40 protein-coding genes and 1 tRNA gene are annotated in these 43,750 nt (G+C 70.0%); 25 read left to right on the top strand and 16 right to left on the bottom strand.

The window, feature by feature from the left end; all coding sequences use genetic code 11:
* On the bottom strand, nucleotides 1–888 hold an 888-nt coding region (locus GT007_RS17440), incomplete at its 3' end, for a tetratricopeptide repeat protein (RefSeq protein WP_201451966.1).
* A 205-nt stretch (nucleotides 889–1,093) separates the two neighbouring features.
* Here GT007_RS17440 and GT007_RS17435 point away from each other — a divergent pair.
* The 6 genes from GT007_RS17435 (at nucleotide 1,094) to GT007_RS17410 (ending at nucleotide 10,908) form a co-directional block, all read left to right on the top strand.
* Nucleotides 1,094–3,136 carry a hydantoinase/oxoprolinase family protein gene (locus GT007_RS17435; RefSeq protein ID WP_160122937.1) on the top strand — a complete coding sequence of 681 codons (2,043 nt, stop codon included), beginning with the start codon at nucleotides 1,094–1,096 and terminating at the stop codon, nucleotides 3,134–3,136.
* Nucleotides 3,136–5,124 (top strand): hydantoinase B/oxoprolinase family protein, encoded by a 1,989-nt coding sequence (locus GT007_RS17430; RefSeq protein WP_160122936.1) that lies wholly within the window; start codon nucleotides 3,136–3,138, stop codon nucleotides 5,122–5,124. The genes GT007_RS17435 and GT007_RS17430 overlap by 1 nt, the downstream gene beginning before the upstream one ends.
* An 11-nt stretch (nucleotides 5,125–5,135) precedes the next feature.
* Complete coding sequence (locus GT007_RS17425; RefSeq protein WP_160122935.1) at nucleotides 5,136–6,713, top strand: ABC transporter substrate-binding protein; 1,578 nt, start codon at nucleotides 5,136–5,138, stop codon at nucleotides 6,711–6,713.
* Nucleotides 6,714–6,716: 3 nt separating this feature from the next.
* A complete protein-coding gene (locus GT007_RS17420) occupies nucleotides 6,717–6,857 on the top strand; it encodes an NAD-binding protein (protein ID WP_160122934.1) in 141 nt (46 codons plus the stop codon).
* Between the two features lie 89 nt (nucleotides 6,858–6,946).
* Nucleotides 6,947–8,962: a hydantoinase/oxoprolinase family protein gene (locus tag GT007_RS17415; RefSeq protein WP_160122933.1), complete on the top strand. Its 2,016-nt coding sequence runs from the start codon at nucleotides 6,947–6,949 to the stop codon at nucleotides 8,960–8,962.
* Nucleotides 8,962–10,908: a hydantoinase B/oxoprolinase family protein gene (locus GT007_RS17410; RefSeq protein WP_160122932.1), complete on the top strand. Its 1,947-nt coding sequence runs from the start codon at nucleotides 8,962–8,964 to the stop codon at nucleotides 10,906–10,908. The genes GT007_RS17415 and GT007_RS17410 overlap by 1 nt, the downstream gene beginning before the upstream one ends.
* A 283-nt stretch (nucleotides 10,909–11,191) precedes the next feature.
* Here GT007_RS17410 and GT007_RS17405 read toward each other — a convergent pair whose 3' ends face one another.
* Both GT007_RS17405 and GT007_RS17400 read right to left on the bottom strand, forming a co-directional pair.
* Nucleotides 11,192–12,172: a tripartite tricarboxylate transporter substrate binding protein BugD gene (locus GT007_RS17405; RefSeq protein ID WP_160122931.1), complete on the bottom strand. Its 981-nt coding sequence runs from the start codon at nucleotides 12,170–12,172 to the stop codon at nucleotides 11,192–11,194.
* Between the two features lie 140 nt (nucleotides 12,173–12,312).
* Nucleotides 12,313–13,713: an NAD(P)H-dependent flavin oxidoreductase gene (locus GT007_RS17400; RefSeq protein WP_160122930.1), complete on the bottom strand. Its 1,401-nt coding sequence runs from the start codon at nucleotides 13,711–13,713 to the stop codon at nucleotides 12,313–12,315.
* Between the two features lie 290 nt (nucleotides 13,714–14,003).
* On the opposite strand from GT007_RS17400, the gene GT007_RS17395 reads away from it, so the two are divergent.
* Nucleotides 14,004–14,969, top strand: coding sequence for a Bug family tripartite tricarboxylate transporter substrate binding protein (locus tag GT007_RS17395; RefSeq protein ID WP_160122929.1), 966 nt, complete (start codon nucleotides 14,004–14,006; stop codon nucleotides 14,967–14,969).
* A 59-nt stretch (nucleotides 14,970–15,028) separates the two neighbouring features.
* On the opposite strand, the gene pnp is transcribed toward GT007_RS17395, so the two are convergent.
* Entirely contained in the window at nucleotides 15,029–17,260 is a 2,232-nt protein-coding gene (gene pnp, locus GT007_RS17390; RefSeq protein WP_160122928.1) for a polyribonucleotide nucleotidyltransferase, read from the bottom strand.
* A 381-nt stretch (nucleotides 17,261–17,641) separates the two neighbouring features.
* On the opposite strand from pnp, the gene GT007_RS17385 reads away from it, so the two are divergent.
* Nucleotides 17,642–19,297: a Na/Pi cotransporter family protein gene (locus tag GT007_RS17385; protein WP_160122927.1), complete on the top strand. Its 1,656-nt coding sequence runs from the start codon at nucleotides 17,642–17,644 to the stop codon at nucleotides 19,295–19,297.
* 17 nt (nucleotides 19,298–19,314) lie between these two features.
* Here the strand turns inward: GT007_RS17385 and GT007_RS17380 are convergent, their stop codons facing one another.
* The 4 genes from GT007_RS17380 to GT007_RS17365 all read right to left on the bottom strand — a co-directional run bounded on the left by GT007_RS17380 (nucleotide 19,315) and on the right by GT007_RS17365 (nucleotide 23,110).
* On the bottom strand, nucleotides 19,315–20,160 hold the full coding sequence (locus tag GT007_RS17380; RefSeq protein WP_236571731.1) for an ABC transporter permease: 846 nt from the start codon (nucleotides 20,158–20,160) through the stop codon (nucleotides 19,315–19,317).
* Entirely contained in the window at nucleotides 20,160–20,963 is an 804-nt protein-coding gene (locus tag GT007_RS17375; RefSeq protein WP_160122926.1) for an ABC transporter ATP-binding protein, read from the bottom strand. Before GT007_RS17375 ends, GT007_RS17380 begins: the two co-directional genes overlap by 1 nt.
* On the bottom strand, nucleotides 20,960–21,949 hold the full coding sequence (locus tag GT007_RS17370; RefSeq protein ID WP_160122925.1) for an ABC transporter substrate-binding protein: 990 nt from the start codon (nucleotides 21,947–21,949) through the stop codon (nucleotides 20,960–20,962). Before GT007_RS17370 ends, GT007_RS17375 begins: the two co-directional genes overlap by 4 nt.
* Nucleotides 21,950–22,201: 252 nt before the next feature.
* Complete coding sequence (locus GT007_RS17365; RefSeq protein ID WP_160122924.1) at nucleotides 22,202–23,110, bottom strand: DMT family transporter; 909 nt, start codon at nucleotides 23,108–23,110, stop codon at nucleotides 22,202–22,204.
* 112 nt (nucleotides 23,111–23,222) lie between these two features.
* On the opposite strand from GT007_RS17365, the gene GT007_RS17360 reads away from it, so the two are divergent.
* Together GT007_RS17360 and GT007_RS17355 are read left to right on the top strand one after the other, a co-directional pair.
* Nucleotides 23,223–23,639, top strand: a complete 417-nt coding sequence (locus tag GT007_RS17360) for a rhodanese-like domain-containing protein (RefSeq protein ID WP_160122923.1) — start codon at nucleotides 23,223–23,225, stop codon at nucleotides 23,637–23,639.
* 2 nt (nucleotides 23,640–23,641) lie between these two features.
* Nucleotides 23,642–24,664, top strand: a complete 1,023-nt coding sequence (locus GT007_RS17355; RefSeq protein ID WP_160122922.1) for a polyprenyl synthetase family protein — start codon at nucleotides 23,642–23,644, stop codon at nucleotides 24,662–24,664.
* Nucleotides 24,665–24,923: 259 nt separating this feature from the next.
* On the opposite strand, the gene GT007_RS17350 is transcribed toward GT007_RS17355, so the two are convergent.
* Nucleotides 24,924–25,541, bottom strand: coding sequence for a YqgE/AlgH family protein (locus GT007_RS17350; protein ID WP_160122921.1), 618 nt, complete (start codon nucleotides 25,539–25,541; stop codon nucleotides 24,924–24,926).
* 149 nt (nucleotides 25,542–25,690) lie between these two features.
* Here GT007_RS17350 and GT007_RS17345 point away from each other — a divergent pair, with 149 nt between their 5' ends.
* From GT007_RS17345 to thiE, 6 genes are read left to right on the top strand one after another with little or no spacing between them, the layout of a single operon-like run.
* Entirely contained in the window at nucleotides 25,691–26,173 is a 483-nt protein-coding gene (locus tag GT007_RS17345) for a peroxiredoxin (protein WP_160122920.1), read from the top strand.
* A gap of 53 nt (nucleotides 26,174–26,226) precedes the next feature.
* The gene (locus GT007_RS17340) at nucleotides 26,227–27,339 is read left to right on the top strand and encodes a glycosyltransferase family 4 protein (RefSeq protein WP_160122919.1); all 1,113 of its coding nucleotides are present in this window, start codon (nucleotides 26,227–26,229) and stop codon (nucleotides 27,337–27,339) included.
* 30 nt (nucleotides 27,340–27,369) lie between these two features.
* Nucleotides 27,370–27,945: a GbsR/MarR family transcriptional regulator gene (locus GT007_RS17335; RefSeq protein ID WP_160122918.1), complete on the top strand. Its 576-nt coding sequence runs from the start codon at nucleotides 27,370–27,372 to the stop codon at nucleotides 27,943–27,945.
* A gap of 4 nt (nucleotides 27,946–27,949) precedes the next feature.
* A complete protein-coding gene (locus GT007_RS17330) occupies nucleotides 27,950–29,308 on the top strand; it encodes a cytochrome ubiquinol oxidase subunit I (protein WP_160122917.1) in 1,359 nt (452 codons plus the stop codon).
* Nucleotides 29,305–30,318, top strand: a complete 1,014-nt coding sequence (locus GT007_RS17325) for a cytochrome d ubiquinol oxidase subunit II (RefSeq protein ID WP_160122916.1) — start codon at nucleotides 29,305–29,307, stop codon at nucleotides 30,316–30,318. The genes GT007_RS17330 and GT007_RS17325 overlap by 4 nt, the downstream gene beginning before the upstream one ends.
* Nucleotides 30,319–30,349: 31 nt before the next feature.
* A complete protein-coding gene (gene thiE / locus GT007_RS17320) occupies nucleotides 30,350–30,970 on the top strand; it encodes a thiamine phosphate synthase (RefSeq protein WP_160122915.1) in 621 nt (206 codons plus the stop codon).
* A 248-nt stretch (nucleotides 30,971–31,218) separates the two neighbouring features.
* Here the strand turns inward: thiE and GT007_RS17315 are convergent, their stop codons facing one another.
* Entirely contained in the window at nucleotides 31,219–31,698 is a 480-nt protein-coding gene (locus GT007_RS17315) for a flavin reductase (RefSeq protein ID WP_160122914.1), read from the bottom strand.
* 173 nt (nucleotides 31,699–31,871) lie between these two features.
* Here GT007_RS17315 and GT007_RS17310 point away from each other — a divergent pair, with 173 nt between their 5' ends.
* The 3 genes from GT007_RS17310 (at nucleotide 31,872) to GT007_RS17300 (ending at nucleotide 35,637) form a co-directional block, all read left to right on the top strand.
* Entirely contained in the window at nucleotides 31,872–32,579 is a 708-nt protein-coding gene (locus tag GT007_RS17310) for a dienelactone hydrolase family protein (RefSeq protein WP_160122913.1), read from the top strand.
* 138 nt (nucleotides 32,580–32,717) lie between these two features.
* On the top strand, nucleotides 32,718–34,304 hold the full coding sequence (locus GT007_RS17305) for an ABC transporter substrate-binding protein (RefSeq protein ID WP_160122912.1): 1,587 nt from the start codon (nucleotides 32,718–32,720) through the stop codon (nucleotides 34,302–34,304).
* A 4-nt stretch (nucleotides 34,305–34,308) separates the two neighbouring features.
* Nucleotides 34,309–35,637 carry an LLM class flavin-dependent oxidoreductase gene (locus GT007_RS17300; protein ID WP_160122911.1) on the top strand — a complete coding sequence of 443 codons (1,329 nt, stop codon included), beginning with the start codon at nucleotides 34,309–34,311 and terminating at the stop codon, nucleotides 35,635–35,637.
* 3 nt (nucleotides 35,638–35,640) lie between these two features.
* Here the strand turns inward: GT007_RS17300 and GT007_RS17295 are convergent, their stop codons facing one another.
* Nucleotides 35,641–36,315 carry a GntR family transcriptional regulator gene (locus tag GT007_RS17295; protein ID WP_160122910.1) on the bottom strand — a complete coding sequence of 225 codons (675 nt, stop codon included), beginning with the start codon at nucleotides 36,313–36,315 and terminating at the stop codon, nucleotides 35,641–35,643.
* A gap of 58 nt (nucleotides 36,316–36,373) precedes the next feature.
* A complete protein-coding gene (locus GT007_RS17290) occupies nucleotides 36,374–37,264 on the bottom strand; it encodes an ABC transporter substrate-binding protein (RefSeq protein ID WP_160122909.1) in 891 nt (296 codons plus the stop codon).
* Between the two features lie 69 nt (nucleotides 37,265–37,333).
* On the opposite strand from GT007_RS17290, the gene GT007_RS17285 reads away from it, so the two are divergent.
* The 6 genes from GT007_RS17285 (at nucleotide 37,334) to GT007_RS17260 (ending at nucleotide 42,619) form a co-directional block, all read left to right on the top strand.
* A complete protein-coding gene (locus GT007_RS17285; protein ID WP_160122908.1) occupies nucleotides 37,334–38,284 on the top strand; it encodes a Bug family tripartite tricarboxylate transporter substrate binding protein in 951 nt (316 codons plus the stop codon).
* Nucleotides 38,285–38,629: 345 nt separating this feature from the next.
* The gene (locus GT007_RS17280; RefSeq protein WP_160122907.1) at nucleotides 38,630–39,370 is read left to right on the top strand and encodes an SDR family NAD(P)-dependent oxidoreductase; all 741 of its coding nucleotides are present in this window, start codon (nucleotides 38,630–38,632) and stop codon (nucleotides 39,368–39,370) included.
* A gap of 11 nt (nucleotides 39,371–39,381) precedes the next feature.
* A complete protein-coding gene (locus GT007_RS17275; protein WP_160122906.1) occupies nucleotides 39,382–40,584 on the top strand; it encodes an acyl-CoA dehydrogenase family protein in 1,203 nt (400 codons plus the stop codon).
* On the top strand, nucleotides 40,577–41,554 hold the full coding sequence (locus GT007_RS17270) for a phosphotransferase family protein (RefSeq protein ID WP_160122905.1): 978 nt from the start codon (nucleotides 40,577–40,579) through the stop codon (nucleotides 41,552–41,554). Before GT007_RS17275 ends, GT007_RS17270 begins: the two co-directional genes overlap by 8 nt.
* Complete coding sequence (locus tag GT007_RS17265) at nucleotides 41,538–41,846, top strand: hypothetical protein (RefSeq protein ID WP_160122904.1); 309 nt, start codon at nucleotides 41,538–41,540, stop codon at nucleotides 41,844–41,846. The genes GT007_RS17270 and GT007_RS17265 overlap by 17 nt, the downstream gene beginning before the upstream one ends.
* Entirely contained in the window at nucleotides 41,843–42,619 is a 777-nt protein-coding gene (locus tag GT007_RS17260; protein ID WP_160122903.1) for an enoyl-CoA hydratase-related protein, read from the top strand. Before GT007_RS17265 ends, GT007_RS17260 begins: the two co-directional genes overlap by 4 nt.
* Before the next feature lie 43 nt (nucleotides 42,620–42,662).
* Here the strand turns inward: GT007_RS17260 and nusG are convergent, their stop codons facing one another.
* The 4 genes from nusG to GT007_RS17240 form a co-directional block, all read right to left on the bottom strand.
* The gene (gene nusG, locus GT007_RS17255; protein ID WP_160122902.1) at nucleotides 42,663–43,202 is read right to left on the bottom strand and encodes a transcription termination/antitermination protein NusG; all 540 of its coding nucleotides are present in this window, start codon (nucleotides 43,200–43,202) and stop codon (nucleotides 42,663–42,665) included.
* Nucleotides 43,203–43,216: 14 nt separating this feature from the next.
* Nucleotides 43,217–43,408 (bottom strand): preprotein translocase subunit SecE, encoded by a 192-nt coding sequence (secE, locus tag GT007_RS17250; RefSeq protein ID WP_160122901.1) that lies wholly within the window; start codon nucleotides 43,406–43,408, stop codon nucleotides 43,217–43,219.
* 67 nt (nucleotides 43,409–43,475) lie between these two features.
* Nucleotides 43,476–43,552: transfer RNA gene (locus GT007_RS17245), tRNA-Trp, on the bottom strand.
* Between the two features lie 55 nt (nucleotides 43,553–43,607).
* Nucleotides 43,608–43,750: EF-Tu C-terminal domain-related protein (locus tag GT007_RS17240; protein WP_457852343.1), on the bottom strand; the 143-nt coding region annotated here is incomplete at its 5' end.

The raw sequence follows: 43,750 nt of genomic DNA, 5'->3' as shown, positions 1-43,750 counted from the left end.
CAGCGCGTTCCGCAGGGCGGCCAGGGCCGCGTCGCCCCGCCCCTGGCGGCGGAGCAGGGCGTGGTCGGCCTCCGCCAGCAGCGGCCCGGACACGGGGCGCAGATGGGCCAGCAGCGCCCGCGCGGCGCGCAGCCGCCCCAGCCGCACCAGGGCCAGCGCCAGCCGGGGGCCATCCTGGGATGCACGGCCGCGCAGCAGGGCCAGCGCCTCCCGCCGGGTCTCGGCGCGCTGACGCTGCGCCTGGCCGCGGATGGCGAGCCAATACGGGTCGCTCACCGCCCCCAGCCGCCGGAAACAGGCGAGAGCGAGGTCGAGATGCCCCAACAGCAGATGGGCATGGCCCAGCTCGAACCAGTTCTGCGGCTGCTTCGGGTGCAGCCGCACCAGTTGCCGCAGATGGCCGATCCGCGCGGCATGGCAGCCCTGGCGGCCCAGCAGCATGGCGGCGCGGAACAGCGCGTCCGTGTCCTCCGGCGCCTCGGCCAGAAGGGCGGCGTAGCATTCCAGCGCCAGGTCGGGGCGCCATTGCGCCTGCCGCACCTCGGCCAGCAGCAGACGGGCGGGGCGGTGATGGGGATCGAGCGCCAGGACCGCCTCGCACAGCGTGCCGGCGGTGGGGGTGTCGTCCGCGTGCCAGGCCTGCTCAGCGATGCCGTACAGGGCCTCCAGCGCCACCGGCGGGCGGGGGCCTTCCACGGGCAGGTTGTAGGCGCGGGCGATCTCGGCGAAGCGGGCCGAGAATTCGCCGCTGCCCACGAATTCCTGCATCGCGGTGGTGACCGGATAGCCCGCCGCCAACCGCGCGGCGTGAAAGGCCAGCCCCTCGGCATCCGGGCCGCGCAGCAGCAGCGCCTCATACAGGGCGCGCGCCACGGCCTCGGCCGGCACGGTGGCGGGGGATGGGTCGGGTGGCAGGGCGCGGTCCTTCGGGCGGTTCGCCCGGCAGTCTAGCGCAACCCTATCGGATGCGAAGGCAAGCATCCGGCGAAAGCCAGAACATAACCCCAGGTTTGGTTCCGCCGCGAAAAAGGCATTGGCCGCCCCCGCGCGCCGCGTGGCAAGCCAGGGGCAGCACTGCGGGAATGAGACGGACATGGCGTTGCGGGTGGGCGTGGATGTGGGCGGTTCCTTCACCGATTTCGCGGTGCTGGACGATGCGGATGGCAGCCTGACGACCCTGAAGGTGTTCTCCCGGCCCGACGCGCCAGGGCAGGAGATCGTGGAGGGCATGCGCCAGCTGGCCAGCCGCCACGGCATCCAGGCCGCCGATGTGGGCTATTTCACCCATGGCACCACGGTGGGCATCAACACCGTCATCCAGCGCAATGGGCTGAAGCTGGCGCTGTTCACCACCCGCCATTTCGAGGATGTGCTGGAACTCGCGCGCCTGAAGATGGCGGCCTACCACAACCTGTTTTCCCGCCGGCCGGACCCGCTGATCCCGCGCGAACGCGTGTTCGGCATCGAGGAGCGCGTGGACGCCGAGGGCGCGGTGCTGACCCCGCTGGACGAAGCCAGCGTGGCCGAGGCGGTGCGCGGCGCGATCGCTTCCGGCGCGGAAGGGGTCCTGGTCGCCTTCCTGCACGCCTGGCGCAACCCCGCGCATGAGGAAGCGGCCGAGGCCCTCATCCGCCGCCTGGCCCCCGGGCTGCCGGTGTTCCGCTCCGGCGCCATCTGGCCGATCATCCGCGAATACGAGCGCACGATGACGGCCGCCATCAGCGGCCATGTGCAGCCGCGCGTGGCGCTCTACCTGGATGCCTTCGAGGACCGGCTGCGCGAATTGGGCGTCGGCTGCGGCCTGCGCATCACCAAATCCAACGGCGGGGTGATGGGGGCTGCCCAGGCGCGGGCCGAATGCGTGCAGATGCTGCTGTCGGGCACCGCCTCCGGCGTCATCGGCGCGGCCTTCGTGGCCGAGGCCGCGGGCTTGCCCCGCATCATGAGCCTGGATATCGGCGGCACCAGCGCCGATGTGGCGGTCATCGTCGATGGCCAGCCGGAATACGGCTCGGGCGAGGTGATCGGCGATTTCCAGATCCATATCCCCTCCGTCTCCGTCACCTCGATCGGCCAGGGGGGCGGGTCGATTGCCTCCGTGGATGAATTCGGCGTGCTGAAGGTGGGGCCCGAGAGTGCGGGCTCCCTGCCCGGCCCCGCCTGCTACGGGCGCGGGGGTGAGCGGCCGACCATCACCGATGCCGTGGCCGTCTCGGGCCTGATCGGCCATGCGGGGCTGGGCTATGGCGCGGTCACGCTGGACCTGGCGCGGGCGCGGGCGGCGGTGGGCGGCATCGCCAGCCAGCTCAGCATTCCCGTGGAACAGGCGGCGGGGGAGATCATCGAACTCGCGGTCTCGGGCATGTACACGGACACCTCCGCCCTGGTGTCCCGCTTCGGCATCGATGTGCGGGATTTCTCGCTGCTGGCCTTCGGCGGCGCGGGGCCCATGCTGGCCTGCTTCCTGGCGCGGGAGCTGAACATGGCCTCCGTCGTCGTGCCCCCGGCGCCGGGCGTGCTGAGCGCCATGGGCGGGCTGATCGCCGATCTGCGCAATGATTTCATCCGCATCGTCTATGCCACCCTGGCCCCCTCCGTCGCCCCGCGCCTCGCCGAGGCGCTGGAGGGCATGCGCGCCCAGGCCTTGCGCTGGCTGCATGAGGAACAGGGCTTTGCCGGCGAGGCTGTGCTGAGCCTGGCGGCCGAGATGCGCTATCGCGGCCAGTCGCATGAGATCCCGGTGCCGCTGGAACTGGCCGCCATCGCCGACATCCCGGCCATCATCCGGGCCTTCCACGACCGCCACCGCGCCATGTTCGGCCATGCGGACGAAAAGGCGCCGGTGCAGCTGATCACGCTGCGCCTGGTCGTCTCCGGCGCCACGCCCAAGCCGCAACTGCGCCCCTGCCCGCCCGCCGAGGGCCCGGCCGAACCGGACCGCATGGTGCCCGTCTACCTCGACGGCGCGCACACCGAGGCCGCGCTGTACCGGCGGGAGGCGCTGCGGGCGGGCCACGGCTTCCTCGGCCCCGCCATCATCGCCCAGCCCGATTGCACCACCTGCGTGCCGGCAGGTTTCACTGTCCGGGTGGACCATTTCGGCAACCTCATCATCTCCGTGCCGGAGAAGCACTGATGTCCCTCGACCGCCGCAATTTGCAGATCCTGGCCAACCATTGCGCGGCCGCCGCCGACGCCATGGCCTTCACCCTGATGCGCACCGCGCACTCCACCTTCGTGAAGGAAACCGAGGATTTCTCCTGCACGCTGGTGACGCCGGAGGGTAAGGCCTTCGCCTCGCCGCGCCATTTCGGCGCGCCCTGGTACAGCGGCATCGACTACGGCCCCGTGCTGCGGATGATCGACGACTATGAGGAAGGCGACATCTGCGCGACCAACGACCCGTATAGCGGCTATGTCTGCACCCATTCGCCCGACATCCACATCTGGAAGCCGGTGTTCCATGAGGGGCGCATCGCCTGCTTCGTGGTGGGCCACATCCACAACACCGATGTGGGCGGCGCCGTGCCCGCCAGCCTGTCCCGGACCCTGACCGAGATCGAGCAGGAAGGCATCCGCATCCCGCCGCTGAAGCTGGTGCGCCGCGGCGTGCCGAACCGCGAGGTGATGGACATCCTGCGCATCAACGTGCGCATGCCCGACCAGAACCACGGCGACCTGATGGCGCAGATCGCCTCGGTGAACATCGGTGAGCGGCGGGTGCACGAGATCATCGCCCGCTTCGGCTACCCCGCCTTCGCCTCCGGCATCGAGCAGATCCTGGACTATGCCGAGGAACAGGCCCGCCGCATCATCCGCGACATCCCCGATGGCGAATACTTCTTCGCCGACTACGCCGATGAGGACAGCGAGGGCGGCAACCCCTGCCGCATGGCGCTGACGGTGCGGGTGCGCGGCGACGAGGTGGAGCTGGACTATACCGGCAGCGATCCGCAGCTCGCTTCCTCGCTGAACATGCCCACGGGCGGCGAGGCGCGGCACCCCATCGTGCTGGTGGGCCTCACCTATGTTCTCTACACGCTGAACCCGCTGCTGCTGCTGAATGCCGGCACGCTGCGCCCGGCGCGCGCGGTGCTGCCGCGCGGCACCATCGTGAATGCCGAACCGGGGGCCGCCGTCGGCATGCGCAGCCTGACCTGCATGATGACGCAGATCGTCACCTTCGGCGCCTTCCTGCAGGCGGTGCCCGACAAGCTCGCCACCACCTCCCCGGGCGGCAACGCCATCCTCAATGTCCGCACCTCCGGCCGCGACGGGCGCACCGTCATGGCCTCGCTGGGGCCCGTGGGCGGCGGCGGCGGCGGCACGCCCCGGCATGACGGGCCGAACGGCGCGGGCGGTGCCCAGGCCTTCCTGAAGAACACCCCGGTCGAGATCAACGAGGCCGAGGTGCCCATCCGCATCCTGCGCTATGGGCTGGAGCGCGACAGCGCGGGCCCCGGCCAGTATCGCGGCGGGCTGGCGGCGGTGATGGAATTCCAGGTCTTCGCCCCCGGCACGGTGGTGACGGCGCGCAACCGCAACCGCTCGGTGTTTTCCTCCTGGGGGGCCTGCGGCGGGCGGGCGGGCCATACCTCCCGCTTCGAGAAGAACCCGGGCACGCCCGGCGTCCTCAGCCTGGGCAACACCGACATCGTGAAATGCGACCCGGGCGATGTGGTGCGCGTGATCGGCCCGGGTGCCGGCGGCTATGGCGACCCCTTCACCCGCGCACCCGGCGCGGTGCTGACCGATGTGAAGCGCGGCTTCGTCTCGGTGGAGGCCGCGGCGCGCGACTATGGCGTGGCGATCGTGGACGGCGCGGTGGAAGGCCCCGCCACCGCGGCCCTGCGCGCCGGGCACACCGCGCGCCAGGGCTTCGACTACGGCGCCCGGCGCGATGCCTTCGAGGCCGTCTGGTCCCGCGCGCGCTACGACGAACTGACCACCGTGCTGGCCCGCGTGCCGGTGCAGTGGCGCCACTACCTGAAGGGCGAATTCTTCAAGGCCGTCGCCGCCGGCACCCATGCGGCACTGGGCGAGCGCGCGCAGATGCGCCGCCTGGCAGAGGACATGCTGAAGAAACACGGGCTCGACATGCCCCTCGCATCCGCCGCCGAGTGAAGGAGACACCGATGACCCGCCTGCCCCGCCGCGCCCTGTTCGCGGCCCCGCTGCTGCCCACCTTGGCCACCGCGCAGACAGCGCCCTTGCTGCGCATCGCCACCGGCGGGGCCGTCACCTCGCTGGACCCGCATTTCCACAATTCGGCGCCCAACAACGCGGTGGCGCTGCATGTGTTCGACCGGCTGGTGGACCGCGACGAGCGCGCCCGCCTGCAACCGGGCCTGGCCGAAAGCTGGCGCGCGCTGGACGAGACGAGCTGGGAATTCCGCCTGCGCCCCGGCGTCACCTGGCATGACGGCAAGCCCTTCACGGCGGATGACGTCGTCTTCTCCTTCCAGCGCGCGCCGGCCGTGCCCAATTCCCCGGGCGGTTTCGGCGGCTTCCTGCGCAGCATCGCGCGCATCGAGGCCCCGGAGCCCCTGCTGCTGCGCATCACCACCCGCACCCCCAACCCGGTGCTGCCGAATGAGCTGGCGATGGTCTTCATCATCGCCCGCCACGCGGCCGAGGGGCTGGGCACCGAGGATTTCAACAGCACCCGCGCCGCCATCGGCACCGGCCCCTACGCCATCGCGGCCTATCGCCCCGGTGAGCGGGTGGAGCTGCGCCGCCACGCCGCGCATTGGACCCGCCCGGTGTGGGAGCGCGTGGACTACCGCTTCATCACACAGGATGCCGCCCGCGTCGCCGCCCTGCTGGCGGGCGATGTGGACATGATCGACCAGGTGCCTTCCTCCGATGCCGCGCGGCTGGCGGCCAATCCGCGCCTGACCGTGTCGGAGATCGAGAGCCTGCGGGTGATGTACCTGAACTTCGACCGTTCCCGCGCCGAGGCGCCGCCGGGCTTCGCCGATGCCGATGGCGGCGCGCTGGCGGCCAACCCGCTGAACAATGCGCGGGTGCGCCGCGCCCTCAGCCTCGCCCTGAACCGGGAGGGGCTGGTGCGCCAGGTAATGGATGGTGCCGCGCGGCCGACCGGCCAGTGGCTGCCGCCCGGCGCCTTCGGCCATGACCCTTCCATCGCGCCCCCCGCGCAGGATCTGGACGCAGCGCGTCGCCTGCTGGCCGAGGCCGGCTTCCCGCGCGGCTTCCGCATGGTGCTGTCCAGCCCCACCGACCGCTACCCGAACGATGCCCGCACCGCCCAGGCGGTGGCGCAGATGTGGACGCGCGTGGGCGTGCGGACGGAGGTGCAAGCCCTGCCCTGGTCCGCCTTCGCCAGCCGCTCCGCCCGGCAGGAATTCGGCGCCCGGCTGGTCGGCTGGGGCAGCCCCTCGGGCGAGGCCAGCTATCTGCTGATCAACCTGCTGATGACCTACAGCCGGGAGCGCGGCACGGGCGCCAACAATGTCGTCCGCTACTCCAACCCCGCGCTGGACGCGCTGACGGACCGCGCGACGGCCACCATCGACGATGCCGCGCGGGAGGATCTGCTGCGCCAGGCCACCCGCATGGCGATGGAGGATGTGGCCTTCCTGCCCATGTTCCAGCTGGTGAACCAATGGGCGCTGCGGCGCGGCCTGGCCCACAGGCCCCGCATGGACGAATATACCCTGGCCATGGGCGTGAGCCCGGCGGCGGGCTGAACCATGCGCGTCATCGTCGTGGGCGGGGGCGTGCTGGGGGCGAGTGCGGCCTTCCACCTCGCGGGGCTGGGCGCCGAGACCCGGCTGGTCGCCCGCGCGGCGCTGGGCCTGCCGGCCGATCTGGCCCCCTACGCGCTGCGATAACCAATGGCTATCGCCGCCCGGCGGAAAGGAACTCGCCGCCGGGGGGCACCGCCGCCATGCTGCCGCCCGGACATCGAGGTGATTCTGGCATGGCATGGCGTATCGGGGTGGATATCGGCGGCACCTTCGCGGATTTCACGGCCCTCAACACCGACACGGGCGATCTGCGCACGCTGAAGGTCCTGACCACCCCCAACGCCCCGGGCGACGATGTGGCCGAGGGCCTGAAGCGCCTGGCCGCCGAGGGGCTGGAACCCAGGGCCGTGGAGCGTTTCGTGCACGGCACCACGGTGGGGGTGAACACCATCATCCAGCGCCGGGGCGCGCCGCTCGCCCTGTTCACCACCGATGGCTTCACGGACATGCTGGAGCTGGCACGCCTGCGCATGCCCGATCCCTACAGCCTGTTCTGCGAGCGCCCGGAACCGCTGGTGCCGCGCGAGCATGTCTTCGGCATCGCCGAGCGCATGGATGCCGAGGGCAACACCCTGCTGGCCCCGGGCCGCGAGAGTGTGGCGGCCGCCCTGGCCGCCGCCCGGGCGGCGGGGGCGCAGGGCATCGTCGTCTCCTTCCTGCATGCCTGGCGCAACGACGCGCATGAGCGCGCGGTGGCCGCGATGATCGCGGAGATGGCGCCCGGCCTGTTCGTCTTCCACGGCGCCGAGGTCTGGCCCGCCATCCGCGAATACGAGCGTACCACCACCGCTGTGCTGAACGCCTATGTCCACCCGCGCATCGATGCCTATCTGGAACGGGTGGAGGGCCAGCTGCGCGCGGCCTCCATCGCGGCGCCGCTGCTGCTGACCACCTCGGCGGGCGGGACCATGACGGCGCGGCGCGGGCGGCGGGATTGCGTGGGCATGCTGCTGTCGGGCACGGCCTCGGGCGTCGTCGGCGCCGGGGTGGTGGCCAAGGCCGCCGGCCTGGGCGCGGTGCTGACGCTGGATGTGGGCGGCACCAGCGCCGATGTGGCGCTGCTGATCGACGGGCAGCCGGCCTTCGGCACTGGCCATGCGATCGGCGATTTCCCGCTGGCGATTCCCACCGTGGCGGTGGTCTCCAGCGGCCAGGGCGGGGGTTCCATCGCGCGGATCGACGCGCAGGGCGTGTTGCAGGTGGGCCCCGAAAGTGCCGGCTCCACCCCGGGCCCGGCCTGCTTCGGGCGGGGCGGCACCCGCTGCACCGTGACCGACGCGGCGTTGCTCTGCGGCATTCTGGGCCAGGGTGAGCTGGGCTTCGGCGCCATCGCGCCGGACCGGGCCCTCTCGGAAAAGGCCATCGCCCCCATCGCCGCCGCGCTGAACACCGATGCCGCCCATGCCGCCGAAGGCGTGCTGCAAGTGGCCATCAGCGGCATGCTGGTGGAGATCGACAAGCTGCTGGCCCGCGCTGGCATGCATGCCAGCGAGCTCACGCTGATGCCCTTCGGCGGGGCCGGGCCCATGCTGGGCGCCCTGCTGGCCGAGACCGCCGGCATCCGCCGCGTGCTGGTGCCGCCGGTGCCGGGCACGCTGTGCGCGCTGGGGGCGCTGGCCGCCGATCTGCGCCGCGACACCATGCGCACCGCGCTGCTGCCGCTGGAACCCGCCGCCTGGCCCGTCATCGCGGCCGGCCTGGCCGAACTGGCCGCCGAGGCCGAAGGCGCGCTGGCCGAAATGGGCGGCGCGGGCACGGCCGACACCACCCTGGCCGCCGATCTGCGCTATCGCGGGCAATCCTTCGAGCTGACTGTGCCCGTGGGCGAAAGCCTGGCGGCCCTCGCCACCGCCTTCCACGCGGCGCATGACGAGGCCTTCGGCCACAGCGACCCGGACGCGCCGGTGGAGGTGGTCAGCCTGCGCGCCGTCTCCCGCCGCGCGGCGCCGCCGCTGCCCTTCCCCGTCTCGCCCGTCACGCCGCATGCGGAAGCCCCGGAAAAGCTGGTGCCCCTGACGCTCGGCGGCGCCACGCGGGATGCCGGGCTGTTCCGCCGCGCGGCGCTGCCCCCCGGCGGGCGCTTCCAGGGCCCGGCCATCGTCACCCAATCCGACTGCACCGTGCTGGTGCCCCCCGGCTGGAGCGCCGAAACCGACGCCCTTGGCAACCTCGTGATGGAGCACGCCTGATGCGCACCGATCCCGTCACCCTGCAGGTGCTGCGCAACCACTGCCGCGCCGCCGCCGAGAGCATGGCCACCACGCTCTACCGCACCGCGCATTCGACCTTCGTGAAGGAGACCGAGGACTTCACGATCCAGCTGCTCGACAAGCACGGCAAGACCTGCGCCGTGCCGCTGGACCTGGGCGCCACCTGGTACCCGGGCGTGGATTACGAGGCGGCGATCGGCCTCGTCCCCGGCGGCTACCAGCCGGGCGACATCGCCATGACGAGCGACCCGTATTCCGGCTACCTCTCGACCCATTCGCCCGACACCAACATGTGGAAGCCGGTGTTCCATGAGGGCGAGATCATCGCCTTCGCGGGCGGGCATATCCACAATGTGGATGTGGGCGGCGCCGTGCCCGCCAGCCTGTCCCGCACCCTGACCGAGGTGCACCAGGAAGGCCTGCGCATCCCGCCCAGCAAGCTGTACCGCCAGGGCGTGCTGGATGAGACGCTGCTGCGCACCATCACCACCAATGTGCGCGTGCCCGAACAGAACTGGGGCGACCTGAAGGCGCTGGTCGCCGCCGTGAACACCGGCGAGCGGCGGATCCTGGAACTCGCCCGCCGCTTCGGGGTGGAAACGTTGCAGGACGGCCTGGCCGACCTGCTGGACTATGGCGAGGCCCAGGCCCGCGCCGTGCTGGCCGGCCTGCCCGACGGCACCTACCGCTTCGCCGACTATTGCGACGAGGATGGGGTGGGCGGCGACCCGCTGCGGCTGAAGCTCGCCCTGCGCATCCAGGGCGACAGCGCGGAGTTGGACTTCACCGGCACCGATCCGCAGACCCTGTGCTCGATGAACGTGCCCACGGGCGGGCACCCGCGCCACTCGCTGATCCTGGTGGGGGTGTATTACGTGCTGTCAGCGCTGAGCCCCAAGATCACGCTGAATTTCGGCACCACCCGGCCCTTCACCTGCATCCTGCCCGAGGGCAGCGTGGTGAACCCGGCCCACCCCGCGGCCGTCGGCATGCGCAGCCTAACCTGCGCGCGGCTGCGCAGCCTGGTCTTCGGCGCCTTCGCGCAAGCCGCCCCCGAGCGCCTGCCGGCGGCCCCCGCCGGTTCTTCCTCCATCATCAACCTGGCGGCCGAGAACCGGCGCACCGGCCGGCGGGTGATTTCCGCCATCGCCCCCATCGTGGGCGGGGGCGGCGGCATGCCGCACCGGGACGGCACCGACGGTTCTGGCGCCGATGCGGCCTACCTCAAGAACAGCCCGATCGAGATCACCGAATCCGAGGCGCCCATCCGCATCCTGCGCTACGGCCTGATGCCCGATACGGGCGGCCCGGGCGCGCATCGCGGGGGGCTCGCCACCGTGCTGGAATTCACCACCGACGCGCCGGACGCGACGGTGACGGCACGCAACCGCGACCGCTCCATCTTCCAGCCCTGGGGCATCCTGGGCGGGCGGCCGGGGGCGGCCAGCAGCTTCACCCTCAACCCCGGCGCGCCCAACGAGCATGACCTGCGCAACACCGACCTGCTGAACCCCGCCCCGGGCGATGTGGTGCGCATCGTCTCGCCAGGCGGCGGCGGGCGCGGTGACCCGATGACCCGCAGGCCCGAGGCCGTGCTGCGCGACTGGCAGGCCGGGCGCGTTTCCACCGCCGCCGCCGCGCGGGATTACGGCGTGGTGATCCGGAACGGCGCGCTGGACCTGCCGGCCACCGAGGCGATGCGGGCCCAGCAGGCCCCGCGCGAGGGCTTCGACGGCGGCCCCAACCGCACGGCGCACGAGGCGCGCTGGAACGCCGATGCCTATGCCGCACTGGGCGAGGCGATGGCGGAAGTGCCGACCGCCTGGCGTGGGCGGCTGAAGCGGCACCTGTTCGCCCAGGTGCGCGCCAGCACGGACCCGGCGGCGGAGGTGATCCGCCGGGAGAAAGGGTTCGGGAAGGGGTGAGGGAGGGGGCGCGGCACTCAGGGGCTTCGCCCCCCGAGGCCCCCACCAGGGGCTCCGCCCCTGGACCCCGCCAGGACCGTGCTCGGTCCTGGACCTAGATCAGTTTGGCGCTGATCCAGGGAAGGTGTTTACCATTGATTTTTATAATGAAAATGGCGCCCCACCTGCCAAGGTAGGGCGCCAACTCATGGGTTCCAAGGGCCTTTCGGCCTTTGGCGGGGATGCAAGGGGCAGAGCCCCTTGCTGGGGGCCGGGGGGCGAAGCCCCCGGGAGCCCCCTGGCATCAATCCGCGAAAGCGCCCGCCGCCTGGATGATCGGCCGCCAGCGGGCGATGTCCGCCTGCCAGAACTGGCGGTGATAGGCGGGGGTCGCGCGGTCCTGCGGCACCGGGCTGGTGCCCAGCTCGTTGAAGCGCTGCACCAGCGTGGGCACGCGCAGCGCCACTTGCAGGCTCTGCGACAGGCGGTTCACGATCTCGGCCGGCGTGCCCTTGGGCGCGTACAGCCCATGCCAGATGCTGACTTCCATGTTCGGCAGCCCGGCCTCGGCGGCGGTGGGGATGTTGGGCAGCGACTCGACGCGCTGCGGCGTGGTCACCGCGAAGGCGCGCACGGTGCCGGCGCGGATCTGCTCGGTGGTGTTGGTGGTCTGGTCGCACATCAGGTCCACCGTGCCGCCCACCAGGTCGTTCATGGCCGGGCCCGTGCCGCGATAGGGCACGGTGGTGGTCTGGGTGCCGATGGCGGTCTGGAACAGCAGGCCGCACAGATGGCTGGCCGCCCCCACGCCCGCATTGGCCAGGTTGATGCCCATGCCCTCACGCCGCACCAGCGCCACCAGCTCCTGCAGGTTGTTGGCGGGAATGTTGCGACGGGCGATGATGGTCATCGGCACTTCGGTGATCATGCCGATCGTCTCGAAGCCATTCACCGGGTCATAGGCCAGGCGGCGGTACAGGGTCGGGATGGTCGCCATGCCGATGTGGTGGCACAGGATGTTGTAGCCATCCGGCCGGGCCTGGGCCGTGCGCTGCGCGCCCAGCGTGCCGCCGGCGCCGCCCACATTCTCCACCACCACGGAACCGCCCAGGTCCTTGCTCATCTCGGTCGCCAGCAGACGGGCCACCGTGTCCGTCGGGCCACCGGCCGCGAAGGGGACGATCATCGTGATGGGCCGGCTGGGATAGCCCTGCTGGGCCAAGGCGGGGGCCGCAAGGCCGAGGGCAGGGATCGCCAGCGCGGCGCGGCGGGTCAATTCAGGCATGACGTCCTCCAGGGCGTTTCCATTTGTTAATTTGTCCTGAACCGGCATCCGGTCAAGCACAGACCGATGTCCCCCAGGCATATGGCCATGCTTGGGGCACATCGGGCTTGCGCCAGATCAGGAAAGCAGCGGGCCGCGGATCAGCGGCCCGTCATGATCCTCTCGACCAGCTGCTTCACCGTGGGGACGAAGCCGTTGGAATAGAAGGGATCGGACTTGAAGCGCGGGGCGTTGTGGCCCGCGAACATCAGGTTGTGCTCGGTGGAGCCGCCATGGGCGATGTTCTGCAAGCTCTTCTGGATGCAGAAGCTGCGCGGATCGGCCTTCTTGCCGTTGGTCAGGTCCGGCGAGTGCTGCGACCAGTTGGAGAAGCGGCACTGGCTGAGGCAGCCCATGCAATCGGCCTGGTCCTTCAGCACCTCACGCGAGACCTCCGGCGTTTCGAACACCAGGGTGCTGTCGGGGGTGCGCAGGGCCTCGGTGAAGCCCGCGGCCTCCCAGGTCTCGGCGCGCTCGCGGTCATGCGGCGTGACGAAGACGGGGCGGCGGCGCTGGCCCACCAGGAATTCGGCGGTGTGGTCGCCCACGGCCTCGGGCGAGTAGGCGATCTGGCGCTCGCTGCGGCCTTCGAGCTGGCGCAGGAAATCATTGCGCACGGCAGAGCTGTAGAAGCCGGTGGGCGAGAAGTTCTGCAGCGAGACGTCGCCCGGCTCCAGCTGCATCAGCCGGGCCTTCCACTCGTCGCCGATCGGGCTTTCCTGGGTCAGCAGCGGGCGGGTGCCGAACTGGAAGGCGATGGGACCGAGCTCGGGGTTGTCGATCCAGTCCTCCCATTCCTCCAGCCACCACACGCCGCCGGCCATGATGATGGGCGTGTCGCCCAGGCCGAAGGCGCGCATCTGCTGGCGCAGCGCCAGCACGCGGCCGAAGGGGGGTTCGGGCTTGCGGGGGTCCTCGCTGTTGGACAGGCCGTTGTGGCCGCCGGCCAGCCAGGGGTCCTCATACACCACGCCGCCCAGCCATTCGCCCACCTTGGAATAGCTGCGCTTCCACAGCGCGCTGAAGGCACGGCCGGAGGAGACGATGGGGTAATAGTGCACGCTGAACTCGCGCGCGATCTCGGCCAGCTTGTAGGGCATGCCAGCGCCGCAGGTGATGCCGTTGATCAGGCCCTTGGCGCCTTCCAGCATGCCGCGCAGCACGCGCTCGGCCCCGCCCATCTCCCACAGCACATTGGCGTGGATGCGGGCCCGGGGGCCGGCCAGGTCACGGGCGCGCTCCGCCTGGGCGATGCTGCCGCGGATGGCGTATTCCACCAGCTCCTCATGCCGTTCGCGCCGGGTGCGGCCATGATAGATCTGGCGGATCACCTCGCCATTCTCATCGTAGCTGTCGGCATTCACGGCGCTCAGCGTGCCCACACCGCCCGCGGCGGACCACGAACCGGCGGTCACACCATTGGAAACGGCGACACCCTTGCCACCCTCCACCAGGGGCAGAACCTCGGCGCCGCCCATGCGGATTGCGTTGATGGCCTTCACGGCAAGACATCCTCAGACATAATCGGGGTCACATAATAGCAAAACGGCCCGGACCCAAGGGGCGATCACGCGTGTGGAGGCCCTGCAATGCGGCTTCCGGGCCGGGCCGGGCCCGTTGACGCGCCAGACCTTCCGCGCGGAGGCCAATATCCCACTAAAAGCCTCGGAAATAGCACGAACTGCACATTTCGCGTTCAGCCGCCAGGCTGGCGAAGCCGTTCCCACCTCACGGGCGGCTTGAGGCGGCGGGCCGGTCCACCGAGCATCGGGGCATCATTCCGGAGACGTCCATGCGATTCAGCCGCCGCAGCCTTGCCCTTGCCCTGCCCTTCCTGGGCGGTGCCGCCCGTGCCCAAGGCGGCTGGTCGCCCAGCCAGCCCATCCGCGTCATCATCCCCTTCACCGCCGGCGGCGCCATGGACCCCGTGGTGCGCCTGGCCCAGGCCGCGCTGCAAGCCGATCTGGGCCAGGCGGTGGTCATGGACTACCGCCCCGGCGGGGCCACCGTCGTCGGCACCCAGGAAACCGCCCGGGCCCCGGCCGATGGCCATACGCTGCTAATGGTGGCCAACAGCTTCGCCGCCAACATCACGTTGCGGCCTTCCATGCCCTACAATTCGCTGCGCGATTTCGCGCCCATCTGCATGGCGACGGTGGCGGCGCATGTGCTGGTCGTCCACCCATCGGTCGCGCGGGATTTCGCGGGGCTTGTCGCGGCCGGCAAGCGCGCGGGCGACGGGCTGTCCTTCGGCAGCTACGGCATCGGCACATCGAACCATCTGGGCGGCCAGCAATTCGTGGCGGCGGCGGGGTTGAATGCCATCCATGTGCCCTATAACGGCAACGCGCCCGCGAATAACGACCTGATGGGCAACCGCATCCAGTTCATGTTCGCCACCAAGCCGGATGTGCTGCAGATGATCCAGGGCGGGCAGATGCGGGCGCTTGGCATCTCCGCCACGGAGCGGGCGCCGGAACTGCCCGATGTCCCGACCATGGCCGAGCTGGGCTACCCGCTCGTATTGTCCGACAGTTGGTTCGGCTTGCTGGCGCGGGCCGATGTGCCCTCCCCGGCGCGGGCCCGGCTGGAGGCCGCCTGGGTGAAGGCGCTGACCCAGCCCGAGGTGCGAGCCCGGCTGGAGGCGGTGGGCTATACCGTGCTGGCCCATGGCGCGGAGCGCTTCGGCACGGAAATCACGCGCTACACGCAGACCTATGCCGATGTGATCCGGCAGGCGAATATCCGCGTGGAGTAGCCACAAAAAAGCGCCGCCCCCGGTGGGGAGCGGCGCCTTGTTCCACGCGGGAAGCGTGATCAGTCGTCGCGGCGCGGACGGCGCGGGCGGCGGTCGCCACGGTCGGCGCGGTCACGGTCGCCACCACGCTCGCGGCCTTCGCCACCTTCCTCGCCCTCGGCACGCGGGCGGCGCTCGCCCACCTGCTCGGTGATGTCCGCACCCGTGGCCTGGTCGACCACGCGCATGGACAGCTTCACCTTGCCGCGGTCGTCGAAGCCGATGACCTTGACCTTCACGGCATCGCCTTCCTTGACGACATCGGTGGTCTTGTTCACGCGCTCATTGGCCAGCTCGGAGATGTGGACCAGGCCGTCCTTGGCGCCGAGGAAGTTCACGAAGGCGCCGAAATCGGCGGTCTTCACGACCTTGCCCGTGTAGATCGCGCCGATCTCGGCCTCGGCCGTGATGCCGCGGATCTTGGCGATGGCCGCGTCCGTGTTCTCCTGGCTGGCGGACGCGATCTTGATCGTGCCGTCATCCTCGATGTCGATCTTGCAGCCGGTCTGCTCGACGATCTCGCGGATCACCTTGCCGCCGGTGCCGATCACGTCGCGGATCTTCTCCTTCGGCACGTTGATCACGGTGATGCGCGGCGCGGTGGCGGCCACCTGGCTGCGGGCACCGGAAATGCCCTTGGCCATCTCACCCAGGATATGGATGCGACCATCCTTGGCCTGGGCCAGCGCGACCTTCATGATTTCCAGCGTGATGGACGTGATCTTGATGTCCATCTGCAGGCTGGTCACGCCCGCATCGGTGCCGGCCACCTTGAAGTCCATGTCGCCGAGGTGATCCTCGTCGCCCAGGATGTCGGAGAGGACGGCGTAGCCACGGTCTTCCTTGATCAGGCCCATGGCGATGCCGGCCACGGGGCGGCGCAGGGGCACGCCCGCGTCCATCATGGACAGGGTCGCGCCGCACACCGTCGCCATCGAGGAGGAGCCGTTGCTCTCCGTGATCTCGGACACGATGCGGATCGTGTACGGGAACTTCTCCTTCTCCGGCAGCACGGGGTGCACGGCGCGCCAGGCCAGCTTGCCATGGCCGATCTCGCGGCGGCCGGGGCTGCCCATGCGGCCCGTCTCGTTCACCGAGTACGGGGGGAAGTTGTAGTGCAGCATGAAGTTCTCACGGTATTCGCCCGTGAGGCTGTCGATGATCTGCTCGTCCTGGCCGGTGCCCAGCGTGACCACGCACAGGGCCTGGGTCTCGCCACGGGTGAACAGGGCCGAACCATGGGCGCGGGGCAGAACGCCCACCTCGGCCAGGATCGGGCGCACGGTCTTGGTGTCGCGGCCGTCGATGCGGATGCCCGTGTCCAGGATCGCGTTGCGGACCACGTCCGCCTCGAGCTCCTTCAGCAGGCCCTTGGCGGCGGCGACATCGGCGCCCTCGGCCTCAAGCGCCGCGACCACGGCCTTCTTGGCCTCGCCCACCGCCTTCTGGCGGGAGAGCTTCTCGGTGACCTTGTAGGCCTCCGTCATGCCGGCGGTGCCGAGTGCCTTGATGCGGGCCTTCAGGGCCTCGATCGCGGGGTCCTCCAGCACCACGTCCCAAGGCTCCTTGGCGGCGTGCTCGGCGAGCTCGATGATGCCCTGGATGACCGGCTGGAAGGCCTTGTGGCCGAATTCCAGCGCGCCCAGCATCACGTCTTCCGGCAGCTCGTCGGCCTCGGACTCGACCATCAGCACGCCCTCGGCGGTGCCGGCGAGCACCAGGTCCAGGCGGGACTGCGCGACCTGGGCCGCGGTCGGGTTCAGCACGTACTGGCCGTCGATGAAGCCCACGCGGGCGGCGCCGACCGGGCCGAAGAAGGGAATGCCCGACAGCGTCAGCGCGGCGGAGCAGCCGACCAGCGCCACGATATCCGGGTTGTTTTCCGTGTCATGCGACAGCACGGTCGCGATGACCTGCACCTCGTTGCGGAAGCCCTCGGGGAAGAGGGGGCGCAGGGGGCGGTCGATGAGGCGGGAGACGAGGGTCTCGTTCTCGCTCGGGCGGCCTTCACGCTTGAAGAAGCCACCGGGGATCTTGCCGGCCGCGAAGGCCTTTTCCTGGTAGTTCACGGTCAGGGGGAAGAAATCCTGACCCGGCTTCACGCCGCGGGCGCCGACCACGGTGCAGAGCACGATGGTGTCGCCCAGGCGGGCCATGACCGCGCCATCGGCCTGGCGGGCGATCTTGCCTGTCTCCAGCGACAGGATCTGACCGCCCCAGGCGATGTCCTTGCGGAAATACTTGTCGAACATGCGTCGTCCTTCATGGGGTGCCCCATGGCACCCCCGGGGTTTGCGAAACGGCGGCCGAGACTGCGCAGATACCCGTCTGGCATGCGGCATTTCGGGCGATGCGGTGCGGATGGGCCCGTCGTCCCGGAATGGGGCGAGAGGGTTGAGGCCGCCCACATGGCCGGAAATGCCATGCCGGGCCGGATCATCTCCGGTACGGGCAGCTGCGCCGGCTGAGGGCGCGCCGCTGAAGGCAAGCCCTGTAACAGGCCAGCCAGCGCGGCCCCTATGCACGAGATGGCGGCGAAATACCAGCGCCGCGTGCGCGAGGGGCATTATGACAGTTTTATTGCATGCCTCGCCATGCAGTCCTACGGTCCTCCGGATGTATGAGAACCCGACATGAACGAAGCCCGCTTGCTGCTGGAACTGGCCGGCGAGGCCGCCCTGCTGCTCTGGGGCCTGCACATGGTCCAGAGCGGGGTGCAGCGCGCCTTCGGCGGGCGGTTGCAGGCGGGGCTCGGCCGCGCGCTGGGCCGGCCCTGGCGCGCGGTGCTGGCGGGGCTCGGCGTCACGGCCGTGTTGCAGAGCAGCACCGCCACCGCGCTCATGGTCTCTTCCTTCGCGGCGGCCGGGGCGGTGGGGCTGCTGCCGGCGCTGGCGGCCATGCTGGGGGCCAATATCGGCACGGCGCTGATCGTGCAGTTCCTGTCCTTCGACGCGGGCTGGCTGTATCCGCCGCTGATCCTGGGCGGGGTGGTGGCCTTCCGGGGTGCCACGCGCACGCGCGGGCGGGACCTGGGGCGGGTGGCGATCGGGCTGGGGCTGATGCTGCTGTCGTTGCACCAGCTCTCGGCCACGCTGCGGCCGGTCGAATCCTCGCCCGTGCTGGCGGGCATGCTGGCGCTGGTGGCCCATGACCCGCTGCCCAACCTGCTGCTGGCGGCCGTGGTGGCCTGGGCCGCGCATTCCTCGGTGGCGGGGGTGCTGTTCGTCGCCTCCCTGGCCGGGGGCGGGGCGATCGGGCCGCAGGCCGCCATCGCCATGGTGCTGGGCGCCAATCTGGGCACCGCGCTGAACCCGCTGCTGCAGGCGCGCGGCGGCCCGGGGAACGGCGGGGGCGGGCGGGACCGGCTGCGCCTGCCGCTGGGCAACCTGCTGAACCGGCTGGCGGGCTGCGCCCTGGTGCTGGCGGCGCTGCCCCAGGCCACGGGGCTGCTCACGGCCTTCGACCCCTCCCCTGCCCGGCTGGTCGCCAACGCGCATCTGCTGTTCAACCTGGCCACCGCGCTGCTGGCCTTTCCGCTGCTGCGGCCGTTGGCGGCCCTGCTGGCCCGGCTGCTGCCCGAACCGCCGCCGGAGGCCGACTCCGCCGCCCCCCGCTATCTGGACGCCTCGGCGCTCGGCACCCCCTCCGTCGCGCTGGCCAATGCGACGCGGGAGGTGCTGCGCATGGCCGACGCGCTGGAGGAGATGCTCGCCACCTCCGCCCGCGCCTTCACGGCCGAGGAGCGCGACACCACCCGCAGCCTGGCCCGCATGGACGATGTGGTGGACCGCCTGCACCACGCCATCCATGCCTACCTCGCCGCCATCCCCACCGAGGCCCTGGCCGACGAGGAGGCCCGCCGGCTGGAGGATATCCAGGCCTTCGCCATCGCGCTGGAACAGGCCGCCGACGTGCTGGCGCGCGACCTGGCCCAACATGCCGCCAAGCGCCTGCGCCGCGGCCTGGTGCTGGGCCCGCATGAACAGGGGGAGTTGGCCGAGATGCACGCCACCCTGGCCGAGCAGCTGCGCCTGGCGGTGGCCGTGTTCATGACCGAGGACGCCAGCGCCGCCCGGCTGCTGGTCACCGCCAAGGAAGCCCTGCGGGAGCCGGAGCGCGAGGCCGCTCGGCGCGTGGCGGCGGCCGAGGGCGGGGCGGCCCCCGGCTTCCTGCTGGATGCGGTGCGGGATCTGCGGCGGGTGGGCGCGCATCTGGTGGGGGTGGCGCACCCGCTGCTGGAACGGCGGGGCGAATTGCTGCCCAGCCGCCTGCGGCCCAGAGAAGGGTAACGAGAGAGGGGTAAGCCCTACCCCCCCACCGCCAGGTTCTGGTCCTGCCCGCGCGTGGCCCAGCCGGTGGTGCGGCGCTCGATGAACTCCGCGATCAGGTACAGCACGATGCCCATCGCCCCGGTCACGATCAGCCCCGCGAAGACCAGCGGCACGTCGAAGCGGGAGGAGGCGACCATCATCAGCCGCCCGATACCCGCGTTCGGTGCCACGCTTTCCGCGATGATCGCACCCACGAAGGCCACCGTGACCGCGATCTTCAGAGAGGCGAAGAAATAGGGCATCGCGCGCGGCAGGCCGACCTTCAGGATGATGTCCCAGGGCCGGGCCCCCAGGGCACGGAGCACGTCCTTCAGCTCGGGCTCCACCGTGGCGATGCCGGTGGCCACATTCACCACGATGGGGAAGAAGCTGATCAGGAAGGCCGTGATCACCGCCGGCCACATGCCGATGCCGAACCAGATGATCAGCACCGGCACCACCGCCACCTTGGGGATGGAGTTGAAGGCGATCAGCAGCGGATACAAGCCCTTATAGACCATGGTGGAGGAGCCGATCGCCACCCCCAGCAGCACGCCCGCCACGATGGCGAAGGCGAAGCCCATCATAGTGGTCTTCAGCGTATCCAGGCTGTCCCACATCAGCGGCGTCCACCAGCGGTAGCCGGCGGCGAACACGCGCGACGGCGCGGGCAGGATGAATTCGCTGACGTTGAAGGCGCGGCAGCCGATCTCCCAGAACACGAACATGCCGATGATGACGATCCAGGGCAGCGCCGTCTGCAAACGGCGCTGGCGGCGGGCCTGGGCGGCCATGGCTTCATAGCGCGCGAGCGCGCGGGGGGACATTCCATTGCCGCTCATCAGACCACCACCTCCTCACCGCTGCGGGCCATCGCGATATAGCGCCGCAGATCATGCACCAGGGCCTGGAATTCCGGGGCGTAGGTGCTGTCCAGCGTGCGGGGGCGCGGCAGGTCCACCTTGCGCTCCGCCACGATGCGGCCCGGCCGGGCGGACATCACCAGCACGCGGTCGGCCAGGTACACGGCCTCCCGCAGGTCATGCGTCACCAGCACGACGGTGGGTTTGCGCGTCATCCACACCTGCTGCAGCACGCCCCACAGATCCTCACGCGTGAACACGTCCAGCGCGCTGAAGGGTTCGTCCAGCATCAGCAGGGCCGGTTCGTGCACCAGGGCGCGGCACATGCTGGTGCGCTGCTGCATGCCGCCCGAAAGCTGGTAGGGGAATTTGCTGTCGAACCCCTCGAGCCCCACCAGGCGCAGCAATTCGCGCGCCCGGGCCTCATACATCGGGCGTTCGGCGCGCAGGCGCTTGCGGTGCTCGGGCACCACCTCCAGCGGCAGCATCACGTTGGACAGGATGCGCCGCCAGGGCAGCAAGGTGGGGTTCTGGAAGGCCATGCCCACCATGGAGAGCGGGCCATCCACCTCCTGCCCCGCCACGATCACATTGCCCTCGGTCGCGGGCCACAGCCCGCTGACCAGCCGCATCAGGGTGGATTTGCCGCAGCCGGAAGGACCGACCACCGCCACGAACTCCCCCTGCTCCACATTCAGCGAGCAGTTCTGCAAAGCCAGCGTGCCGCTGACCCCGCCATAGCGCATGGCGACATTGTCGATCTCGACGAAGGGACGGCTCATGCCAGTCCTCCAGGCAGGCGGAGCTGGTCCGCGGGGGGCAGGAAGTCGGGGGTGTAGGCCTGGTTCGCCATCACACGCCCCGGCAGGTTGAACAGGGATTTCACCAGGTCGAGGTTGCCCTGCAGGCGCTCGGCCGAGACCTGGGACAGGCCCGCCCGCCGCACATGGTCGGACAGCACCATCCGCTGCACCATCAGGTTGTGGCGCTGCATCTCCAGCGCCACGTCAGTCAGGGGCTCGGCGCGCTTCAGCGCCTCCAGCGCGCCGGCGGGGTCGGCCAGCTGGTCGCGGAAGCCGCGCATCAGGGCGGCGACCATCTTGCGCACGGTTTCGGGGTTGCGCTCCAGATAGCGGCGGGTGGTCAGGATGGCGCCGCCATACAGGTCGAGGCCATGGTCGCTGTACATGAACAGCTTCTGGCGCTCCTGCGGCACGCCGAGGCCCACGAGCGCGATGGAGGAGGTCTGCACGCTGCCCGTCAGCGCCTCCACATCGCCGCGCACCAGCATGGGTTCGCGCAGCGGCGGCTGGACGGAGATGAAGTTGACCTTGGCCATGTCGATGCCCGCCGCGCGCGCGAAGGCCGGGAACAGCTGGCGCGCCGCATCGAAATCCGGGGCCGCGAGGCGCTTGCCCTCCATGTCCTTCGGCGTCTGGATCGGGCCATCGGCGCGGGCGATGATGCACAGCGGGCTGCGGTCATGCAGCATGGCCACCGCGATCACGTCCCGGCTCGGGTCCTCCGCCAGGAAGCGTAGGGTGGGGGCGATGTCGGCATAGCCCATGTTGTGCGAGCCGCCACCGAGCGCCACCGGCACCCCGCCCGAGCCCTGGCCGCGGTCGATCTGCACCTCGAGCCCGGCCTCACGGAAATAGCCTTTCTCCCGCGCCACCAGGCCGAAGCTCTGCGGCGCCTGGAAGGCCCAATCCATGGTGAAGCGCACCCGGGTGGGCGCCTGGGCGGATGCCAGGGAGGGGGCGGCCAAAGGGGCTGCGAACAATAGGCGGCGGGAAAGCGGCATCGGGGGCATCGGCTGTCTCCGTGTCTATGCTCCCCGCAGTAGCAAGCGAACAGGGGCCGCCATACACAGGATTGCGGCGGCCAGGCACAGAAAGGGTTGGCGATGCTCGGGAATTGGGCATCGGGCGCGCCGCGCGGCAGGGCAACGCCCCGCTCAGGGCAGGCGCCCGCTCAGGGCAACGCCAGCTCAGGGCAACGCCAGCTCAGGGCCGGCCGTTCATGCCTTCGATGTCATCAACGCCACCCCGCCCATCACCGCCAGCATGCCCAGCAGGGCGGAGGGCGGCAGCGAATCGCCCAGGAACACCACACCGATCGCCGTGCCCACCGGCACCCGCAGATAGGCCTGGGAGGTGGTGGCGACCACGCCCAGCGTGCGGATCAGCCGGAACCAGATGACGGAGGCCAGCGCGGTGCAGAACACCGAGAACACCACCAGCGCCACCAGCGCCCCGGCGGGCGGCGGCCAATGGGGCGGCCCCTCCAGCGCCAGGCCCAGGGGCAGCAGCACGAACATGCCGCAGAACTGCGCGCCGAAGGCCGGCACCATCGGGTCCCGCGCCGCGAAACCGAGGCCGGTGTAGCCCGACAGCGCGAACAGCGCGCCCGAGACCACCAGCGCCAGCATATGCGGCACCGAGCCGCCCATCATGCCCTGCTGGCCCACGATCAACCCCACGCCCAGCACCCCCAGCACCACGCCCAGGGCCTTGCGCCAGCCCGGCGGGTTGCCCCTTTGCAGCGCGAGGCCGAAGAAAAACGCGAAGATGGGCGAGGTGCAGGACAGGATGGTGGCCAGCGAGGCCTGCACCTGCTGCGCGCCCCAGGCGATCAGCACGAAGGGCGTGACGGTGGCCAGGGCGGCCTGCAGCATAAAGGCGCGCCAGCTTGCCCAGTCCCTGGGCACTTCCAGCCCGCGCCAGCGCAGCAGCCCGTACAGCAATGCCGACGCCAGCACACAGCGCAGCCCCACCATGGTGATAGGCGCGAAGCCGGTGGTCGCCACCTTGATGAGCGCGTAGGAGGACCCCCACAGCAACGCCAGCAGCCCCAGCAAGGCCAGCTCGAATCCACGGCCGCGCCCCGTGCTGCCCATCTGGCCGCCCACCTCGGCTGATGCCGGCATCCCCCGTTCTCCCCCCATCTTTCATCAGCATAGCGTGCCCCCCGGTTGCGGCCACGCCCCTCACGGCCCATACCTAGGCCCAAATCTACCCCTCGATGCAGGAGCGCCGGTCATGTCCCCCGTGCCCGAAATCTCGCCCGCCGATGCCTGGGCGGCCATCCAGTCCGACCCGGACGCCGTGCTGGTGGACGTGCGCACCGACGCCGAATGGAACTTCGTGGGCGTGCCGGACCTGTCGCCCGCCGGCAAGCGCGTGGCGCTGATCCCCTGGCAGCTCTATCCCTCCATGGCGGTGAACACCCAGTTCGCCGAGATGCTGCACAAGGCCGGCGTGGAGCCCACCAACAAGGTGTATTTCCTCTGCCGCTCCGGCGCGCGCAGCCTGGCGGCGGCCCAGGCCAGCGCCCAGGCCGGCTACGCCCACGTGTTCAACGTGACCGACGGCTTCGAGGGCCCGGTGGACCATGAGGGCCATCGCGGCACCGTGGGCGGCTGGAAGGCCTCGGGCCTGCCCTGGATGCAACGCTGAGCATGGACGGCGCCCCCACGAAAGCGGAAGTGGCCGGCAAGGAAGACGCGCTCTCGGCCATACTGGCCCTGGTGCGCGACGATATGGAGGCGGTGAACCGCCTCATCGTCCGGCACATGGACAGCCCCGTGGCGCTGATCCCGCAACTGGCGGCCCATATCGTGGCCGCCGGCGGCAAGCGCCTGCGCCCGCTGCTGACGCTCGCCGCCGCCCGCCTCTGCGGCTATCCGGCCGGCGGCCCGCGCCATGTCGCGCTGGCCACCTGCGTGGAATTCATCCACACCGCCACCCTGCTGCATGACGATGTGGTGGACGAAAGCGCCCTGCGCCGCGGCCGCGCCAGCGCCAACGCGCTGTTCGGCAACAAGCCCTCCGTCCTCGTCGGCGATTTCCTGTTCGCCCGCGCCTTCGAGCTGATGGTCCAGGACGGCTCGCTGGAGGTGCTGCGCATCCTCTCCGCCGCCTCCGCCACCATCGCGGAGGGCGAGGTGCTGCAGCTGATGACCCAGAACGACACCGCCACCACCGAGGCGCAGTACCTGGAAGTCATCCACGGCAAGACCGCCGCCCTGTTCGCCGCCGCCACCCGCATCGGCGCCGTGGTGCAGGACCGCCCCGCCGCCGAGGAAGAGGCGCTGGACGCCTATGGCCGCACCCTTGGGGTCGCGTTTCAGCTGGTGGACGACGCGCTGGACTACGCGGCCGACGAAGCCGTGCTGGGCAAGACCGTCGGCGACGATTTCCGCGAGGGCAAGATCACCTTGCCGGTGCTGCTCGCCTTCCAGCGCGGCGACGAGGCCGAGAAGACCTTCTGGCGCCGCACCCTGGAAGACCGCGACCAGACCGACGCCGACATGGCCGAAGCCCAACGCCTGATCGCCAAGCACGGCGCGCTGGCGGAAACCTTCGCCCGCGCCCGCGACTACGGCCGCCAGGCCCGGGAAGCCCTCAGCCCCTTCGCCGACAGCCCGGAAAAATTCGCCATGCTCGGGCTGGTGGATTTCTGCATCGAACGGGCCCGGTAGGGCGCGACCAGGCTAGGAAGTCGCATGCGGGAAGGGCTCTGCCCTCCCCGCACCCCACCCGCCAGGAGCCGAAAGGCCCCTGGACCCCATCAGTTAGGTTTGGAAGTTCGGGGTGGGGGCACGGAGCGTGCTCCCGACCAGGCTGCCTGTCGGTGCTCCCACCCCGAACTTCCAAATAATTGGGTTCCAAGGGCCTTTCGGCCTTTGGTGGGGGGAGCGCGAGGGGGGCAAAGCCCCTCTCGCACGCCGCCTTCCCCGCTCAGGCATGCCCCGCCGCGCCGCTCAATAGCAGCGGGTCCACCTTGAGTTTGGCCAGCGCCTGCCGCCAGGCGTTCTGGGGTTTGCTGGCGAACAGGATGTCCGGGTCCGCCGGGGCGGTCAGCCAGGCGTTGGCCGCGATTTCGCTTTCGAGTTGGCCCGGCCCCCAGCCGGCGTAGCCCAGCGCGAGCACGCATTGGCGGGGCCCGTTGCCTTCGGCGATGGCTTTCAGCACTTCGACCGAGGCTGTCAGGGCCGCACCTTCTCGTTCCGGCCCGCCGGGTACGGGCAGGGTGCCGTCGGTGCTCCATTCCGGGCTGTGCAGCACGAAGCCGCGCCCGGCCTCCACCGGCCCGCCATTGACCATGCGGATGGCGCGGGCGGGGGGTGTGGGGGCGATGTCCAGCTGTTTCAGCAGGTCATCGAAGCCGAAGCTGTCCAGCGGCTGGTTCAGCACCAGCCCCATCGCGCCGTCCGCGGAATGGGCGCAGAGGCAGATGACCGCCTGCGCGAAGCGGGGGTCCTGCATGGAGGGCATGGCGATCAGCAGCTGGCCGGTCAGCCAGTCGCCGGAGCCGTGGCTGGGGCCGGTGCCCGTCCCGCCGCCTGTCTTGCGCATCGGTGCGCCCATGATCCGAGGTGCCTGTCTGCTTCCCATGCGGCAGATGTGGAACGCCGGGCGCCGCGCCACAAGGGTCTTGTGGCCCCGGATGACAGGGGGGGCCCGCTTCGCTACCCTCCGCCTCCCCAAGCCAGGAGAGGGAACAGATGACGATTCAAGTGGGTGACAGCATTCCCAGCGTGAAGGTCACGCTCGCCACCGCCGAGGGCCCGAAGGAGGTGGACGCGGCCGCGTTCTTCGCCGGCAAGACCGTCGTGCTGTTCGGCGTGCCGGGCGCCTTCACGCCCACCTGCTCCGCCAAGCACCTGCCTGGCTTCGTGCAGAACGAGGCGGCGCTGAAGGCCAAGGGCGTGGACACCATCGCCTGCATCGCCGTGAACGACGCCTTCGTCATGGGCGCCTGGGGCAAGGACCAGGCGGTGGGCGACAAGGTGACGATGATCGCCGATGGCGGCGCCGCCTTCACCAAGGCCACGGGGCTGGAATTCGACCTGACGGCGCGCGGCCTCGGCCTGCGCTGCCAGCGTTTCGCGCTGGTGGCCAAGGACGGCAAGGTGACGCACCTGGCCATCGAGAAGCCCGGCGAGTTCGAGGTGAGCAAGGCCGAATCCGTCCTGGCCGCGCTCTGATCCTCGACGTCTCACGCCTGCTGGCCGTCGCCTTCCGGGGGCGGCCTTCGGGCATGGACCGCATCGAGATCGCCCATGCGCGCCAGGCGCTGGGCGATCCGGCCGCGGTGCTGGTCGCGCGCAGCCTGTGGGGTTGGTATGGCGCCGTGCCGCGTGGGGCGGTGGCGGCGGTGCTGGCCGCGCAGGACCGGCGGGCGCGCCCCCGCTGGCTGGTGCTGTGGCTGTGGCTGCGGCTGGCCTGGGGGCTGGGCCGGGCCGGGGCCATCCGGGCGGCACGCCAGCCCGGCGCGGTGTTCAGCATCGTCAGCCATCACGGGCTGGAACGGGGGCGCGCGATCGAGCGGCTGATGCGCCAGGGCGCCGCCTTCGTGCCCATGGTCATCGACATCATCCCCCTGACCCATCCGCAATTCCACCGCGCGGCGCAGGGGCCGCGCCATGCGCGGCGCATGCTGAACGTGGCGCGGCTGGCCAAGGGCGTGATCTTCATCAGCGAGACGGTGCGCCACCAGGCCCAGGCCTGGCTGGCCGAGCAGGGCACGCGCCTGCCACCCAGCGCCGTGGCGCCCATGGGCATCGACCTGCGGGCCAGCGCGGCCGTGGCGCCGGGGACCGCCCCCTATTTCCTGGCGCTGTCCACGCTGGAGCCACGCAAGAACCACATGCTGCTGCTGGAGGTGTGGCGCGAGTTGCATGCCCGCATGGGCAGCGCCACGCCGCGCCTGGTCTTCGTCGGCCGCCCGGGGTGGGAGAACGAGCCGGTGGAGCGCTTCATCGCGGCCCACCCCGAATATGTCGAATGGCACGGCCATGTGCCGGAGGCCGAGTTGGCCCGGCTGCTGGGCGGCGCGCGCGCCCTGCTCTTTCCCAGCTTCGCCGAGGGGTTCGGCGTGCCGGTGGCCGAGGCGCTGGCCGCCGGCGTGCCGGTCATCGCCTCCGACCTCGCGGTGCTGCGGGAGGTAGGCGGCGACGTGCCCGAATATCTGGAGCCGCTGGACGGGCTGGGCTGGCTGGACGCGGTGCGGGACTACGCGGACCCCCAGCACCCGCGCCGGGCCGCGCAGCTGGCGCGGCTGGCGGGTTGGCGGGCGCCGGGGTGGGAGGCGCACTTCGCGGCCTGCCGGAATTTCATCGAGGGACTTGCGGCAGATCAAACTCGATCGTAATTTCAGTAAGGACTGAAATGACGAAAACCCATGCAGCTCTCACCCCTCACCCAGGCCTTCGTCCTCCATTTCGGAGAGATGGGGTCGCGCTGGGGCATCAACCGCACGGTGGGGCAGATCTATGCCCTGCTCTACCTCTCGGCCCCCGTCCCCCTCGCGGCCGATGACATCGTGGAGGCGCTGGGCGTCTCCCGCTCCAATGTCTCCATGTCCCTGAAGGAGCTTCAGGGCTGGAACCTAGTGCTGCTGCGCCACATCCCCGGCGACCGGCGGGACCATTTCACCACCCCCGACGATGTCTGGCAGATCCTGCGCGTGCTGGCGGAGGAGCGGAAGAAGCGGGAGGTGGACCCGACGCTGACCGTGCTGCGCGAATTGCTGATGCAGAAGCCCGCCAGCGAGCAGGACAGCCACGCCCAGGCCCGCATGGGCGAAATGCACGCGCTGATCGAACAACTGACCACCTGGTACGAGGATGTGAAGAAGCTGGAGACGGAACGTCTCGCCTCCCTCCTCGCGCTCGGCAGCAAGATCACGAAACTCCTCGACACCACCGAAAAGGTGGTCAAATTCGTCAAGGGCAAACGCCCCAGCCGGGAGGGCTGAGATCATGGACGCACATACCCTGGCGCGCATCCAATTCGCCGCCAACATCTCCTTCCACATCCTGTTTCCCACCATCACCATCGCGCTGGGCTGGGTGCTGCTGTTCTTCAAGCTGCGCTTCAACGCCACCCGCGACCAGAAATGGATCGAGGCCTATTTCTTCTGGGTGAAGGTCTTCGCCCTGTCCTTCGCCATGGGTGTCGTCTCCGGCATCACCATGAGCTTCCAGTTCGGCACCAACTGGCCGGGCTATATGGAACGGGTGGGCAATATCGCGGGCCCGCTGCTGGCCTATGAGATCCTGACGGCCTTCTTCCTGGAGGCCTCCTTCCTGTCGATCATGCTGTTCGGCTATCGCCGCGTGCCGGGTTGGCTGCACACCGGCGCCACCCTGCTGGTGGCGGGCGGCACCACGCTCAGCGCCTTCTGGATCATCGCGCTGAATTCCTGGATGCAGACCCCGGCGGGCTATGAGATCCGCGACGGCGTGGCCCATGCGGTGGATTGGTGGGCGATCGTGTTCAACCCCTCCATGCCCTACCGCCTGGCGCATATGCTGATCGCCTCGGGGCTGACGGTCTCCTTCCTCATCGCCGGCGTCTCCGCCTGGCAATGGCTGCGCCACAGCCGGATGCCGGCGGTGCAGGCGGCGCTGCGCACCGGCATCGTGATGGCGGCCGTGCTCGCCCCCACCCAGCTGTTCGTGGGCGACGCGCATGGGCTGAACACGCTGGAGCACCAGCCCGCCAAGATCGCGGCGATGGAAGGCCACTGGAACACCGGCGGGCGCGTGCCGCTGCTGCTGTTCGCCTGGCCCGACGAGGCCGCGCGGGACAACCATGCCGAAATCGCCCTGCCCGGCGTCGCCAGCCTGATCCTGCGCCATGAATGGGATGGCGTGATCCAGGGGCTGAACGACTTCGCGGGCGAGCACCCGCCGGTGGCCCCGGTCTTCTTCGCCTTCCGCATCATGGTGGGCCTCGGCGTGCTGATGATCGCGGCGGGGCTGACGGGCGCCTTCTTCCTGTGGCGGCGCGGCATGCCGCCGGTGCCCCTGATGTGGCTGCTGGTGCCCATGACCTTCGCGGGCTGGGTGGCCACGCTCGCCGGCTGGTACGTGACCGAGATCGGCCGCCAGCCCTGGCTCGTCACCGGCATCCTGCGCACCGCCGACGCCGCGGGCCCCGTGCCCGCCACCCATATCGGCGGCAGCCTGGCGCTGTATCTGGCGCTCTATGTCGTGCTGCTGCTGGCCTATGTGACCACCATCCTGCATCTGGCCGCCAAGGCGGGCCACACCCACCCGCCCGAGCCCCCCGCGGGCATGGAACCGGGCGGCATCGTCGCGGAGACCCGCTCATGACCCCCTTCCTGCCTCCGGAATACCTGCCGGTGATCTTCGGCGCGCTGATGGCCATCTCCGTGCTGGCCTATGTGGTGCTGGACGGCTTCGACCTGGGCGTGGGGCTGCTGCTGCCCGCCGCCCCCGAGCAGGCGGACCGCGACCGCATGGTGGCCTCCATCGGTCCGTTCTGGGATGCGAACGAGACCTGGCTGGTGCTGGGCATCGGCCTGCTGCTGGTGGCCTTCCCGGCTGCCCATGGCGTGGTGCTGACGGCGCTGTACCTGCCGGTGGCGCTGATGCTGATGGCGCTGTCGGTGCGCGGCGTGGCCTTCGAATTCCGCGTGAAGGCCCCCACCCCGCGCCAGAAGCGCATGTGGGACCGCGCCTTCTTCGGCGGCTCCCTGGTCGCGTCCCTGTCCCAGGGCTGGATGCTCGGGCGCTATATCCTGGGCTTCGACGGCGGGGCGGTGGCGCTGCTGTTCGCGGCCATGTGCGCGGCGGGGCTGGCCATCTGCTATGCCTTCATCGCCTCCACCTGGCTGGTCTGGCGGATGGAGGGCGACCTGCAGCGCCGCGCCATCGGCTGGGCCCGGCGCGCGCTGCCGGCGGTGGCGCTCGGCATCCTGCTGGTCAGCCTGGCCACCCCCTATGCCAGCCCGCGCATCTTCGAGCGCTGGTTCAGCCTGCCCAACCTGGTGCTGCTGGCGCCGCTGCCGCTGTGCACGCTCGGCCTCGTGGTGCTGCTGCGCAGCATCCTGCGCCACATGCCCTATGCGAATGACGCGCTGGCGGGGCTGCCCTTCGCCTCCGCGGTGGGGTTGTTCGTGCTGTCCTTCATCGGGCTGGCCTGGAGCTTCTTCCCCTATGTCGTGCCGGACCAATTGACGCTGTGGCAGGCGGCCAGCGCGCCGGAATCGCTCAGCATCATCCTGGCGGGCGCGCTGGCGGTGCTGCCGGTCATCGCGGCCTATACCGTGCTCGCCTGGACCGTGTTCGGCGGCAAGAGCCGCGACCTGCACTATGATTGACGCCACCCGCGGCATGGGGGCAGAAGCCCCCATGCCCGATTGCCGCCTCTACCTGATCACCCCCCCGCGCCTGACCGATGGCTTCGACACGCTGCTGGCGCGCGCGCTCGATGCCGGCGATGTCTCCTGCGTGCAGCTGCGCCTGAAGGACGCGCCCGCCGACGAGGTGGCCCGCGCCGTGGAACGCCTGATGCCCATCACCCAGTCGCGCGGGGTGGCCTTCCTGCTGAACGACGATGCGGAAACCGCGAAGCGCCTGGGCTGCGACGGCGCCCATCTGGGCCAGACCGACGGCGACCACGCCGCCGCCCGCGCCACGCTGGACAGCCATATCCTGGGCATCACCTGCCATGCCTCCCGCCACCTGGCGATGACGGCGGGCGAAATCGGGGCCGATTACGTGGCCTTCGGCGCCTTCTTCCCCACCACCACCAAGGAGACGGAACACGTCGCCACGGTGGAACTGCTGGAATGGTGGCGGGAGATGATGGAAATCCCCTGCGTGGCGATCGGCGGCATCACCGCGGAAAACTGCGCGCCGCTGGTGCGCGCGGGCGCCGATTTCCTGGCGGTGGTGGGGGCGGTGTGGAACCACCCCGATGGCCCCGATGCCGGGGTGCAGGCGATGAACAAGGCTATCGCCGAGGCTTGAGGCGCCTCAGGGGCGTTGCCCCCGAACCCCCACCGAGGGGCTCTGCCCCTCGGCTCCCCGCCAAAGGCCGAAAGGCCCTTGAAACCCATCAGTTTGGCGCCTTACCTTGGCAGGCATAGCGCCATTTTCATTATAAAAATCAATAGGAAACACCTTCCCAAGGTCAGCACCAAACTGATCTAGGTCCAGGACCGAGCACGGTCCTGGCGGGGGTGTCGGGGGCGGAGCCCCTGACGGGCGCCCTCCCCTCAGCGCACCAGGTGATAGCCCCGGTTGAAGTAGACCAGCCCGCCGGCATCCTGGCCCAGCCGCACGGCCTTCACCTCGGCGAAGATCACCTTGTGGCTGCCTTTTTCGACCACTTCCCTGATCTCGCAGTCGAAGCTGGCCGCGGCTTCCTGCAGGGCGGGGGCGCCGGTGGCGAGCGTTTCCCATTCGCCCACGGTGAAGCGCTCGGCGCCTTCCAGCCCGTGGCGGCCGGCGAAGGTGTCGGACACATTCTCCTGCCCGGCGCCCAGCGTGTTCACGCACAGCACGCCGTTGGCGGCGAAGGTGTCGGCCGCGCTGTAGTTGCGGTTCATGCAGACCAGCAGGGTCGGCGGCTCGTCGGTCACGCTGGTGACGGCGCTGGCGGTGAAGCCCGCGCGGCCGGCCTGACCACCAGTGGTGATCACGTTCACCGCGGCGGCCAGACGGGACATGCCGTTGCGGAAATCCTGCTTTTCCATTCTCAACCCTTCCTGGCGGCCCGGTGCCGCCCCGGCCCGTGTCCCGGGCCCCAATCGGGCGCCAGCATCCTGCGAAGGGGACGCGCCGTCCAGACGTGCCGCGCATCCAAAGGGATAGCCGGGCGGCTTCAGGCGCGCGACGATAGCCCCCTATTCGACCACAGGAGGGCCCCATGACCCAGATCACGATCCCCGCCACCGATGGCAGCGGCAGCTTCCAGGCCTATCTGGCCGCCCCCGCCGACACCAGCACCCCGAAGGGTGCGGTGGTGATGATCCAGGAAATCTTCGGCGTGAACCGCACCATGCGCGCCCTGTCGGACTGGGTGGCCAGCATGGGCTATTTCGCCATCGCCCCCGACCTGTTCTGGCGCCAGCAGCCGGGCGTGGAACTGGACCCCGACGCGGGCCAGACGGAATGGGAGAAGGCCTTCGCCTATATGAACGGCATGGACCAGGCGAAGGGGATGGAGGATCTGAAGGCCACCATCGCCGCGGCCCGCGCCCTGCCCGGCTGCAATGGCAAGGTCGGCAGTATGGGTTTCTGCCTGGGCGGGCGGCTGGCCGTCATGCTGGCGCTGGACAGCGATGCCCAGTGCCACATCAGCTATTACGGCGTGGGGCTGGACGGGCTGCTGGGCGATGCGGCCAAAATCACGGCGCCCACCATCCTGCACATCGCCGAGAAGGACAAATTCGTGCCCCCGGAGGCGCGGGCGAAGATCGTGGCGGCGCTGGAAGGGCACGGGCTGGCCAAGGCCTATGTCTATCCGGGGGTGGACCATGCCTTCGCGCGGCTGAACGCGCACAGCTATGACGCGCGGGCGGCCACGATCGCGGCGGGCCGCTCGGCGGAGCTGCTGGTGAAAACCCTGGGCTGACCGCCCGGCCGGGCGGAGGCGGTCTTTTCCGCCCGGCCGAAAATTTCGAAAATCCATTGACCCCCTGCCCCGATCCCCTAGGCTGCCCCCGGAAACGCAGACAACGCGGCATCACATCCAGGCTTTCGGGGGCATGGGATGACAGGACGCAGACAGGTGCTGGCTTTGACAGCCGGCACGGCGGGCATGGGCGCGCCCGCGCTGGTGGCCGCGCAATCGGAGCGCGTGGTGCGCTTCATTCCGCAGACGGATATCACCAGCTACGATCCGATCTTCAGCTCCACCCAGGTCACGCGCAACTACGCGTATCTCGTCTACGACACGCTGTTCGGCCTGGACAAAGACCTGCTGCCGCAACCGCAGATGGCCGAGGGCTTCACCGCCGAGGATGACCACAAGCTGTGGACCATCAGGCTGCGCCCGGGGCTGATGTTCCATGACGGCACGCCGGTGCTGGCGCGCGATTGCGTGGCCAGCATCCGCCGCTGGGGCGGGCGGGACAGTTTCGGCCGGCTGCTGATGGCCGCCACCGACGCGCTGACCGCGCCGGACGACCGCACCATCGTCTTCCGCATGAAGCGCCCCTTTCCGCTGCTGACCTTTGGCCTGGCGAAATCCACCGCCCAGGCCATGGTGGTGATGCCGGAGCGGCTGTCGAACACCCCCGGACACACGCAAGTGACGGAGGTGGTGGGCAGCGGCCCCTACAAATTCCTGCGCGAGCAGAGCGTGACCGGCGCGCGCATCGTCTTCGCCAAGAACGAGGCCTACCGCCCCCGCGAAACCGGCGAGCTGGGCTGGACCGCCGGCCCCAAACTCGCGCATTTCGAGCGCGTGGAGTGGGTGATCATCCCCGACGCCGCCACAGCCGCGGCCGCCTTGCAGAATGGCGAGGTGGATTGGTGGGAAACCCCCACCCCGGACTACCTGCCGCTGCTGCGCCGCCGGCGCGAGGTGAAGGTGGAGATCAACGACCCCAGCGGCGGGTTGCCGATCATGCGGTTCAACTTCCTGCACCCGCCCTTCGACAACCCCGCGATCCGCCGCGCCGTGCTGGCCGGCACCAGCCAGCTGGAATTCATGCACGCCATGGCGGGCACCGACCCGCAGCTGTTCCGCACCGGGGTGGGCTTCTTCCCGCCTGGCACGCCCTATGCGTCGGATGTGGGCACCTCAGCGCAGGTGGACCAGCCGGACATCGCGCGGCTGAAGCAGCAGATCATCGACGCCGGCTACAAGGGCGAGCGCGTGGTGGTGCTGGGGGCGGCCGACCGTGCCTCGGTGAAGGCCGCGAGCGATGTGGCGGCCGACATGCTCACCAGGCTCGGCTTCAACGTGGACTACCAGCTGGCCGATTGGGGCACCGTCAGCGCGCGGGCGGTGAAGAAGGAACCCGTCGAACAGGGCGGCTGGAGCGTCTATTTCGGCATCTGGTCGGGGCTTTCGGTCATCAACCCGGCCGTGCACCAATCCCTGCAGGGCACCGGCGCCGATGCCTGGACCGGCTGGCCCAATTTGCCGGAGCTGGAGGCGCTGCGCCAATCCTGGCTCGACGCGCCGGACCTCGCGGCCCAGCGGCGCATCGCCCAAGCCATTCAGGAGTGCGCCTACCGGGACGTGCCCTATGTGCCGCTCGGCCAGTTCTTTGCCCCCGTCGCCTATCGCCGCAACCTGCAGGGCATGGTCACGGGCTTCCCTGTCTTCTGGAACCTGAAACGAGGCTGATCCGATGCCGATGGTCCTTGCCGCCAATGCCAATGCCTCGGGCAGCCATGTGGGCGAATGGCGGCACCCCGATGCCTGGGACAATCCCGCCGCCAATATCCAGAACGCCGCCCGCCTGGCCCAGATCGCGGAGGCGGGGAAATTCGACCTGATCTTCCTGGCCGACGGCAATGGCGTGCGGCAGCTGGACAAGCCCGCCTTGTTCGCGGCCACCAGCCCATCTGACCGGCCGGGCGTGTTCGAACCCGTCACGCTGCTGTCCGCCCTGTCCATGGTGACGCGGCACATCGGGCTCGTCGCCACCGCCACCACCACCTATGACGAGCCCTTCCACGTGGCGCGCCGCTTCGCCTCGCTCGATCACCTCAGCGGCGGGCGGGCGGGGTGGAACCTCGTCACCACTTCGAACCCCGAGGACGCGCTCAACTTCTCCCACACCGAGCATGTGGAGCGCGGCACCCGCTATGACCGCGCGGCGGAATTCGCCACCGTGGTGAAGGGGCTGTGGGACAGCTGGGATGACGGCGCCTTCCCGCAGGACAAGGCCAGCGGCCAGTTCCTGATCCCGGAGAAGGTGCATGTACTGAACCACCAGGGCCCGCATTTCCAGGTGCGCGGGCCGCTGAACGCGCCGCGCTCGCCGCAGGGGCATCCGGTGATCTTCTCGGCCGGGCAGTCGGAGACGGGCAAGGATCTCTCGGCCGCCCATGCCGATTGCGTCTTCGCGATCGAGGGCAGCATGCCCGCCGCCCAGCGCCTGTATGCCGACATCAAGGGCCGCCTGCCGAAATTCGGCCGCACGGCGGATGACATGCGCATCCTCTCGGGCGTGACCATCTTCGTGGGCGAGACCGCCGAGGAAGCCGAGGCGCTGTTCCAGCAGCTGGAGGACCTCGTCTCCCCGGCCGTGGGGGTCGATTACCTGTCGAAGATGCTGGGCCGGAAGATGCAGGGCTATGCCCTGGATGAGCCCATGCCGACATTCGACGAGGAGCACATCGGCCATACCGGCATCGGCAAGGCCATCCTGCGCATGGCCCATGAGGAAGGGCTGACGGTGCGCCAGACCTATCGCCGCATCCTGCCGCAGATGGGCGGCAACATGTTCAAGGGCGATGCGAAGCAGGTCGCTGATATCATGGAGGAATGGTACACCTCCAAGGCCTGCGACGGCTTCATGATCGCGGCCCCGGTGGTGCCCACGGGCCTCGAACGCTTCATCAGGCTGGTGGTGCCGGAATTGCAGCGCCGCGGCCTGTTCCGCACGGAATACGAGGGCACGACGCTGCGCGAGAATCTGGGGCTGGCGCGGCCGCGCAACGCCTTTTTCTAGGGCCTACCCCCGCAGCGCCGCCAGGATCGCGGCCGAGCCGTGCCGGACATGCCGGCGCATGACCAGCACGGCCATCTCGGTATCGCGTTCCAGCACGGCCTCCATCAGCCGGGCGTGATCGGCGCGCAGCACATCCTCCGGCAAGGGGTCCGGGCGGACCAGGTTGCGATAGCGGGTCGCGTGGTCCCACAGCATCTGGTGGAACAGGTTCTGGATGAAATGCTTCCCGCCCGAGGCCAGCTCGTAATGGAAGCGCAGATGCGCGGCCCGCCAGTCCAGGTTCAGCACCCGCCCCTCCGGGTCCAGATACATGGGCAGGGCTTCCAGCGCCTGGTGGGCGCTGGCGGTGCGTTCCATCCACACGGCGTCGCCGTCGCGGATCGCATCCTCCAGCAGCAGGCATTCCAGGCGTTCGCGCGCGCTGATCACCTGCTCGAAATGCGACAGGCTGAGCTCGGCGACGCGGAAGCCGCGCTGGTCATGCGCCTCGATCAGCAGGGTGGCCGAGAGGCGGTACAGCGCCTCCCGCAGCGGGGTCATGCCCACGCCATAGCGCTGGCGCAGGCTGTCCAGATGCAGCCGGGACCCGGGCGCCAGAACGCCGGAGATCACATCCTCCCGCAGGCGGGCATAGACCTGGGAGCCGATGGTGGAGGCGGCGTGTTCGTGATCGGCCAAGGGGCCCTCGCCAGAAATTCGAAATTCCTGGCGGGAAGTATAGCCGATCAGCCCGGATTCACTCCATCAGCGAATTGTCCACGCAGGCGGCCCAGCCCGGCTTCCGCTTGATGACCCCCGCCGTGAACATCGCGTGCTCCAGCTTCTCCCACGGCTCGGGCGGGAAGTACGGCGTGCGGCTCCAGATCCCCAGCGGCCGGTAGCGCGCGATGCAGCGCTGGATCAGCTCCGCATCCAGCTCCGGGAACAGCGGCTTCACCACGGCCGCCACCTCGGCATCCGGGGTGGCGTGCAGCCAGTCCTGCGTCTTGCCCAGGCCGCGCAGCATGGCGCGGAATTCCGGCGCGTATTCGCGCATGTTGGCCACGGTGGACATGAAGGTGGTGTAGCCGGTGGGCCCGCGGCTGGCCGCCGCGTGCCAGACATGGCAGCCCGCATCCTCCAGCCGCGTCACGAAGGGCTCGAACACCTGGATCACATCGAGGTCGCCGTTCAGCAGCGCCTCGGCGTTCTGCTGCATGCTGCCGGTGGTGTGGCGGGGCAGGCTGTCGGGGTCCAGCCCGTCCTGGCGGATGTCCTCCTGCAAGGCCCACCAGGGGGTCGGCACCTCGGCCACGGTGGCGAAGCGCAGCCCGGCCAGGTCACGCAGGCGGAAATCGGGCCGCGCCTCCCGCCCCACCAGGAAGAACGGGTCCCCCAGCACCGCCGCGCCGAAATCGCGCAAGGGGCAGGCGGGGTCGGCATCATGGGCCAGCATCAGGCGCATCGGCCCGCCCCAGGCGATCTCGGCGCGGCCTTCCAGCACCGCATCCTTGGCGCGGGCGGGCTCGCCGCCATCCAGCAGGGTTACCTCCACCCCCTCCGCCGCATAGGCCCCGCGTGCCAGCGCGGCATAGAACGGCACGTAGAACACCGCGCGGAAGGTTTCCTGCAGACGGATCGGGCGCATCTTTTCACCTTTCTGGACCAGCCCGCAGGCTGCACCATGTCGGCGCCCAACGGAATGCCGGAGAGCCCCATGCGCATCGCCCGCCGAGTGCTGCCTTTCCTCGCCACCCCCGCCATCAGCCCCGCCTTGGCGCAGGAGAGGCGGCCGCTGCGGCTGATCATCCCGGTGGGGGTGGCCGGGGTGACGGATGTGGTGGGGCGCATCCTGGCCGAGGCCCTGCAGAACCAGCTCGGCCGCCCCGTGGTGCCGGAAAACATCCCCGGCGCCGGCAGCACGGTGGGGGCGGCCGCCTTCCATCGCGCGCCGAATGACGGCGCCACCTTCTTCATCGCCACCAACAACCACCCGGTGATGCAGGCGGTCTACCCGAACTTCCCCCTGAACCCGGTGCGGGATTTCACGCCGCTGGCGCTGGTCGGCAGCCAGCCCTTCGCGCTGGCCGTGCATCCCTCCGTGCCCGCGCGGGACGTGCCGGAGCTGCTGGCCTGGCTGGACCGCGAAGGCGAAGCCGCGAATTACGGCGCCACCAACCCCGGCGCCACCAACCACCTGGCCGGGGAACTATTGAAGCAATTGACGCAGGGCCGCTTCACCGTCGTGCCCTATCGCACCGCGGCGAACGCCGTGCAGGACCTGGTGGCGGGCCGGATGCACTTCACGATCGACAGCCCCACCCTGCTGGCGCCGCTGGCGCGCCATGGCCGGGTGCGGCTGCTGGCCAGCTCCGGCCCCGCGCCCTCCGCCCTGCTGCCCGGGCTGGCGCCGATCGGGGCACATGTGCCCGGCTACGCGCTGACGGCCTGGCAGGTGCTGTTCAGCCGCCCCGGCGCACCGCCCGGTATGGACACGCAGATGCGCGACGCGGCACTGGCCGCCCTGGCACAGGATGCCACGCGGCAACGGCTGCTGACGGCCAGCGTGGAATTGTGGCCCGACCCGTCGCCGGAAGCGGCAGGACAGCATGTGGCGGAAGAAGTGGCACGCTGGACACCGATCGCGGCGCGGATCGGGACGGGGTGAGGGGGCTGCGCTGGCGATTAAGGTTGAGGGGGAAATGACTTTCCCCCTCGTCAAACGCGATGCGTTTGACCCCCCACTACTTTTTATCAGTTTGGGGACGGCGCCTGAGCCTGCGAAGGTTTTTCCGGTAAATTTATATAATAATATCAATTGGATAATATTGGCGCTGTCCCCAAACTCCTCGCAGGGGCCTGGGGAGATCTTATCTCCCCAGCGGATGGGGTCTGGGGAAGGCAGAGCCTTCCCCAGCCTGCCTTCCCTTTTGGCGCCATCCCCAGCTCCTCCCGCGCAAGCGTTGCACCCGCGCTCCGCTTTGGGCAGTCTTCCGCCCAACGAGGAACGTCCATGTCTCATCTGTTCGATCTGTCCGGGCGTGCCGCGCTCGTCACGGGGGCTTCCGGCCTGTTGGGGGCGCATTTCGCCCAGGTGCTGGCTGGTGCCGGCGCCCGGGTTGTGATGGCCGCCCGCCGGGTGGAGGCGATGGCCGCCACCGCGGCCGCGCTCGGCGCCACCACCGTGCATCTGGACGTGACCAGCCCGGCCAGCATCGCCGCCGCCTTCGATGCCGCGGGACCCATCGACATCCTGGTGAACAATGCCGGCATCGCGGTAACCAAGCCGGTGCTGGCCCAGACGCCCGAGGATTTCGACCAGGTGCTGGGCGTGGATCTGCGCGGCTGCTTCCTGGTGGCTCAGGAGGCAGCGCGGCGCATGGTGGCCGACCGGCGCCCCGGCTCCATCATCAACATCGCCTCGATCCTGGGGGAACGGATCATCCCCGGCGTGGCCGGCTATACCGCCGCCAAGGCCGGGCTGCTGCATCTGACGCGGCAGATGGCGGTGGAGCTGGCGCGGCATTCCATCCGGGTGAACGCCCTGGCGCCGGGCTACATCGCCTCCGACATCAACGCGGAATTCTTCGCCTCCGAGCCCGGCCAGGCGATGATCCGCCGCGTGCCGCAGCGCCGGCTGGGCCAGCCGGGGGATCTGACCGGCCCGCTGCTGCTGCTGGCCAGCGACGCCGGGGTGCACATGACCGGCAGCACCATCACCGTCGATGGCGGCCACTCCGTTTCCAGCCTCTGAAGGACACTCGCATGGATTTCGCCCTGCCGCCCGAGCTCGATGCCATCCGCCGCCGCGTGCGGGATTTCGTGCAGGACCGGCTGATCCCGCTGGAAGCCGAGCGCGCCAGCTATGACGAGCATGAGAATATCAGCCCCGCCCTGCTGAAGACCCTGCGGGCGGAGGTGAAGTCGGCCGGGCTGTGGGCGATGCAGTCCAAGAAGTATCGCGGCGGGGCGGAACTGCCCTTCATCGGCATGGCCGCCTGCTATGAGGAGATGAACCGCTCCATCTTCGGCCCCGTCACCTTCAATAGCGCGGCGCCGGACGACGGCAACATGATGGTGATGGAGCGCGTGGCGACCGATGCGCAGAAGGCCTGGTGGCTGCAGCCCGTGATCGACGGCGCGGTGCAATCCAGCTTCGCGATGACCGAGCCCGGCGGCGCCGGCAGCGACCCCACCCTGACCTATACCCGGGCCGAGCGCGTGGGCGACCGCTGGCGCGTCACCGGCCGCAAATGGTTCATCACCGGCGCCGGAGAGGCCGCGCATTTCATCCTGCTGGCCCGCACCAGCGACGACGACCGGCGCGGCATCAGCGCCTTCCTGTTCCACAAGGACCAGCCGGGCTGGCGCATCGTCCGCCGCATCCCGATCATGGGCCCGGAGGAGCATGGCGGGCATTGCGAGCTGGAATTCGACGGGTTGGAGATCCCGGACGAGAATGTGCTGATGAAGCCCGGCGACGGGCTGAAGATGGCGCAGATCCGCCTCGGCCCCGCCCGCCTGACGCATTGCATGCGCTGGACCGGCATGGGCCGCCGCGCACTGGAGATCGCGCAGGCGCATATCGAGACGCGCAAAAGCTTCGGCATCACCCTGGCCGCGCGCGAAAGCGTGCAGACCCTGATGGGCGAGGCGGCCTTGCAGCTCGACATCTCCCGCCTGCTGACCATGCGCGCGGCCTGGACGCTGGACCAGGGCGGCCGCGCGAAGCGCGAGGTCTCGATGGCCAAGATCGTGGCCGCCGACGCGCTGCACAAGGCGGCCGACACCGCGCTGCAATTGCTGGGGGCCAAGGGATACTCGAAGGACACGCCCATCGAGTGGATGTACCGCTACGCCCGCCAGGCCCGGCTGGTGGATGGCGCGAGCGAGGTGCACCGCATGGTCCTGGCCCAGGAACTGCGCGCGCGCGGGCGCGACTTCTTCACCTGGGGCGCGGATGCATAAGGCCGCGCTGGAAGGCTGGCTGAGCGGCGCGGCTGGCGCGCCGGTCGAGATCCTGTCCATGGCGCGGCTTTCGGGCGGCGCGATCCAGCAGAATTGGGGGGTGGAGGCGACGCTCGGCGGCGCCCCGCAACGCTGGGTGCTGCGCACGGACAATGCGGCGACGCTCGCCGTCAGCCGGGGCCGGGCCGAGGAATTCGCCCTGCTGCGCGCGGCCCATGCGGCCGGGGTGACGGTGGCGGAGCCGCTGTTCTGTTGCGCCGACGCGGATGTCGCGGGCGCGCCCTTCTTCGTCATGCGGCGCGTCCCGGGCACGGCCTCCGGCCACGCGCTGGCCAAGGCGGCGGCGGCGCGGGGCGGCAACCCGGCGCTGGCGGCGGCGCATGGGCGGGAATTGGCGCGCATCCACCGCATCCGCCCCCCGCGTGAGGATCTGGCCTTCCTGGGCAGCAACGACTTCATCGCCGAGATGCGCGCGCGGCTGGACGCGGCCGGCACCCCGCGCCCCGCGCTGGAATGGGGGCTGCGCTTCATGGAACGGAACGCCCCCCCTGCCCTGCCGCCGGTGCTGCTGCACCGGGATTTCCGCAGCGGCAATGTGATGGTCGAGGGCGACACCATCACTGCCGTGCTGGACTGGGAATTCTCCGGCTGGGGCGACCCGTATGAGGATCTGGGCTGGTTCACCGCCCGCTGCTGGCGATTCGGCCAGGATGGGCTGGAGGCCGGGGGCATCGGCTCGCTGGCGGATTTCCTGGCGGGCTACGCCGCCGAGGCCGGCTGGGCGCCCGACCCCGCCCGCGTGCGCTTCTGGCAGCTGGGCGCCACCATCCGCTGGGCGGTGATCGCGGCCGACCAGGCGCTGCGCCACATCTCGGGCCAGGAGCGCAGCCTGGAACTGGCCCTGACCGGCCACATGGTGCCCGCGCTGGAATGGGAAGTGCTGGAGATGACCGATGCCGGAACGCCCTGACGCCGCCGACCTGCTGGCCACCGCCCGCGCCCTGCTGCTGGAGAGCCTGCTGCCCGCCCTGCCGCGTGAGCGCCAGATCGAGGCCCGCATGGTGGCCCGCGCGATGGAGATCGCGGCCCGCATGGGCCCGCCCAGCGCCACCGTGCTGGAGGGTGCCACAGCCATGATCCGCGCGGGCCATGCCGACCCCGGCCAGCCGGCCCATGCGCCGCTGCTGGCCGCCATCCGCGAGGAACTCCGCGCCCGCTGCGCCGTCAGCGACCCGCGCGCCATCAAGAAGGACACGCCATGACCCATCAATACTGCCAGGTTCAGGATGAAGACCGCCTGCGCATCATCACCCTGAACCGGCCGGAGGTGATGAACGCCCTGCATGCCGACGCGCATGAGGAACTCAGCGCCGTGTGGGACGAATTCGCGGCCAGCCCCGATCTGTGGGTGGCGATCGTGACCGGCGCGGGCGAGCGCGCCTTCTGCGCCGGCAATGACCTGAAGGTGCAGGCCGCCGGCAAGCGCCGCCCCGGCCCGCCCACGGGCTTCGCGGGGCTGACCGCGCGCTATGACCTGGACAAGCCGGTGATCGCGGCGGTGAACGGCATCGCCATGGGTGGCGGGTTCGAGATCGCGCTGGCCAGCGACCTGATCATCGCGGCCGAGAACGCCCTGTTCGCCCTGCCGGAACCGCGGGTGGGGCTGATCGCGGGGGCCGGCGGCGTGCACCGCCTGCCGCGCATGATCGGGCAGAAGCAGGCGCTGGGCATGATCCTGACCGGCCGCCGCGTGCCCGCGCGGGAGGGGCTGAGCCTGGGCTTCGTGAATGAGGTAGTGCCGGAAGGCCAGGCGCTGGAAGGGGCGAAGCGCTGGGCCGCGCAGATCCTGGAATGCTCGCCGCTGGCGGTGCGCGCCTCCAAGCAGGCGGTCTATGCGGGGCTGGACCAGCCGACGCTGCGGCAGGCGATCGGCACCATCTACCCGGCGCAGCAGCGCAATATCGACAGCGAGGACTACATCGAAGGGCCGCGCGCCTTCGCGGAGAAGCGCAAGCCCGACTGGAAGAACCGGTAGGCGGCCGTTACGAAAAAGGGGGCCTCGCGGCCCCCTTGCTGGATCAGGTGATCTTCTCGACCTGTCCGTATTCCAGATCCACCGGGGTGGAGCGGCCGAAGATGGAGACCGAAACCTTCAGGCGGCCCTTCTCCTCGTCCACTTCCTCCACCGTGCCGTTGAAGCTGGTGAAGGGGCCGTCGGTGACGCGGATCTGCTCGCCCACCTCGAACACCACCGCGGGGCGGCGCGGCTTCTCAGCATCGTCGGACAGCTGCTTGACGATGCGCATCGCCTCGGCCTCGGTGATCGGCGTCGGCTTGTTCTTGGCGCCGAGAAAGCCGGTGACCTTGGGCGTGTCACGCACCAGGTGCCAGGTGTCGTCGGTCATTTCCATCTTCACCAGCACATAGCCGGGGAAGAACTTGCGCTCCGTCTCGGTCTTCTGGCCGCGGCGCACCTCGGTGACCTGCTCCGTGGGGACCAGGATATCCTCGATCTTGTCGGCGAGGCCCGTCTGATTCGCCTGGTGCTGGATCTGTTCGGCGATCTTCTTTTCGAAGCCCGAATAGACGTGCACCACATACCACTTCTTATCGGCCACCGTCTGGACGCTCCTCAGATGCGGAACACGTAGGACATGGCCAGCTGGATCAGCTGGTCCACCACCAGGAAGAACACGGCCGCCAGCGCGGAGAGCGCCAGCACGATACCGGTCGTCACCAGTGTTTCCTTGCGCGACGGCCAGGTGACACGCGCCGTTTCGGTGCGCACCTCCCGGACAAACTGCGCTGGATCGAACTTAGCCAAACCAGTTACCTCGTGCTCTCAAGCAATGCGGCGCCGCGGCCTTGTGGGCCGGGCGCCAGCGGGAAAGTGGCAGGGGCGGAGGGTCTCGAACCCACAACCTCCGGTTTTGGAGACCGGCGCTCTAGCCAATTGAGCTACGCCCCTAGAAACCCCAGACAACCGGCGCACCCTAAACTCGGGGGCGCCGGTTGCAAGGGGGTTACTTCGTGATGGAAGCCACCACGCCGGCGCCGACGGTGCGGCCACCTTCGCGGATCGCGAAGCGCAGGCCCTCATCCATCGCGATCGGCGCGATCAGCGTCACGTCCATCGAAACGTTGTCGCCAGGCATCACCATCTCAA

It is taken from the genome of Rhodovarius lipocyclicus (assembly GCF_009900765.1).
Taxonomy (GTDB): Bacteria; Pseudomonadota; Alphaproteobacteria; order Acetobacterales; family Acetobacteraceae; genus Rhodovarius; species Rhodovarius lipocyclicus.
This window is presented reverse-complemented; position numbering and strand designations above follow the sequence as displayed.

Coding starts and splice junctions, on each gene's coding strand:
- GT007_RS17395 (WP_160122929.1), top strand. CDS start 14,004: ATGCGATTCAGCCGCCGCAGCCTTGCCCTTGCCCTGCCCTTCCTGGGC.
- GT007_RS17265 (WP_160122904.1), top strand. CDS start 41,538: ATGCCGGAACGCCCTGACGCCGCCGACCTGCTGGCCACCGCCCGCGCC.
- GT007_RS17360 (WP_160122923.1), top strand. CDS start 23,223: ATGTCCCCCGTGCCCGAAATCTCGCCCGCCGATGCCTGGGCGGCCATC.
- GT007_RS17405 (WP_160122931.1), bottom strand. CDS start 12,172: ATGCCTGAATTGACCCGCCGCGCCGCGCTGGCGATCCCTGCCCTCGGC.
- GT007_RS17270 (WP_160122905.1), top strand. CDS start 40,577: ATGCATAAGGCCGCGCTGGAAGGCTGGCTGAGCGGCGCGGCTGGCGCG.
- GT007_RS17335 (WP_160122918.1), top strand. CDS start 27,370: ATGCAGCTCTCACCCCTCACCCAGGCCTTCGTCCTCCATTTCGGAGAG.
- GT007_RS17325 (WP_160122916.1), top strand. CDS start 29,305: ATGACCCCCTTCCTGCCTCCGGAATACCTGCCGGTGATCTTCGGCGCG.
- GT007_RS17345 (WP_160122920.1), top strand. CDS start 25,691: ATGACGATTCAAGTGGGTGACAGCATTCCCAGCGTGAAGGTCACGCTC.
- GT007_RS17300 (WP_160122911.1), top strand. CDS start 34,309: ATGCCGATGGTCCTTGCCGCCAATGCCAATGCCTCGGGCAGCCATGTG.
- GT007_RS17410 (WP_160122932.1), top strand. CDS start 8,962: ATGCGCACCGATCCCGTCACCCTGCAGGTGCTGCGCAACCACTGCCGC.
- thiE (WP_160122915.1), top strand. CDS start 30,350: ATGCCCGATTGCCGCCTCTACCTGATCACCCCCCCGCGCCTGACCGAT.
- GT007_RS17285 (WP_160122908.1), top strand. CDS start 37,334: ATGCGCATCGCCCGCCGAGTGCTGCCTTTCCTCGCCACCCCCGCCATC.
- GT007_RS17280 (WP_160122907.1), top strand. CDS start 38,630: ATGTCTCATCTGTTCGATCTGTCCGGGCGTGCCGCGCTCGTCACGGGG.
- GT007_RS17355 (WP_160122922.1), top strand. CDS start 23,642: ATGGACGGCGCCCCCACGAAAGCGGAAGTGGCCGGCAAGGAAGACGCG.
- GT007_RS17415 (WP_160122933.1), top strand. CDS start 6,947: ATGGCATGGCGTATCGGGGTGGATATCGGCGGCACCTTCGCGGATTTC.
- GT007_RS17275 (WP_160122906.1), top strand. CDS start 39,382: ATGGATTTCGCCCTGCCGCCCGAGCTCGATGCCATCCGCCGCCGCGTG.
- GT007_RS17310 (WP_160122913.1), top strand. CDS start 31,872: ATGACCCAGATCACGATCCCCGCCACCGATGGCAGCGGCAGCTTCCAG.
- GT007_RS17430 (WP_160122936.1), top strand. CDS start 3,136: ATGTCCCTCGACCGCCGCAATTTGCAGATCCTGGCCAACCATTGCGCG.
- GT007_RS17350 (WP_160122921.1), bottom strand. CDS start 25,541: ATGCGCAAGACAGGCGGCGGGACGGGCACCGGCCCCAGCCACGGCTCC.
- GT007_RS17315 (WP_160122914.1), bottom strand. CDS start 31,698: ATGGAAAAGCAGGATTTCCGCAACGGCATGTCCCGTCTGGCCGCCGCG.
- GT007_RS17420 (WP_160122934.1), top strand. CDS start 6,717: ATGCGCGTCATCGTCGTGGGCGGGGGCGTGCTGGGGGCGAGTGCGGCC.
- GT007_RS17260 (WP_160122903.1), top strand. CDS start 41,843: ATGACCCATCAATACTGCCAGGTTCAGGATGAAGACCGCCTGCGCATC.
- GT007_RS17290 (WP_160122909.1), bottom strand. CDS start 37,264: ATGCGCCCGATCCGTCTGCAGGAAACCTTCCGCGCGGTGTTCTACGTG.
- GT007_RS17305 (WP_160122912.1), top strand. CDS start 32,718: ATGACAGGACGCAGACAGGTGCTGGCTTTGACAGCCGGCACGGCGGGC.
- GT007_RS17435 (WP_160122937.1), top strand. CDS start 1,094: ATGGCGTTGCGGGTGGGCGTGGATGTGGGCGGTTCCTTCACCGATTTC.
- GT007_RS17425 (WP_160122935.1), top strand. CDS start 5,136: ATGACCCGCCTGCCCCGCCGCGCCCTGTTCGCGGCCCCGCTGCTGCCC.
- pnp (WP_160122928.1), bottom strand. CDS start 17,260: ATGTTCGACAAGTATTTCCGCAAGGACATCGCCTGGGGCGGTCAGATC.
- GT007_RS17365 (WP_160122924.1), bottom strand. CDS start 23,110: ATGCCGGCATCAGCCGAGGTGGGCGGCCAGATGGGCAGCACGGGGCGC.
- GT007_RS17330 (WP_160122917.1), top strand. CDS start 27,950: ATGGACGCACATACCCTGGCGCGCATCCAATTCGCCGCCAACATCTCC.
- GT007_RS17375 (WP_160122926.1), bottom strand. CDS start 20,963: ATGAGCCGTCCCTTCGTCGAGATCGACAATGTCGCCATGCGCTATGGC.
- GT007_RS17340 (WP_160122919.1), top strand. CDS start 26,227: ATGGACCGCATCGAGATCGCCCATGCGCGCCAGGCGCTGGGCGATCCG.
- GT007_RS17380 (WP_236571731.1), bottom strand. CDS start 20,160: ATGAGCGGCAATGGAATGTCCCCCCGCGCGCTCGCGCGCTATGAAGCC.
- GT007_RS17385 (WP_160122927.1), top strand. CDS start 17,642: ATGAACGAAGCCCGCTTGCTGCTGGAACTGGCCGGCGAGGCCGCCCTG.